This is a genomic window from Uruburuella testudinis, assembly GCF_022870865.1.
Classification (GTDB): Bacteria; Pseudomonadota; Gammaproteobacteria; order Burkholderiales; family Neisseriaceae; genus Neisseria; species Neisseria testudinis.
Map to the genome: position 1 here is coordinate 921519 of NZ_CP091508.1, position 57289 is coordinate 978807.

At 52.7% G+C, this 57289-nt stretch carries 51 protein-coding genes (2 of these 51 only partly in view); 23 read left to right on the plus strand and 28 right to left on the minus strand.

Annotated elements, in window-relative coordinates:
* On the plus strand, positions 1-79 hold the end of the coding sequence (gene greA, locus LVJ83_RS04160) for a transcription elongation factor GreA (protein ID WP_244786598.1). The gene continues 398 nt to the left of window position 1, outside the view; 79 of the gene's 477 nt are visible here — the last part of the coding sequence; the start codon falls outside the window, past its left edge; the stop codon is at positions 77-79.
* A 256-nt stretch (positions 80-335) separates the two neighbouring features.
* A complete protein-coding gene (locus LVJ83_RS04165) occupies positions 336-779 on the plus strand; it encodes a DUF4149 domain-containing protein (protein ID WP_244786600.1) in 444 nt (147 codons plus the stop codon).
* Between the two features lie 72 nt (positions 780-851).
* On the opposite strand, the gene yhbY is transcribed toward LVJ83_RS04165, so the two are convergent.
* Entirely contained in the window at positions 852-1133 is a 282-nt protein-coding gene (yhbY, locus tag LVJ83_RS04170) for a ribosome assembly RNA-binding protein YhbY (RefSeq protein ID WP_244786602.1), read from the minus strand.
* A gap of 108 nt (positions 1134-1241) precedes the next feature.
* Here yhbY and LVJ83_RS04175 point away from each other — a divergent pair, with 108 nt between their 5' ends.
* The 7 genes from LVJ83_RS04175 to LVJ83_RS04205 all read left to right on the plus strand — a co-directional run bounded on the left by LVJ83_RS04175 (position 1242) and on the right by LVJ83_RS04205 (position 10498).
* A complete protein-coding gene (locus LVJ83_RS04175) occupies positions 1242-1862 on the plus strand; it encodes an RlmE family RNA methyltransferase (protein ID WP_244786604.1) in 621 nt (206 codons plus the stop codon).
* A gap of 63 nt (positions 1863-1925) precedes the next feature.
* A complete protein-coding gene (ftsH, locus tag LVJ83_RS04180) occupies positions 1926-3974 on the plus strand; it encodes an ATP-dependent zinc metalloprotease FtsH (protein ID WP_244786606.1) in 2049 nt (682 codons plus the stop codon).
* 555 nt (positions 3975-4529) lie between these two features.
* Positions 4530-5405, plus strand: a complete 876-nt coding sequence (gene folP / locus LVJ83_RS04185) for a dihydropteroate synthase (protein ID WP_244786608.1) — start codon at positions 4530-4532, stop codon at positions 5403-5405.
* Positions 5406-5762: 357 nt separating this feature from the next.
* On the plus strand, positions 5763-7100 hold the full coding sequence (gene glmM / locus LVJ83_RS04190; protein WP_244786610.1) for a phosphoglucosamine mutase: 1338 nt from the start codon (positions 5763-5765) through the stop codon (positions 7098-7100).
* A gap of 169 nt (positions 7101-7269) precedes the next feature.
* Positions 7270-7950 (plus strand): DedA family protein, encoded by a 681-nt coding sequence (locus tag LVJ83_RS04195; RefSeq protein ID WP_244786612.1) that lies wholly within the window; start codon positions 7270-7272, stop codon positions 7948-7950.
* A 509-nt stretch (positions 7951-8459) separates the two neighbouring features.
* On the plus strand, positions 8460-9428 hold the full coding sequence (speB, locus tag LVJ83_RS04200; RefSeq protein ID WP_244786614.1) for an agmatinase: 969 nt from the start codon (positions 8460-8462) through the stop codon (positions 9426-9428).
* Between the two features lie 77 nt (positions 9429-9505).
* The gene (locus LVJ83_RS04205; protein WP_244786616.1) at positions 9506-10498 is read left to right on the plus strand and encodes an asparaginase; all 993 of its coding nucleotides are present in this window, start codon (positions 9506-9508) and stop codon (positions 10496-10498) included.
* Positions 10499-10718: 220 nt separating this feature from the next.
* Here LVJ83_RS04205 and LVJ83_RS04210 read toward each other — a convergent pair whose 3' ends face one another.
* From LVJ83_RS04210 to mltG, 4 genes are all read right to left on the minus strand, one after another.
* Positions 10719-11768, minus strand: a complete 1050-nt coding sequence (locus tag LVJ83_RS04210) for an IS630 family transposase (protein WP_244786618.1) — start codon at positions 11766-11768, stop codon at positions 10719-10721.
* A gap of 52 nt (positions 11769-11820) precedes the next feature.
* Entirely contained in the window at positions 11821-11964 is a 144-nt protein-coding gene (locus LVJ83_RS04215; RefSeq protein WP_244786620.1) for a hypothetical protein, read from the minus strand.
* 31 nt (positions 11965-11995) lie between these two features.
* On the minus strand, positions 11996-12478 hold the full coding sequence (locus LVJ83_RS04220) for a GNAT family N-acetyltransferase (RefSeq protein ID WP_244786622.1): 483 nt from the start codon (positions 12476-12478) through the stop codon (positions 11996-11998).
* 298 nt (positions 12479-12776) lie between these two features.
* Positions 12777-13775 carry an endolytic transglycosylase MltG gene (mltG, locus tag LVJ83_RS04225; RefSeq protein ID WP_244786624.1) on the minus strand — a complete coding sequence of 333 codons (999 nt, stop codon included), beginning with the start codon at positions 13773-13775 and terminating at the stop codon, positions 12777-12779.
* Between the two features lie 190 nt (positions 13776-13965).
* Between mltG and msrB the strand changes: the two genes are divergently transcribed.
* From msrB to galU, 6 genes are all read left to right on the plus strand, one after another.
* On the plus strand, positions 13966-14358 hold the full coding sequence (gene msrB, locus LVJ83_RS04230) for a peptide-methionine (R)-S-oxide reductase MsrB (protein WP_244786626.1): 393 nt from the start codon (positions 13966-13968) through the stop codon (positions 14356-14358).
* Positions 14359-14497: 139 nt separating this feature from the next.
* The gene (gene ampD, locus LVJ83_RS04235) at positions 14498-15061 is read left to right on the plus strand and encodes a 1,6-anhydro-N-acetylmuramyl-L-alanine amidase AmpD (RefSeq protein ID WP_244786628.1); all 564 of its coding nucleotides are present in this window, start codon (positions 14498-14500) and stop codon (positions 15059-15061) included.
* Between the two features lie 106 nt (positions 15062-15167).
* Entirely contained in the window at positions 15168-16457 is a 1290-nt protein-coding gene (locus tag LVJ83_RS04240) for a cell division protein ZipA C-terminal FtsZ-binding domain-containing protein (RefSeq protein WP_244786630.1), read from the plus strand.
* Between the two features lie 495 nt (positions 16458-16952).
* Positions 16953-17090 (plus strand): hypothetical protein, encoded by a 138-nt coding sequence (locus LVJ83_RS04245; RefSeq protein WP_244786632.1) that lies wholly within the window; start codon positions 16953-16955, stop codon positions 17088-17090.
* Positions 17087-19525, plus strand: a complete 2439-nt coding sequence (gene ligA / locus LVJ83_RS04250) for an NAD-dependent DNA ligase LigA (protein WP_244786634.1) — start codon at positions 17087-17089, stop codon at positions 19523-19525. Before LVJ83_RS04245 ends, ligA begins: the two co-directional genes overlap by 4 nt.
* 212 nt (positions 19526-19737) lie before the next feature.
* A complete protein-coding gene (gene galU, locus LVJ83_RS04255; protein ID WP_244786636.1) occupies positions 19738-20610 on the plus strand; it encodes a UTP--glucose-1-phosphate uridylyltransferase GalU in 873 nt (290 codons plus the stop codon).
* A gap of 137 nt (positions 20611-20747) precedes the next feature.
* On the opposite strand, the gene LVJ83_RS04260 is transcribed toward galU, so the two are convergent.
* Positions 20748-22538 (minus strand): bifunctional chorismate-binding protein/class IV aminotransferase, encoded by a 1791-nt coding sequence (locus LVJ83_RS04260; protein ID WP_244786638.1) that lies wholly within the window; start codon positions 22536-22538, stop codon positions 20748-20750.
* A 365-nt stretch (positions 22539-22903) separates the two neighbouring features.
* Here LVJ83_RS04260 and ppk2 point away from each other — a divergent pair, with 365 nt between their 5' ends.
* The 5 genes from ppk2 (at position 22904) to LVJ83_RS04285 (ending at position 27432) form a co-directional block, all read left to right on the plus strand.
* Positions 22904-23839, plus strand: a complete 936-nt coding sequence (gene ppk2 / locus LVJ83_RS04265) for a polyphosphate kinase 2 (RefSeq protein WP_244786640.1) — start codon at positions 22904-22906, stop codon at positions 23837-23839.
* Positions 23840-23978: 139 nt separating this feature from the next.
* The gene (hpnD, locus tag LVJ83_RS04270; protein ID WP_244786642.1) at positions 23979-24827 is read left to right on the plus strand and encodes a presqualene diphosphate synthase HpnD; all 849 of its coding nucleotides are present in this window, start codon (positions 23979-23981) and stop codon (positions 24825-24827) included.
* The gene (hpnE, locus tag LVJ83_RS04275) at positions 24824-26128 is read left to right on the plus strand and encodes a hydroxysqualene dehydroxylase HpnE (RefSeq protein WP_244786645.1); all 1305 of its coding nucleotides are present in this window, start codon (positions 24824-24826) and stop codon (positions 26126-26128) included. Before hpnD ends, hpnE begins: the two co-directional genes overlap by 4 nt.
* 14 nt (positions 26129-26142) lie before the next feature.
* Complete coding sequence (locus tag LVJ83_RS04280; RefSeq protein ID WP_244786647.1) at positions 26143-26862, plus strand: SDR family oxidoreductase; 720 nt, start codon at positions 26143-26145, stop codon at positions 26860-26862.
* A gap of 294 nt (positions 26863-27156) precedes the next feature.
* Complete coding sequence (locus tag LVJ83_RS04285; RefSeq protein ID WP_244786648.1) at positions 27157-27432, plus strand: hypothetical protein; 276 nt, start codon at positions 27157-27159, stop codon at positions 27430-27432.
* 87 nt (positions 27433-27519) lie between these two features.
* Here LVJ83_RS04285 and rplS read toward each other — a convergent pair whose 3' ends face one another.
* The 12 genes from rplS to pilM form a co-directional block, all read right to left on the minus strand.
* Complete coding sequence (gene rplS, locus LVJ83_RS04290; RefSeq protein WP_237091736.1) at positions 27520-27885, minus strand: 50S ribosomal protein L19; 366 nt, start codon at positions 27883-27885, stop codon at positions 27520-27522.
* A gap of 9 nt (positions 27886-27894) precedes the next feature.
* The gene (gene trmD, locus LVJ83_RS04295; protein ID WP_244786650.1) at positions 27895-28644 is read right to left on the minus strand and encodes a tRNA (guanosine(37)-N1)-methyltransferase TrmD; all 750 of its coding nucleotides are present in this window, start codon (positions 28642-28644) and stop codon (positions 27895-27897) included.
* On the minus strand, positions 28644-29153 hold the full coding sequence (gene rimM / locus LVJ83_RS04300; protein ID WP_244786652.1) for a ribosome maturation factor RimM: 510 nt from the start codon (positions 29151-29153) through the stop codon (positions 28644-28646). The genes trmD and rimM overlap by 1 nt, the downstream gene beginning before the upstream one ends.
* Before the next feature lie 19 nt (positions 29154-29172).
* Positions 29173-29421, minus strand: a complete 249-nt coding sequence (rpsP, locus tag LVJ83_RS04305) for a 30S ribosomal protein S16 (RefSeq protein WP_244786654.1) — start codon at positions 29419-29421, stop codon at positions 29173-29175.
* 75 nt (positions 29422-29496) lie between these two features.
* Positions 29497-31737 (minus strand): bifunctional acetate--CoA ligase family protein/GNAT family N-acetyltransferase, encoded by a 2241-nt coding sequence (locus tag LVJ83_RS04310; RefSeq protein WP_244786656.1) that lies wholly within the window; start codon positions 31735-31737, stop codon positions 29497-29499.
* A gap of 907 nt (positions 31738-32644) precedes the next feature.
* Positions 32645-33724 carry a 3-dehydroquinate synthase gene (gene aroB, locus LVJ83_RS04315; protein WP_244786658.1) on the minus strand — a complete coding sequence of 360 codons (1080 nt, stop codon included), beginning with the start codon at positions 33722-33724 and terminating at the stop codon, positions 32645-32647.
* Between the two features lie 5 nt (positions 33725-33729).
* Positions 33730-34263, minus strand: a complete 534-nt coding sequence (locus LVJ83_RS04320) for a shikimate kinase (protein WP_244786660.1) — start codon at positions 34261-34263, stop codon at positions 33730-33732.
* 52 nt (positions 34264-34315) lie between these two features.
* Complete coding sequence (locus tag LVJ83_RS04325; RefSeq protein ID WP_244786663.1) at positions 34316-36502, minus strand: type IV pilus secretin PilQ; 2187 nt, start codon at positions 36500-36502, stop codon at positions 34316-34318.
* Positions 36503-36525: 23 nt separating this feature from the next.
* Entirely contained in the window at positions 36526-37053 is a 528-nt protein-coding gene (locus LVJ83_RS04330; protein WP_244786665.1) for a pilus assembly protein PilP, read from the minus strand.
* A gap of 19 nt (positions 37054-37072) precedes the next feature.
* Positions 37073-37702, minus strand: a complete 630-nt coding sequence (locus LVJ83_RS04335) for a type IV pilus inner membrane component PilO (RefSeq protein WP_244786667.1) — start codon at positions 37700-37702, stop codon at positions 37073-37075.
* Between the two features lie 2 nt (positions 37703-37704).
* Positions 37705-38286, minus strand: a complete 582-nt coding sequence (locus tag LVJ83_RS04340) for a PilN domain-containing protein (protein WP_244786669.1) — start codon at positions 38284-38286, stop codon at positions 37705-37707.
* 3 nt (positions 38287-38289) lie between these two features.
* Entirely contained in the window at positions 38290-39387 is a 1098-nt protein-coding gene (gene pilM / locus LVJ83_RS04345) for a type IV pilus assembly protein PilM (protein WP_244786671.1), read from the minus strand.
* 150 nt (positions 39388-39537) lie between these two features.
* Here pilM and LVJ83_RS04350 point away from each other — a divergent pair, with 150 nt between their 5' ends.
* Positions 39538-41931 (plus strand): penicillin-binding protein 1A, encoded by a 2394-nt coding sequence (locus LVJ83_RS04350; protein WP_342345081.1) that lies wholly within the window; start codon positions 39538-39540, stop codon positions 41929-41931.
* A 280-nt stretch (positions 41932-42211) separates the two neighbouring features.
* Here the strand turns inward: LVJ83_RS04350 and rpoD are convergent, their stop codons facing one another.
* The 7 genes from rpoD to gmk all read right to left on the minus strand — a co-directional run bounded on the left by rpoD (position 42212) and on the right by gmk (position 50906).
* On the minus strand, positions 42212-44170 hold the full coding sequence (gene rpoD / locus LVJ83_RS04355; RefSeq protein ID WP_244786673.1) for an RNA polymerase sigma factor RpoD: 1959 nt from the start codon (positions 44168-44170) through the stop codon (positions 42212-42214).
* Between the two features lie 159 nt (positions 44171-44329).
* The gene (gene dnaG, locus LVJ83_RS04360) at positions 44330-46111 is read right to left on the minus strand and encodes a DNA primase (protein WP_244786675.1); all 1782 of its coding nucleotides are present in this window, start codon (positions 46109-46111) and stop codon (positions 44330-44332) included.
* Between the two features lie 55 nt (positions 46112-46166).
* A complete protein-coding gene (locus LVJ83_RS04365) occupies positions 46167-46613 on the minus strand; it encodes a GatB/YqeY domain-containing protein (protein WP_244786677.1) in 447 nt (148 codons plus the stop codon).
* Positions 46614-47235: 622 nt separating this feature from the next.
* Complete coding sequence (rpsU, locus tag LVJ83_RS04370) at positions 47236-47448, minus strand: 30S ribosomal protein S21 (RefSeq protein ID WP_244786679.1); 213 nt, start codon at positions 47446-47448, stop codon at positions 47236-47238.
* A 398-nt stretch (positions 47449-47846) separates the two neighbouring features.
* The gene (locus LVJ83_RS04375; RefSeq protein ID WP_244786681.1) at positions 47847-50003 is read right to left on the minus strand and encodes a RelA/SpoT family protein; all 2157 of its coding nucleotides are present in this window, start codon (positions 50001-50003) and stop codon (positions 47847-47849) included.
* Positions 50004-50024: 21 nt separating this feature from the next.
* Positions 50025-50231 carry a DNA-directed RNA polymerase subunit omega gene (gene rpoZ, locus LVJ83_RS04380; protein ID WP_244786683.1) on the minus strand — a complete coding sequence of 69 codons (207 nt, stop codon included), beginning with the start codon at positions 50229-50231 and terminating at the stop codon, positions 50025-50027.
* Positions 50232-50288: 57 nt separating this feature from the next.
* The gene (gene gmk, locus LVJ83_RS04385; RefSeq protein WP_244786685.1) at positions 50289-50906 is read right to left on the minus strand and encodes a guanylate kinase; all 618 of its coding nucleotides are present in this window, start codon (positions 50904-50906) and stop codon (positions 50289-50291) included.
* Between the two features lie 152 nt (positions 50907-51058).
* On the opposite strand from gmk, the gene LVJ83_RS04390 reads away from it, so the two are divergent.
* Complete coding sequence (locus tag LVJ83_RS04390; protein ID WP_244786687.1) at positions 51059-51625, plus strand: adenine phosphoribosyltransferase; 567 nt, start codon at positions 51059-51061, stop codon at positions 51623-51625.
* A gap of 89 nt (positions 51626-51714) precedes the next feature.
* On the opposite strand, the gene LVJ83_RS04395 is transcribed toward LVJ83_RS04390, so the two are convergent.
* Entirely contained in the window at positions 51715-52662 is a 948-nt protein-coding gene (locus LVJ83_RS04395) for a serine hydrolase (RefSeq protein ID WP_244786689.1), read from the minus strand.
* Between the two features lie 300 nt (positions 52663-52962).
* On the opposite strand from LVJ83_RS04395, the gene clpX reads away from it, so the two are divergent.
* Complete coding sequence (clpX, locus tag LVJ83_RS04400; protein ID WP_244786691.1) at positions 52963-54246, plus strand: ATP-dependent Clp protease ATP-binding subunit ClpX; 1284 nt, start codon at positions 52963-52965, stop codon at positions 54244-54246.
* A gap of 679 nt (positions 54247-54925) precedes the next feature.
* Here the strand turns inward: clpX and LVJ83_RS04405 are convergent.
* The gene (locus LVJ83_RS04405; RefSeq protein ID WP_244786693.1) at positions 54926-56320 is read right to left on the minus strand and encodes a surface lipoprotein assembly modifier; all 1395 of its coding nucleotides are present in this window, start codon (positions 56318-56320) and stop codon (positions 54926-54928) included.
* Positions 56321-56545: 225 nt separating this feature from the next.
* On the minus strand, positions 56546-57289 hold the 3' portion of the coding sequence (locus tag LVJ83_RS04410) for a transferrin-binding protein-like solute binding protein (protein ID WP_244786694.1). The gene runs 660 nt beyond the window's last position; only the last 744 of its 1404 coding nucleotides appear in the window; its start codon lies beyond the right edge, outside the window; its stop codon occupies positions 56546-56548.

The window sequence follows — 57289 nt, forward strand, 5'->3', positions numbered from 1 at the left end:
AGAAGAGGGCGATGTGGCCGAAGTGCAGGCGCCCGGCGGTGTGCGCGAGTATGATATTGTGGCGGTAGAATATCTTTAAAAAAAATGCCGATTAAATGATTTTGAGGCCGTCTGAAAGCGATGTTTTGCTTTCAGACGGCCTTTTGTTATATTTGTCATATTTTTAAGCGGGCAGCAGATATTTTAGAGTTGCAGTTCAATTAATAACTAAAGTAATATAATTTACTAAAAATATTTAAATGATTTAATTAGTTGCATTCGGAACTATTTGTGTCCGGTTTGTCTAAGGCCATGATGCATGGTATGGTTGGTGTAAGCAAAAACATGAGGCGTATATGAGTAAATTGGCGGCAGTGTTGGCGGGTGCGTGGCTTGGTTTGCAGTTGGGTATCGGTTATTTGGCGGTGCCGGTTTTGTTTCAGCATATGGGCAAAATGGAGGCGGGGGCCATGGCCGGCACCATGTTTGAGGTGGTGGCCTATAGCGGTTTGGCAGTTTGGCTGTTGATTTATTTTATCGGCCGCCATGAATTAAGCCGCAGCCTGCTGCGGAGCAAAACCAATAAATTTGTGATATTGCTGCTGGTGTTGTTGTCGGTGAATCAGTTTTTGGTTACGCCCGTTATCGAGGCACATAAGGCGGGCACCACCAACTGGCTGTTGTCGCTTGTAGGCGGCTCATTCGGTCAGTGGCACGGCACGTCAAGCGTGATTTATATGCTGTGCAGCCTGCTGGCACTGGGTTTGGTGTTTCGGATGCTGCGGCTCGACTGGCATTGATCGTTTACTCGGGTCAAATACAAAGGCCGTCTGAAATATTTCAGACGGCCTTTGTATTTGACGGAATACTCTTTAATTTTCGATATTTTTCCGCCATAAAACCAAAAGTTTGCCGATATGCTGCACCAGTTGTGCATCCACTGCTTCACACAATGCCCGGCACATTTCAATACGCTCGTTACGGTCATCGCCCAATACGCGTACTTTAATCAATTCGTGTGCATTGAGGGCGGCATCGGTTTCTTTAATCACGGATTCGGTCAGGCCGTGTTGGCCGATCATCACCACCGGGCTGAGGTGGTGGGCTTGTGCTTTGAGGGCCAGAATTTCTTTGGTGCTGAGTTTGTCTGTCATTGCTGCCGGATATTCGAAAAATTAAAATGATATTGTACGTGAATTGCCGCCGCCCGTGGAGAAAATAACGTACAATAGCATGCTTGTTTGTTTTGAATAGTCAATACGATGGCCGTGCGTTCCAAATCTTCCAAAGCCTGGCTCAATGAGCATGTTAACGATCATTATGTGCATATGGCGCAAAAAGACGGCTATCGTGCCCGCGCAGCTTATAAGCTTTTGGAAATCAATGAAAAAGACAAATTAATCCGCCCCGGCACTGTGTTGGCCGACTTGGGCAGCGCGCCCGGCAGTTGGTCGCAAGTGGCCGCTAAGCTGGCGGGGGCTTCCGGGCAGGTGTTTGCGCTGGATATTCTGCCGATGGAAGCCATCGACGGCGTATGGTTTATTCAGGGTGATTTTCGTGAAGAGGCGGTATTGGCCGAGTTTGAATCATTGCTGGATAATCGTCCGCTGGACCTTGTAATTTGCGATATGGCCCCCAATATGTCGGGCAATGCCGTAACGGATCAGGCGCGCAGTTTTTATTTGTGCGAACTGGCCTTAGATTTTGCAGCCAATCATCTCAAACCCGGGGGAAACTTTTTGGTTAAGGTTTTTCAGGGGGCGGGATACCAGGAGTATCTGACGGCTATGCGGGCTATGTTTGCAACGGTGCAAATCCGCAAACCGGAAGCTTCGCGCAATCGTTCCAGTGAGGTTTATTTATTAGGCAAAAATAAACGCTGACAATGACGGCGGCCTGATTTAAAATCCGTTTTTATTTTTTACCCTTTTATGGAGCCTGTTTCAGTGGGGAATACCATTAAAAATCTTCTTGTCTGGCTGGTGTTGGCGGTGTGTGTGATGGCCGCTTTTAATGCCATTACCGACAAGCAGGAAAACAGCCAACAAATTGAATATTCGCAGTTTATCGAGCAGGTAAACGGCGGTGAAATCGCCAGTGTAAACATCGAAGGCTCGGTAGTCAGCGGTTATCTGATTAAAGGCGAGCGCACCGATAAAAGCCAGTTTTTCACCAATGCGCCGCTTGACGACACGCTGGTGCAGACCCTGCTGGATAAAAAAGTGCGCGTAAAAGTAACGCCGGAAGAAAAGCCGAGCTTTTTCAGCAGCCTGTTTATCAGCCTGTTGCCGGTGATGCTGTTGATTGGTGCATGGTTTTACTTTATGCGCATGCAAAGCGGCGGCGGTGGCAAAGGCGGTGCGTTTTCATTCGGCAAAAGCCGTGCCAAACTGTTGGATAAAGATACCAATCAGGTGACCTTTGCCGATGTAGCCGGCTGTGATGAAGCCAAAGAAGAAGTGCAGGAAATCGTTGATTACCTGAAAGCGCCCAACCGCTATCAAAGCTTGGGCGGTCGTGTGCCGCGCGGTATTTTGCTGGCCGGCAGCCCCGGTACCGGTAAAACCCTGCTGGCCAAGGCGATTGCCGGCGAAGCGCAAGTGCCGTTTTTCAGCATTTCAGGCTCCGACTTTGTGGAAATGTTTGTCGGCGTGGGCGCAAGCCGTGTGCGAGATATGTTTGAGCAGGCCAAGAAAAATGCGCCGTGCATTATTTTTATTGATGAAATCGATGCCGTGGGCCGTCAGCGCGGTGCGGGTTTGGGCGGCGGCAATGACGAGCGCGAGCAAACCCTGAACCAACTGCTGGTGGAGATGGACGGCTTTGAAAGCAATCAGACTGTGATTGTGATTGCCGCCACCAACCGCCCCGATGTGCTTGATCCGGCTTTGCAGCGCCCCGGCCGTTTTGACCGTCAGGTGGTGGTGCCGTTGCCAGATATCCGCGGTCGTGAGCAGATTTTGAAAGTGCACGCGCAAAAAGTGCCGTTGGATGAATCGGTGGATTTGAAAACTTTGGCAAAAGGCACCCCGGGGTTTTCAGGTGCGGATTTGGCCAATCTGGTGAACGAAGCTGCTTTGTTTGCCGGCCGCCGCAACAAAATCAAAGTCGACCAAAGCGATTTTGAAGATGCCAAAGATAAAATCTACATGGGGCCGGAGCGCCGCTCTATGGTGATGCATGAAGATGAAAAACGTGCCACTGCCTATCATGAATCCGGCCACGCGATTGTGGCGGAAAGCTTGGAATATACCGACCCCGTGCATAAAGTCACCATTATGCCGCGTGGCCGTGCGCTGGGTTTGACTTGGCAGTTGCCGGAGCGCGACCGCATCAGCATGTATAAAGACCAGATGCTGAGCCAGATTGCCATTTTGTTTGGCGGCCGTATTGCCGAAGATATCTTTGTGGGACGTATTTCCACCGGCGCTTCCAACGATTTTGAGCGCGCCACGCAATTGGCTCGCGATATGGTTACCCGTTACGGTATGTCGGAAAAAATGGGGGTGATGGTGTATGGCGAGAATGAGAGCGAAGTGTTTCTCGGCCGCTCGGTTACCCATTCGCAAAATATTTCCGAATATACGCAACAACAGGTTGATGCCGAAATCCGCCGTATTCTCGATGAACAATATGCTGTGGCTTATAAAATTCTCGATGAAAACCGCACGAAAATGGAAACCATGACTCAGGCATTGATGGATTGGGAAACCATCGATCGCGATCAGGTGCTGGAAATTATGGCAGGCAAGCAACCTAGCCCGCCGAAAGACTACAGCCATAACGTGCGCAAAGAGGATGATGCCGATGAAGCACGTCCGGCCGCGCCGGTTGAAGCAGGGCATGAAACCGTGCCGGCAGATCCTGAATCAGGTGTCAGCGACATCCGCCCCACGGTGGGCCCTGAAGCCGATCCGCAGCCGGGCAATACGCACGATACTTCTGATGTGGTGGCCGGCGGCGAAGGCCGGCGCCATCCGGATGACAAAATGTGATTCCGGCAAGTGTAAAGCGGTAACCTGAACGGGTTGCCGCTTTTTTAATTTAAAAGGCCATTGATGCCCATTCACAAAAGTAAGCAAACAAGGCGGCGAGCCGAAGGCAGTGCATATTATGAGGCTGGTTGGCTTGGCGCTTCAGCGCCTTAGCGAAACCGGCCCTCTTCGGGTTCAGGCGAGCCAGCGCCGTTAGGTTATTTTTGTGAATGGGTGTGAAAATGATTTGCGGCTTCAGACGGCCTAAATAATTTGTCGGCATGAAATATCATATACACAGGCCCGGGAGGGTACGAAGCCTTAAGTCGAATAAGTTGGAAAGTTGTTTTTAAAATCATTGGCTTGAATGTCAGCTGTAGGCAGAGCCGGAATGGCGAATGGTAGTGAGCCGAACGATTCTGCTGTTTGAACAGCAATTGGGCAAAAGCTTCAATGTGTGTGTTTGCCAGCCGCGAAAGATGATTGTGTTGGTTGTTTTTTTCTGGCATCCGTGCAAAACGCAGCTCGGTTATTTCACGATATAATATCGGCAACAGCAACGATGGAGCATCAACAATGCGGGCTTACCAATGGCAGTGTGGCCGTTTTTTATTGAATCTGGCCGAGCCGAAAATCATGGGCATTGTCAACATCACGCCTGATTCGTTTTCCGATGGCGGCACTTATTCCAAAAGTGTTCAGACGGCCTTGCGGCATGCGGAACAATTATTGCGGGAAGGGGCGGATATTTTGGATATCGGCGGAGAGTCGACCCGCCCGGGGTCGGCATATGTGCCGCCTGAAGAGGAATGGGAGCGGGTGGCGCCGGTATTGGAGGAGGTGGTGAAATGGGGCGTGCCGATCAGCCTCGACACCCGACGCACAGCAGTTATGGCGCAAGCGTTGGCACACGGTTGGGCAGACATCATCAACGATGTGGCGGCGCTTACTGATGAGGGTGCGCTGGATGTGTTGGCACGTCATCCGCAAGCAGGCATATGCTTGATGCATATGCAGGGTTTGCCTGAAAACATGCAGCACAACCCGCAATATCAAGATGTGGTGGCCGAAGTGACCCGCTATTTGAACGGGCGGGTCAGTGCCTGTGCCGATGCAGGTATTGCCCGCGAACGCATCATTCTCGACCCGGGATTCGGCTTTGGTAAAACGTTGCCGCACAATATTGCGCTGATGCAGCATTTGAGTGATTTTTTTCAGACGGCAGATTTGCCGCTGCTGATCGGCGTGTCGCGCAAACGCATGATTGGCGATTTAAGCGGTGAGGCCGATGCGGCCAAACGTGTGCACGGCAGCGTGGCGGCGGCATTGGCGGCGGTGGCACGCGGCGCGCAAGTGATACGCGTGCATGATGTAAAAGCCACCGCTGATGCGGTAAAAGTATGGCAGTCGGTAGGGGTGTTTGAACACCGGCCAATATGTGGGGCGTCTTAATTATTCATATATCATTATTTTGCACTCACGGCACATCTGCTGCGTTAAAAATATTCGCAAAATGCCCAATCTTGCCGTGTTTGTGCATGGCATCTGTATTTTCAGGAATAAAGACCCCTTTATAAACGATTGATCAGGATATCCTAATAACCGTATTGCGTTTTACCGGCCTAACCGTTCAACGTGAATGGGTGCCTGAAATCGCAAAAGGCGGTTTTCAGACGGCCTGATATGTCATAATTTTCTTTGCAACAAAAATTCCTGTTTTCAGTCAAAGATTACCGAAAAAGCCTGTAAACCGCTGGATGCGGCGTTAGGGCTGCTTTACAATATAACCTTATCCGACGGAGTGCTTTAATGGCAAAAAAATATTTTGGTACGGACGGCGTGCGCGGCGAAGTCGGCCAGTTTCCGATTACCCCTGATTTCGTGTTGAAACTCGGCTATGCCGCAGGTCAGGTGTTGGTGCAGCATGACAGCGAGCAAAAACCCACCGTGATTATCGGCAAAGATACCCGCATTTCCGGCTATATGCTGGAAGCGGCTTTGGTAGCCGGCTTTACCGCCGCCGGCGTGAATGTGATTCAAACCGGCCCGCTGCCGACACCGGGTATTGCTTACCTTACCCGTGCTTTGCGTTTGGCCGCCGGTGTGATGATTTCGGCTTCGCATAATGTGTATTCCGACAACGGCATCAAATTTTTTGCCGAGGGCGGTGTGAAGCTGAGCGATGAAATCGAGATGGAAATCGAAGCCGCACTGGAGCAGGAAATGAAAACCCAGTCATCCGACCGGCTTGGGCGTGCGCGCCGTATCAACGGTTCGGACGACCGCTATATCGAATTTTGCAAATCCACGTTTCCCAATCATCTCGATTTGCGCGGCCTGAAACTGGTGGTGGATACTGCCAACGGTGCCGGCTACGATGTGGCGCCGAAAGTGTTTCATGAATTGGGCGCCAAAGTGGTCAGCATCGGCGCGGCGCCCAACGGCTACAACATCAATGAAAAAGTGGGCGCAACCCACCCGAAAGCCTTGCAGGCGGCTGTATTGCAAAATGAAGCCGATTACGGTGTCGCGCTTGACGGCGACGGCGACCGCCTGATTATGGTAGATAAAAACGGCAAAGTGTATGACGGCGACAGCCTGATTTATGTGATTGCCAAAGCCCGCGCCAAAGAAGGTATTGAAATCGGCGGCGTGGTCGGCACGGTGATGACCAATATGGCCATGGAAATCGCACTGAAAGAGCAGGGCGTGCCGTTTGCGCGCGCCAAAGTGGGCGACCGTTACGTGCTTGAGCAGCTGCATCAGCGCGGTTGGCTGGTAGGCGGCGAGGCCAGCGGCCATATTTTATGTATGGACAAACACAATACCGGCGACGGTATCATTTCGGCCTTGCAGGTGTTGGCCGGGCTGCGCACGCTTGGTCAGGATTTGGCCACAGTGTGTGCCGACTGGCAGGCGTTTCCGCAAACCATGATTAATGTGCGCCTGCAAAAAGGGCACGACTGGCAAACGGCTTCGAAAGAAGTGTTGGCCGAAGTGGAAAAAGAGCTGGAAGGCAAAGGCCGCGTGGTTTTGCGCGCTTCAGGCACCGAGCCTGTGGTACGCGTGATGGTGGAAGCCCGCCAGGCTGATTGGGCGCAAAAAGGGGCGGAGCGCATTGCTGCGGCCATTGAAGGTAAAAAATAATTTCAGACGGCCTCAGCTCTGTTAACATTCTGCTTGGGGCGTTCTGACTTTGTTGCTCCCAAATCATTTGCGAACCCTGTCGGCAGATTCCGATAAAAAAACGAAAGTCTCTTGAAATTTTCGTACGCACACAAACCTAAACAAATATAACCAAGGAAACCAAGCCTCCATGTTAGCCTTGCTGGAAGCATTTTTTACACAATATGGGTATGCGGCCGTATTTCTCGTATTGGTTGCCTGCGGATTCGGCGTGCCGATTCCTGAAGATGTCACGCTGGTAGCCGGCGGGGTGATTTCCGGCTTGGGCTATGCAAACGTGCATGTGATGGTGGCTGTGGGTTTGCTGGGGGTGTTGGTGGGCGACGGCCTGATGTTTATGGCCGGGCGGGTGTTCGGGCACCGGATTTTGAAAGCCCGTTTCGTTGCCCGTGTGATGACGCCGAAGCGTTATGCGCAAGTGCAGGAAAAATTTGACAAATACGGCAATCGCGTGTTGTTTGTCGCCCGTTTTCTGCCCGGCTTGCGCACGCCGATCTATATCACCGCCGGCATCAGCCGCAAAGTGTCTTACATGCGCTTTTTAATGATGGATGGTTTGGCGGCGTTGGTTTCCGTGCCGGTGTGGGTGTATTTGGGCGCATACGGTGCGGAAAATACAGAATGGCTGATGCAGAAAATCCACCAATTCCAATACGGCCTGTTTGTGCTGATCGGCATCGGGGCGGCGGTGCTGGGCTATTTTTGGTGGAAAAAACGCCAGCGTTTGCGCTTCTACCGCGAGCATCTGCGTGAATTGCGCGCTAAACGGAAAGCGCAAAAAGCCGCACGCAAAGCGGAAAAATCTGCTTAAAGCATAAAAGGTTTTCAGGCCGTCTGAAAGCCTTTTTGGTTTCAGACGGCCTGAAAACCAATATTTAATATTGTAGAACATGATGTTATACCTATTTGCAAACATAGCCTGACCGTTTCGGCCGGCAGAGAACGCGCTTCGCTAAGGTGCTGAAGTGCCAAGCCTACCGGCTTCGGGTCGTACTCTCCGTTCGCTGTTTTGCCGGCTTGCTTTGGTGAATGGGTAGGGTATCCTGACAATTCGATTTATAGGTGTATTTTGCCCCTGAAAATGAATCTGCTGCGTTAAAAAGCCCCGCAAGATGTTTCAATCTTGTTGCGTTTTTTGCCCGGCAGCTGTATTTCCAAGAACAAAAATGCCCCTATAAATGAATCGTCAGGACGCCCTAAGGTTAAGATAAAAGACAAGGCTTTTAGGGCTTGCCAGGGCGGGTGCGGCAGCCGGCAATATTCCCCATCCTTGCGGCGGCTGCTTGCAAGCGATGAATCCACACAAGAAAGATGGACACGATGACTGAAAAAATCTATGGCGACGGTGCATTTCGCCGCGAATCGCTGAAAGGTTCGACCATTGAAAACACCTATTCGGGCGCGCTGTCGTTTATGCGCCGCCGCTACACGCGCGATTTGAGCGAAGCCGATGTGGTGGTGTCGGGGGTGCCGCTCGATTTGGCCACCACGTTCCGCCCCGGTGCGCGCCTCGGCCCGGCAGCCATCCGCGCCGCCAGCGTGCAGTTGGCCGAGCTGAATCTGTTTCCGTGGGGCTTTGATCCGTTTGACGATTTGGCGGTGATTGACTACGGCGATTGCTGGTTTGATGCGCATCAGCCGTGGACGATACGGGAAACCATCAAACAGCATGCGCTGGATATTATTCAAAACAGCAACGCTAAAATGCTCACTTTCGGCGGCGATCATTTCATCACTTATCCGCTGTTGCAGGCGCATGCCGAAAAATACGGCAAACCGTTGAGCCTGCTGCATTTTGATGCCCATTGCGATACTTGGCCGGACGATGCGCCGGAATCGCTCAACCACGGCACCATGTTTTATAAAGCCATCAAAGACGGCCTGATTGATCCGGCCACTTCCGCGCAAGTGGGCATCCGCACCTGGAACAGCGATTTTATGGGCATGAACATGTTGTTTGCACCGTGGGTTAACGAAAACGGCGTTGAAGCCACCGTGCAGCGGATTCATGAGATTATCGGCGGCAATCCTGTTTATCTCACTTTTGATATCGACTGCCTCGACCCCGCATTTGCCCCGGGCACCGGCACCCCCGTGCCCGGCGGCCTCAATTCGCATACCGCGCTCGGCATCATCCGCAGCCTGGGTGGTTTGAACATTGTCGGCATGGATGTGGTGGAAGTGTCGCCCGCTTACGACAACGCCGAAATCACCGCCATTGCCGCCGCCCACGTGGCTGCGGATATGTTGTGCCTGATGCGCAATAAAAAAGTGGCCGGCAAACTGTAAGGGCTTGATAGAGGCCGTCTGAATGTTTGCAGCACTGTTCAGACGGCCTTTTGCCATCAAATCATCGAGTATGGGTTATGACTTCCAAAAAACGCATTTTCGTTCTTTACACCGGCGGCACCATCGGCATGAGCCAAAGCCCGCAAGGCCTGCGCCCCGATACCGCATTAGTGGGCACAGCATTGGCGCCGTTTTCAGACGGCCTCGAATTCGACTGGCACGTGTGCAACCCGCTGATTGATTCTTCGGCAGTTACGCTGCAAAACTGGTGCGACTGGTTGGATTTGCTGGCTGCTAAAATACCGCACTACGACGGTATTTTGGTGTTGCACGGCACCGACACCATGGCTTATACGGCCAATATCTTGGCGCTGGCGTTGCCGGGCTTAGACAAACCCGTGGTGCTGACCGGCTCGCAATGGCCGTTTGACAGCAAAGGCAGCGATGCGCCGCTGAATCTGGCCACTGCCGTTGCCGCCTTGGAGACAGCCGATTTGCGTGAAGTGGCGATTGCCTTTAACGGCGCACTTTTTCCCGCAGTGGGCAGCAGCAAAAGCAGCACTGAAACCGCCGCCGGGTTCAGCAACCCGCATTTCGGCATGTTGGGAGAATGGTCGGCAGCACAAGGCTGGCAAGGGTTGGCGCTCAGGCCGTCTGAAAAGGCGCGGGCGTTGGTAAAACAATCTCTGAATCCGCAAGCCAAAGTGGTTTGCCATACCCTCACGCCCGGGTTTTCTGCCGAAGCTCTCAGCACCGGCCTCGGCAACATCGCTGCCGATGCCGTGATTCTGCAAAGTTACGGTCACGGCAATGCGCCGGCAGATGCCGCCTTTATCAGCGCGGTGAAGGCATTTACCGGCAAAGGCGGCCTGGTGTTGAACATCAGCCAGGTGCCGCAAGGTTGCGCAGCGGCGGTGTATGCGCAAGGTGATGCGCTCCGACAGGCGGGTGTAATCAACGGCGGCAAAGCCAATCTGGAAACCGCCGTGGCTTTACTGACGCTGGCGGTGTCGGCGGGCTGGCAGGCCGAGCAGGTGCGGGCGTGTTTGACGCGGCTGCAATTGGTTTGATGCCATAACCACCATTGAGGCCGTCTGAACAATTGTTCAGACGGCCTCGATTTGTTCGCACAGCCGTTCGGCCGAATTATGATGCAGGGCATCTTAGGGTTTCTTGATTATTTATATATCATCATATTTTTTGCGCTATCTGCACTTTTTTATCACAAAAAATTATCACAAAAAAATCTGAGTCATTCTGAATGGTCAGGACATTCTATAGATTCGGCAATTAAATATACCAACATCCGGCATATCGTACATGCGAGTCGCCGAAGTAGGCCATCACCCGTTTCGGTGTGCTGCAAATAGACTCCATAATCCGAACAACCGCACTACGCAGCTTTGCTTTCGTCCGCACCGGAACCATCGCACTGATAACTTGCTTCAAGTCTGCATTCAAGCGCTCATCCGGATTCAGCTCGGGGCTATAACTGGGTAAATGGAACACCTCGATTTCATCACAATGCTCTGCCAGCCAGGCTTTCACTTTTTTACTGTGATGCACCCTTAAGTTATCCAGTATCAAAAAAACTTTGCGCCCGACTTCTTGGCACAGAGACTGCATAAATTTAATCAGCTTGTCTGCATCAAACGCTACATCAATAATCATCCAGTGCGCCTTTGCTCGGTTGTTGACGGTGGAAATCATTGACAGTTTGTGCCGGGTGCCGCCAACGGCATAAGTCACCGGCGTTTTCCCCTTGGGCGAATAGCTTCTGCCTCTGACATCGGTATTAACCAAGGCGGTTTCATCACCCCAATGAATTTCGGCATTTTCTGCTTTTGCCCGCCGGGCTATGCTCGGATAGGTTTCATCCAACCAGGTTTTTACGGCTTCAGGTTGCTGTTCGTATGCTTTTTTAATCGGCTTTTGCGGGGTGAAGCCCCAGCGTTGGAGATAAGAGCCTACCGTGCGCACCGGCATGTCGATTTCTAATTCTTGTAAAATCAGTTCTTTCACTGCATTGCGCGTCCATAAGGCGAAGTCCATTTTCAACTGTTCCGGGCGTTGCTCGATAATCAGCTTTTGGATATAGGCTTCTTGTTCGGCATTCAATTGCCGATATTCGCCCGGGCTGCGCCCTCGTTTTTTAGGTTTAAGCGCTGTCATTCCGCCCTCTTGGTAAGTGGTAATGGCCTGACGGACGGCTTCATAACACATGCCTACGGCTTGGGTGATTTTGATAATTCCCATGCCCATCTTGTGCAGCCGGATGACTTGTTTTCGTTTCTCGTACAAGGCGTCGGCTGATAGTTTTCGGGTGTCTTCTTTTTCCATATCGGTTTGGACAGTGAAAGTATTGAATGGTTCATATATTTAATTGCCGAATCTATAGGGTGTCCGGACCATTCGATTTACGGGTGTATTTTGCCCCTGAAAACGCATCTGCTGCGTTAAAAAGCCTCGCAAGATGGCCAATCTTGCTGCGTTTTTTGCCTGGCATCTGCATTTTCAGGAACAAAAATCCCCTCATAAACAAATTGTCCGAACACCCTAGTTTCAGGCTAAAGATATTTGCGCATCAGTTCGCATTCTACCGTTACTTCGCGATTGAGCGGCAACACTGCAGCACCCAATGATTCGTAATCATTGAGTTTGTAAAACCCGATGGAATTCAACGAGGCATAAAGTTTGATAAAGCTCAGCCCCGCTTCTTGCGCCAGCTCTTCGGCGCGGTGCAGCAGCGCGGTGCCCAAGCCTTGATTATGCACGAAAGGGTGCACATACAGCGCGTCCAGCTGCGCTTCTTTCAAATCAAGCTGGAAAAAGCCCTGAATATGGTTTTTGTATTCGACCACCCACAGTGCTTTGCCGGCATCGGCCAGGGTGTCGAGATAGCTGTCGGGGCTGAGCAGATCGCGCCAGGCATCGAGAATACGGTCGTTATAGCTGCGGGCGCAGGTGTATTGCACCGAATAAACGTGGGCGTTGTAGATATGTTCGCAATCGTGCGCTGTGGCGGGGCGGAGGACGGTAATCAGGCTCATAGGGCGGCTTTGTAGAAAATGTTGTTCATACCCGTTCGCAAAAATAATCTAACGGCGTTGGCTGACTTTTTGTGAATCATTATTCAGACGGCCTTTATATGGCTTGAGGCCGTCTGAAAGAATCATGTGGAATGGTGGGATTATATAGCCAAATCAATCAATCATACCAATTCAGAAAAATAATCTGGCTGTGTCGGCCTGCCAAGCCAACCAGCCTGCAACCTGTACGGTTTCGGCTGGGGTGTTCTTTTTGACAGCTTGCTTTTGTGCATGGGTATACGCGATTGGTTACAGCATGTTATTGGCGTTTTAAAATATATTTGCGTACCGCTGCATTGTGCTCGTCGAGGGTGTGGCTGAATTGGCTCAGACCGCTGCCGTCCATTTTTGAGACGAAATACAGGTATTTCGCCGTAGAAGGATGGGCGGCAGCTTCCAATGCGGCGCGGCCGGGCAGTGCGATGGGGGTGGGGGTGAGGCCGGCGCGGGTATAGGTATTGTAAGGCGTGTCGCGTTGCAAATCGGCTCTGCGGATGCGCCCCTGATAGCGGCTGCCCATGCCGTAAATCACGGTGGGGTCGGTTTGCAGGCGCATGCCGATGGAGAGGCGGTTGACAAAGACGGCGGCTACATGGCGGCGGTCGGCTTCGTGGCCGGTTTCTTTTTCAATCAGGCTGGCCATAATCAGCAGCTCATACGGGTTTTGATAGGGCAGGCCGCTTTGGCGCTCATCCCATGCGGCTTGCAGACGGCGCTGCATGGTGCGGTAGGCGAGGCGGTAAATCTGTACATCGCTGCTGTCGGCATCGACTTCGTAGCTGTCGGGGAAAAACAAACCTTCGGGGTGGCGGCCGGGGGCGTCGGCATCGATTTCCTGCAACAGTTTTTCATCGCTCCAGCCGCGGGTGTCGTGGCGGATATCGGCGGTGTTGTTGATGATGTTGCGCATCTGCGAAAAACGCATGCCTTCGGTAATGCGCACGGTGATGGTGTCGGGACGGCCGTCGCGCAGGCGTTTTAAAATCTGCCAGGCCGACACATTGGCGGGCAGGCGGTAGGTGCCGCTGTGCAATTGGTTGTGCGCACCCGTCAAATAGGCGGCGGCCAGTAGAGCATGGCGGTTGTATACGATATCGTCGTCTGCCAGTTTGCGGCTGACGGCGGAAATGCCCTGGCCTTTTTCCACTTTCATGCGGTAAGTCTGGCCGTTGTGTTTGGGGGCAAACAACAGGCCTGCCCATAGGGCGGCGGCAAGCAGCAGCAAGCCGGAAAAAAGTTTAAACAATTTGCTCAACATAAATATACAAAACCGAAAAATTCAGACGGCAGTATAAAGCCGAAACCGCCGCCGCGCTATGCTACAATGCGTAAAAGAAATGTCTGCCGGCAGTGTGGGGCATCGAGGTTGGCGAACGGGCTGAATCTGCCTTCGCTGCCCGCCGTTAAATTGGCTGTTGCCGGCATCTGCATATGAAAAAAGGATTTTTATGGATAAAATCTACAAAACCGATGAAGCGTGGCGCTCAGAGCTGCCGCCGGAAGTTTACCGCATTACCCGCGAGGCCGGCACCGAGCGGCCGTTTAGCGGCGAATATCATGATTTTGATGCCGCCGGCGATTATCATTGCGCCTGTTGCGGCACGTTGCTGTTTAAATCGCAGCAGAAATTTGAAAGCCATTGCGGCTGGCCGGCATTTTTTGACGAAGCACAAGCGGGCAGCACATACCGTGTGCGCGATTTGAGCCACGGCATGGTGCGCGAAGAAGTGCGTTGCAGCCGTTGCGACGCCCATTTGGGGCATGTGTTTCCCGACGGCCCCAAGCCCACGGGTGAGCGCTATTGCATCAATTCGCTGGCCATGAAATTCGAACCGCAATAGTTTTTCAGACGGCCTTCAAGCATCAAACAGGCCGTCTGAAACCCATTTACAAAAGTAAGCGAAACCGCTCCTCTTCGAGCCCAAGCGGGTTGATGCTGTTAGGTCACTTTTGTGAATGGGCATGAAAACGGAAAAGCACATGCACACAAAAGATTGGCAACAAGGCTGGTGGCAGGCCGCGCGGCGGGTGGATTCGCCCAATTTCGCACCGCGAGCGGCCGATGAAAAAATTTCGCTGGTGGTGCTGCACAATATCTCGCTGCCGCCGTTTGAATACGGCAACGGCGCGGTGGAGGCATTGTTTACCAACCGTATCGATGCGGCAGCGCACCCGTTTTTCAGCATACTTACCGAATTGCGCGTGTCCAGCCATTTTCTGATTACACGTAAGGGCGGCGCAGTGCAGTTTGTTTCATGCGACCACATGGCCTATCACGCCGGAATATCGTCGTTTCGGGGGCGGGAAAAATGCAATGCCTTTTCAATCGGCATCGAATTGGAAGGCTGCGATTTTGAACCTTTTACCGATGCGCAGTATCAATGTTTGAGCAAGCTGTTAAAAGCGATAGCCGCCGCCTATCCGGTTGAGGCAGTGAGCGGCCACCAGCATATCGCCCCCGGCCGCAAGAGCGACCCCGGCCATTTTTTTGATTGGGCGCGTGTATACGGTTGCGGTATGGAAGTGGCCGTGGGCGGCAGTTAACGCTTCCTTACCTTTTTCAGACGGCATTAGGCTGTCATAGCAGATAAATTTCGCTATAATTCCGCATACTGCAACGACTAACCCTCACACAGGTTTACCTATTATTATGAGTGATGCAACGCTGATTATTCTGGTTTTCGCCCTCGCGGTTATTTTGGGCGTGATTGCCTACAATATGTATCAGGAAAACAAATACCGCCAGCAGGTGCGCGAGCAATTCGGCCATGCCGATAAAGATGCGCTGTTGGGCAGCCAAACCGATCATGTGCGCGACGGCAAAAAACAGGCCGATACGGCGGCTGCGCCGATTAAGCCTTTGCGTCAGAAAGATATTTCCAAATCTCAGGCCGCAGAGCCGGCTTCTGTTGCCGAAGAGAAAAACGATTTGTTTGCCGTCAAAACAGCTGAGGCGGCAGAGGCTGTGCCGGCGGTGGCTGAAACGCAGCCCGATTTTGTCGAGCCCGTTATCAAGCCTGAGCCGAAACCGGCCGAGGCCGCCTTTAATTTTGAAAAAATGCCTGCACCCGAGCGTTCGCAAACCAAAGTGGCGGGCCGGCAGAAGTTGTTGCTGAATATGGATGACCTCACCAAACTCGAGCTGCCGTGGTTTGATCCGCGCTTCGACTACATGGCTTATATCGCTTTGAGCGAACCGCAGGAGTTGCACGCCATTCCGCGCCTTTCCAGCCGCCACCGCTTTCAGATTGCCGGCTGCACCATGGATGACCGCTTTCAAATCGCCGAACCGATTCCCAGCGTTTATTATCAAGGCTTTGTTATCGGCTTGCAGGCCATCAGCCGCAGCGGCTTGTCCACCACGCAGGAAATCGAGCAGTTTGGCGCCCAAGTCAACAGCTTTGCCGAAAAAATGAATGGCGGCCTGCTGCTGACCGACATTGAAACATTTTTAAATGTGGCGCGGCCGTTGGATGAATTGTGCGCCCGTGTCGACCAAACCATTGCCATGCATTTGGTGTCGCGCGGCAGCATCAGCGGTATCGAACTGCGTGCGGCAGTGGAAAATCTGGGATTTGAGCTGGGGGTAGACGGCGCCTTCCACTTGGCCAATGAAAAAGGCGAGCCGCTGTTCAGCATCGTCAGCTTGGATAATTCGCCGTTTACCTCGAGCCTGCTTTCCAGCCAGGCCTACCGCGGATTCAGCATGCTGTTTGATATCCCGCATGTGCCGGCGGGTGAGAAGCAGTTTAACCGCTTTATGGATTTGGCCGTGAAGCTTTCCAGCACCTTGAGCTTGGATTTGGTGAACGATAAGTTGGAAGAGCTCTCCACGCAATGGTTGAAAGAAGTGCGCAGTTATGTGCTGGCGCGCCAGGAAGAAATGCAGAAAGTAGGCATCGAGCCGGGCGACGATTTGTCGCGGCGGCTGTTTTCTTAAAAGCTGTGCCAGCTAGGGTTTCCTGACCATTCGATTTATGCAGGGATTTTTGCCCCTGAAAACGCTCTGCTGCGTTAAAAAGCCTCGCAAGATGCCCAATCTTGCTGCGTTTTTTGCCTGGTATCTGTACTTCTATCGCAAAAAATCTGAGTCATTCTGAATGGTCAGGAAATCCTAGGCAACAATGCGGCGGGTGCAGGGTAAAATGCACCCGCTGATTGATTAGAGGCTGCCTATATTATTGCTTCAAAAGACAACCTGATTTCCATTCACAAAAGCAAGCTTCAGGCAGTGCAGCCGGTATTATAAAGAGGCGCAGTAACGCCGTAGCACTTTTTGATTCATTTCACTGTGTTTTGCTGCATTTGCTGCCCGGGCTATGCCTGTTCGGGAACAAAAATTCCCTCATCAACGAAGGGTCAGGATACCCTGGTGACCCCTATCCTCTTTGAGCACGGGCGGGTCAGCGAAGCCGGGTTGTTTGTGTGAGTGGGTATGATTGCATGTTCCGCCTTGCCGGCTTATTGTGCAGACAACACCAACCGCGCCAATTTGCCGTTTCAGACGGCCTGTTTCTATTTCAGGCCGTCTGAAACCGATTTTATTCTTTTCAGACGGCCTTCAATCTTATGAACGATAACGCCCGGCGCATACGCGCACTCACCGAGCAGCTAAACCGTTACGCCTACGAATATTACACCCTTGATGCACCCAGCGTGCCCGATGCCGAATACGATCTTCTGTTTCGCGAATTGGAAGCGCTTGAGGCGGCGCATCCTGCTCTGCGTTTGCCGGAAAGCCCCACACAGAGAGTGGGCGGCGAACCTTTGGCCGGGTTTGCCGAGGTGCGCCACACCGTGCCGATGCTCTCGCTCAGCAATGCTTTTTCGCCGCAAGATGAACACGGGCATTTCCAGCATGCCGAAATGCTGGCGTTTGACGAGCGTGTGCGCAGCGGCTTGGGCGGTGCACAGCCCGAATATGTGATTGAGCCGAAGTTTGACGGCCTGGCCATCAGCCTGCTCTATCAAAACGGCGTGTTGGTGCAGGCGGCCACACGCGGCGACGGCAGCAGCGGCGAAGATGTTACCCGCAACGTGCGCACCATTGCCAATATTCCCTTGAAGCTGCATGGCGCAGATGTGCCGGCAATGATAGAAGTGCGCGGCGAAGTGTTGATGCTTAAAGCCGATTTTGCCCAGCTCAACGAGCGGCAGCAAGCCGAAGGCCAAAAGCTTTTTGCCAATCCGCGCAATGCCGCGGCGGGCAGCCTGCGCCAGCTCGATTCGCGTATTACCGCCCGTCGCCGCCTGCATTTTTTTGCCTACAGCATTGCGCAGCAAACCGGCGGCAAGGTGCCCGCCACACACATGGAAGAGCTGGCTTATGCCCATGAGCTCGGCTTCAGCCTGCCTAAAGGCCATTACGCCTGCTTGAGCGATATTCATGCGGTGCTGGCTTTTTACGAAGCCATGTCGGCCAAACGCGCCGAATTGCCGTATGAAATCGACGGCATGGTAATTAAAGTGAATTCGATTGCGCAACAGCAAACGCTGGGCTTTATTTCGCGTGCACCGCGGTGGGCGATTGCACACAAATTTCCGGCCGAAGAAGCGCTGACGGTGGTGCTGGACATCGATGTGCAGGTGGGGCGTACCGGCGCCGTTACCCCGGTAGCGCGTTTGCAGCCGGTGTTTGTCGGCGGTGTTACCGTTACCAATGCCACGCTGCACAATGAAGGCGAAACGCAGCGCAAAGATGTGCGCATCGGCGATACTGTGGTGGTGCGCCGCGCCGGCGATGTGATTCCCGAAGTGGTGCGGGTGGTGCCGGAGCGCCGGCCGATGCAGGCTGTGAGCGTTTCAGACGGCCTTGGCGCGCCTGTTCAAAACGAGTTGTTTGTCGATACGGCCCAAAGCGGGGCAGAAAGGCCGTCTGAAAGCAAAATGCCGCTGTATCCGCAATACCGTCTGCCCGCAAACTGCCCGATTTGCGGCAGCCGCATCGAGCGTGAAGCCGGCGAAGCGGTGGCGCGTTGCAGCGGCGGTATGTTGTGCCGGGCACAGCGCGCACAAGGTCTGATTCATTTCGCCTCACGCAAAGCGATGGACATCGACGGCTTGGGGCAGCGCCAGATTGAAGCGTTGGTGGCACAGGATTTGGTGCACCATTTTGCCGATTTATACCGCTTGGATGTGGCGGTGCTGCAAAAAATGAAAGAGCAGGCCGTCGATAAAGAAGAGGGCGCATTGCTTTCAGACGGCCTGAAAAAACAATCGCCTACCAAATGGGCGGAAAATATTCTCGCCGGTATCGAAGCGAGCAAACAACCTGAGCTGGCGCGTTTTCTGTTTGCGCTCGGCATCCGTCATGTCGGCGAGCGCACGGCTAAAATTTTGGCGCAGGCATTGGGCTCGCTGAATAAAGTGCGTACCGCGCCCGAGCCGGTGTTGGCCTGTCTGCCCGATATCGGCAGCGTGGTGGCGCATTCGGCGGCGCAATTTTTCGCCCGCCCCGAGCAGGCGGCGATGATAGACGAGCTGCTGACCGCCGGGGTTGTGCCGCAACCGCAGCCGGTAAAGCTGCCGTTGGCCGAATATGTGCAGCCGCAGCGCTGGCTGGCGCGGTTGCCCGGCTTTAAAATCAGCGAAACCAAAGCGCTGGCATTGTGGAGCCTGGCCGGCCAAAATGTTGACGGCCTGCTGCACGACAAGGCCCTGCCTGCCGATTGGCAGCAATGGCGCTCGGCTGATGAAAACCGGACGTTGCTGGAAAACATGCGGCACTTTTTACAGGAAATGCCGTCTGAAAACGATGCACCGCTTTCAGACGGCCTGAACCATGCCGCAGCCGGCAAAACCTTTGTGCTCACCGGCACATTGCCGACATTGAAACGTGATGAAGCGCAAGCCATGATTGAAGTGGCGGGCGGCAAGGTGTCGGGCAGCGTGTCGAAAAAAACCGATTATGTGGTGGCCGGAGAAGCGGCCGGCAGCAAGCTGGAAAAAGCGCAGGCGCTCGGTGTGGCCGTATTGGATGAAGCGGCCTTGCTGGCTTTGCTGCATTGAAGCCGAACCGACCGAATAAAGATGGCAACCGTTCAGCCGCTTTGCCTGCATATGGGCGGCAAAAAAGCGATGATGGTGCAACATACAGCCGTCGGACTGAATCATGATTTTATTCCGGCTTGGCCGTGATGATATTGGTAGGGCACAATGGTTGCCCGGCATCCGCAAATGATGGCGCCTGTTACAATACCCCGATAGTTTTTGGAGAAAGCATGAAACCGATTAAAAAAGCCGTTTTTCCGGTTGCCGGTATGGGCACCCGTTTTTTGCCCGCCACCAAGGCCAGCCCCAAAGAAATGTTGCCGATTGTAGACAAACCGTTGATTCAATATGCGGTTGAAGAAGCGGTGGAAGCCGGCTGCACCGAGATGGTGTTTATTACCGGACGCAACAAACGCAGCATTGAAGACCATTTCGACAAAGCGTATGAGCTGGAAACCGAATTGGCGCAACGCAATAAAGATCAGCTGCTGGCACATGTGCAGGATATTCTGCCGTCTGAAATTACCTGCCTGTATATCCGCCAGGCCGAAGCGCTGGGCTTGGGGCATGCGGTGCTGTGCGCCCGTGCGGCAGTAAACGACGAGCCGTTTGCGGTGATTTTGGCCGATGACTTGATTGATGCACCCAAAGGAGCGCTCAAGCAGATGGTGGATATTTATAATCAAACCGGCAACAGCGTGCTCGGCGTGGAAACCGTCGATCCCTCGCAAACCGGCTCTTACGGCATTGTGGAAGTGGAGGCGCTGAAAAATTACCGGCGCATTACCAATATTGTGGAAAAACCCAAGCCGGAAGAAGCGCCTTCCAATCTGGCCGTGGTCGGCCGCTACATCCTCACGCCGCGTATTTTCGATCTGCTCACCAATCTGCCGCGCGGTGCCGGCAATGAAATCCAGCTCACCGACGGCATTGCCCGCCTGCTTGATCATGAGTTTGTATTGGCGCATGCATTTGAAGGCACGCGCTATGATTGCGGCAGCAAAATCGGTTATCTGGAAGCCACCCTCGCTTACGGTTTGAGCCATCCTGAAACCGGCGGCGAATTTCGCGCTTTATTGCAGCAATATGCCGGAAAACTGTAGCCGGTTTTGAATAGCCGTATCCCCTTAAAAAGCCCGATCTGTGCCTGCCGCAGATCGGGCTTTTGATGATTCATTGACCCAAACAACGCTACTGTCTCCGGCTCGCCGCCTTGCCGGCTTATTTTTGTGAATGGGTATTATGCTTTGAGCGACACGCGAATCAGGCCGCGCAAGGCGTTGCTCAACACAATTTCATCGGCGCGGTAAAGTTGTTCGCGGTTGATGCGGCTTTCGCAAACTGTGTCGGTGTGCAGCAGCGTTTGCGGCGAGCGCAGAATGTGTTGGCGCATCACGCCGTTGAGAATATCCAATGTCAGCGGCGGGGTATGCCATTGCTCGCCGAAACGTACAAACACGTTGCTGCGGCCGCCTTCAAGCAGATGGCCGTCTGAATTGAAAAACAGGCTGTCGAATGCGCCTTGCGCTTCGGCCTGTTGCCAACCGTGGTCGTATAGGCCGCGCCGGGTGGTTTTGAATCGGCGCAGGTAATCGCGAACGGGCAGGTGCTCCGGTGCAAGCAGCACATATTGCACACCCTCGAGCGCTGAAACGGCGGCGTGGTTCAGGTGCAGGCCGTCTGAATCGAGCAGGGCTTTAACACGGTATACGCCGTTGTCGGGCAGTTGTGCCAGATAGGCGGCAATGTGCCGGGCGGCGTTTACATCTAGCGGCAGGTTGAGCGCAGCGGCTGATTGTTTCAGACGGCCTAAGTGCAGCGGCAGCAGTTCGCAGTGCCGGTTGTGCGCGCGCATGGTTTCAAAGAGGCCGAATTCGGGTGTGAGGCGGTTGAGAAATTGTGCTTTCCATTGGCATTCGGTGTATTCGCCGGCGGGGTCGCTGTCGGCGACAATGCCCGAGCCGACACCGTAAACCCCTTGATAGAGGCCGTCTGAACGCGGGGTAAGCTGCAAGGTGCGGATCACCACATTGAGCGCACCCTCAAACCCCAGCCCGCTGCCGCACGGTTTCAGGTAGCCGATGCTGCCGGTGTAGAGGCCGCGGGGGGCGGTTTCGATGCGCTCAATCATCTGCATGCTCATGCGTTTGGGCGCACCGGTAATGGAGCCGCAGGGAAAGGCCGCCTGAAAAATATCGGCAACGCCGGTGTCTGCTTTGGCGTGCGCTTCAATGCTGCTGGTCATCTGCCATACGCTGCCGAAGCGGCTGACTTTAAACGGTTCGGGCACGCGCACGCCGCCGGTTTGGGCAATTTTGCCCAAGTCGTTGCGCAGCAAATCCACAATCATGATGTTTTCGGCACGGTTTTTGGGGTCGGCCTGCAAATCGAGTGCCCGTTGCTCGTCTTGGCCGTCGTTTAAGATAGGGGCGGTGCCTTTCATCGGCTCGGTGGTAATCAGGCCGCCGGCATCGATTTTTAAAAACAATTCCGGCGAAAAGCATAAAGTCCAACCGCTTTGCTGCTGCGCATCGGGCAGGTGTGCCAGCACGGCATACGGCACGGGCTGGCGCAAGCGGCGGTAAAGCTTGGCCGGGTGGCCGTAGCTGTGCAGGTGCAGGCGGGTGGTGTAGTTGATTTGATAGGTGTCGCCACGTGCAATCGCGGCTTGAATATCGTGTATGGCTTGCAGGTAATCGGCGCGGGTGGTGTCGCTGTACGGCGTGCTGATGCCGGCGGGTGCGTTGCCGTATTGGCTTTCCAGCCAGGCTTCAGGATTTTCTAAAGGCCCGCATTCGGCAAACCAGTGTAAGGCGAGGCGGGCCTCTGCTTGGGCGGGCAGCCGTTGCAGCGGTAGGCCGAATGCATAATCTGCGGCCAATACAACATGATGCCCCTGCTGCCAGCCTTGTTGCAGGCAATTGTCCAGCTCGTTTAACTGGTGCGGGGCGAGAAACCGGCTGCCCAAGTGGCGGCGGTAGAGTGTGGCGCGGCCGGATACGGCATCGTCCAGCAAAACAAAATAAGACATAACGGCAGACGGGGGGTAAAAGCGCGATTATATAGCCAAATAAATGAATGACCAATCGGCGGCCGGCAGCAGCTTTCAGACGGCCTGTGATGCCGTTTAAAAATAACCTTATGATTTGAGTTTGAAAAACAGATTATGTGGCCCGGCCTGGTTGCGCCTGTATATGGTTTCAGCCTGATTGTTGCGCATACTGCCGGGCGGTGGCAATGTGGGCAGCTGCTGGGGCAAGGTCGAAAATGTTTCATATTTGTGTATTTGGGGCGGCTAAAGCTGAAATTCGATGTAATTTTTTTGTTTATTTTTGTTAAAAGCGTTAAAATAGAACCTATAAAAGGATTCGTTAATGACAAACAGGAGGAGCAATTATGGTACCCGACCAACAACTCAAACCGTATGAAAAAATCGATTTAGGCGACAACAAAGACCAGCTGCAAGTGTTTGAGGAATCGGTGTTGGAGCATCAGGGGCATATCAGTGCCGAAAACTCAGGTTCCGCCCCTTTGCCTGAGGCTTACCCTTACCGCACGCGCATGAGCCGCCGTGTGTATGAGCGCGAAAAGAAAAAGCTGCAAATCGAGCTTTTGAAAGTGCAAAGCTGGGTAAAAGAGTCGGGGCAGCGGATTGTCTGCATTTTTGAAGGTCGTGATGCGGCGGGTAAGGGCGGTACCATCAAGCGCTTTATGGAGCATCTCAATCCGCGCGGCGCCCGTGTGGTGGCTTTGGAAAAACCCACGGAAACCGAGCGCGGCCAATGGTATTTTCAGCGCTATATCCAAAATCTGCCCACATCGGGCGAAATGGTGTTTTTCGACCGCTCTTGGTATAACCGTGCCGGTGTCGAGCGGGTCATGGGTTTTTGCGAGCCGCAAGAATATTTGCTGTTTATGCGCCAGACGCCTGAGTTTGAACGCATGCTGGTGTCGAGCGGCATTCATTTGTTTAAATTCTGGTTTTCAGTCAGCCGCGAGGAGCAGTTGCGCCGCTTTATTTCCCGCCGTGACGACCCGCTGAAACATTGGAAACTTTCGCCGGTAGATATTCAGTCGCTCGACCGTTGGGACGAATACACCGATGCTAAAAATGCTATGTTTTTCCATACCCATACCGGTGATGCGCCGTGGACTGTGGTGAAGTCGGACGATAAAAAGCGCGCCCGCTTGAATTGTATCCGTGCATTTTTGCACAGCCTGGATTACCCGGGTAAGGATGTCAAAGCCATCGGTGCGCCGGATCCGCTGATTGTGAATGTGCCCGGCACCACGTTTAACAAAGAAAGCAGCTTTGATATGCTGGACGACTGATTCAGAATACCCTGATGATAGGCCGTCTGAAAACCAAATCACGGTTTCAGACGGCCTCAGTGCTTTTTGCATGGGTATGATTTGTTGCCCGATGAAAATCCCGCTACAATTCTGCTTAAATCAAATTTCAGGAACCACTGTGCAGCCACTTGAATATTGCCGCCAAAAAGCCGCCGAGAGCCAATCCAGCTTTTTGGCGGGCTTTCGTTTTCTGCCGCAGCATAAGCAGGAAGCCATGATTGTGCTTTATGCTTTTTGCCGCGAGCTGGATGATGTGGTAGATGACTGCTCTGATGCTCATGTTGCGCAAACGACGTTGAATTGGTGGCGCATTGAGTTGGCCAAAGTGTTTGACGATGCCGTGCCCGAGCACCCGGTCTGTCGGGCGCTCAAGCCCGTAGTACGTGATTTTGCGCTGCCTCAGGCAGAATTGGGCGAAATTATCGAAGGCATGCAGATGGATTTGCAGCAGGCGCGCTACGGCAGTTTTGAGGAGCTGGCGCTTTATTGCCACCGTGTTGCAGGCGTGGTGGGGTGCCTGATTACCCGCATTTTGGGCTTCAGCCGCCCGGAAACGCTGGCTTATGCCGAAAAGATGGGGCTGGCGCTACAGCTTACCAACATCATCCGCGATGTCGGCGAAGATGCACGCAATGGCCGTATTTACCTGCCGTCGGCAGATTTGCAGCGGTTTAATGTGCCGGCGCAAGTGTTGATGCAGCAAACACCCACGCCCGAATTTTCCCGATTGATGGCGTTTCAAATCGACCGCGCCCGCCAAGCCTACCGTGATGCAGTGGCGCTGCTGCCGCCCGAGGATAAAAAAACGCAAAAAGTGGGGCTGGTGTTGGGCAGTATTTATTATGCGCTGTTGAATGAAATCGAACGGGACGGGCCGGAAAATGTATTGAAATACAAAATTGCCATTCCCGGACCGCGTAAAAAGCGTATTGCCTTTAAAACCTGGTTATTGGGGTTTAAACCATGAATGGCCATGATTTGAAAGTGGCCGTTGTCGGTGCAGGCTGGGCAGGCTTGAGCGCCGCCGTGAATCTGAGCGGCCGCGCTCAAGTAAGCGTGTTTGAAGCAGGCAAAAGCGCCGGCGGCCGTGCGCGCGCATTGAACGCCGATCAAGACGGCTTCAGCTTTCTGGATAACGGCCAGCATATTCTTTTGGGTGCGTATCACGCCGTGCAAAATCTGATGCGGCAAATCGGCGTGCGCGAACAAGACGCTTTTCTGCGCCGGCCGATGCAGTGGCACATGGCTGACGGTCTGCAATTCAAAGCGGCGCGCCTGCCGGCTCCGCTGCATATGCTGGTTGGCATTCTGGCTGCTAAAAAAATAACGCTTACCGAAAAAACCGCCTTGCTCAACAGCATGCGCGGTTTGCAAAAATGGCATGCGCTCGATTTACCTGATATCAGCGTCGGCCAATGGCTGCAACAGCATCATGCATCACGCAAAATGGTGGCTGAGTTTTGGCAGCCGCTGGTGTGGGGCGCGCTGAATACGCCGATAGAGCAAGCTGGTTTGCGTATGCTGACCAATGTATTGCAAGACGGCGTATGGGCAGACAAGGCGGGCAGCGATTATCTGCTGCCGAAGCAAGATTTGGGCAAAATCATGGCTGAACCCGCCTTGGCCTATTTGCGCCAACATCATGCCGATATCCGCATGGAAACTCGGGTGGGGCGCTTGCAGCTGCTGCCCGGCGGCAAAGTATCGGTCAACGGCGAAGCATTTGATGCCGTTATCTCAGCCGTGGCGCCGTATCATACACAGGCACTGATGCCGTCTGAAACACCGCGATATATTCAGACGGCCTATGAAAATATGCAGTATCATGCCATTACCACAGTTTATTTGCGCTATGCCGAAACCGTGCATCTGCCTGCGGTGATGACCGGTTTGGCGGCCGGCACCGCGCAATGGCTGATAGACCGGCGGCAGCTGGGCGTGCCCGGCAATGAAATTGCAGCGGTTGTCAGCCTTTCCGATCAAGTGGGCAAATATAAAAGCGAAGAATGGGCGGCACGGATACATGCGGATGTGAAAAAACTCTGCCCTTATCTGGGTGAGCCGCTGGCTGTCAAGGTGATTACCGAAAAACGCGCCACAACAGCGGGAACGGCGGGGCGGATATTGCCTGACTTGGCCTGGCTGCACCATCAGCATATTTATCCGGCCGGCGATTATCTGCATCCGCGCTATCCGGCCACGCTAGAAGCCGCCGTGCAATCAGGGCAGGCCGCTGCCGCCTTGTGCTTGAACGAATCGAACCGATAAAAAGAGAGAAAACAATGACGCAATTGCAAAACAAAATTATTTTGGTAACCGGTGCTTCGCAAGGCATCGGTGAGCAAGTGGCCAAAGCGTATGCCGCTGCGGGGGCTACTGTTGTGTTGGTGGCGCGCCATCAGAAAAAATTGGAAAAAGTTTATGATGAAATCGTGGCCGCAGGCGGCCCGGAGCCTTTTGCCATCTGTTTTGACCTATTGAAGGCGGAAGAGAAAGAATTCGGCCAATTGGCCGAAACCATAGCCGAAGCCACCGGCGGCAAACTTGACGGTATCGTACACAGCGCCAGCTATTTTTATGCTTTGTCGCCGCTGGATTTCCAAACCGTGGCCGAATGGGTCAACCAGTACCGCATCAATACCGTTGCACCGATGGGGCTTACCCGCGCGTTTTTGCCGCTGCTGAAAGCATCGCCGGATGCTTCGGTGATTTTTGTGGGCGAAAGCCACGGCGAAGACCCGAAAGCATATTGGGGCGGGTTTGGCGCCTCAAAAGCCGCGTTGAATTATTTGTGCAAAGTAGCGGCCGACGAGTGGGACCGTTTCCCCGATTTGCGTGCCAATGTATTGGTGCCCGGCCCGGTTAATTCGCCGCAACGCATGAAAACCCACCCGGGAGAAGCACGCAGCGAGCGCAAAGATTACCACGATATCATGCCTGAATTTGTGTGGTGGGCAAGTGTGGCCAGCAAAGGCCGAAGCGGCGAGGTTGTGTATTTATAGTCAAAGAGATAAAAAGATTATACAAATTATGCGTAGGGGATATGGCGCTCAGCCACGCACATAAAAGCCACTGAAACCACGTGCGCGGCTGCGCCATATCCCCTGTGCACGATTTGAAGTTTATTATCTTTGTATTAGTTTTTCTTTTATTTCAATATATTATAGAAACGTTAATTAAATAAATCTAATTGTTTAAAAAGAAATTAATAAAAGATTTTTAGAATTAAAATTGCCGAAACTATTAAATTGAGCCATTTAATTTCTTCGGGGCTAGGGTGTCCGGACAATTTGTTTATGAGGAGATTTTTGCCCCTGAAAATGCAGATGCCAGGCAAAAAACGCAGCAAGATTGGACATCTTGCGAGGCTTTTTAACGCAGCAGATGCGTTTTCAGGGGCAAAAAGCACCCGTAAATCGAATTGTCCGGACACCCTAGGGTGTCCTGATGCGTCATCTATCATCATCTTTTTTGCGCTAAAAGCACATCCTGCTGCGTTTAAAAAAAACCGCAAGATGTCCAATCTTATTGCGTTTTTACCTGCATTTTCAGGAACAAAAATTTCCTCATAAACGAATTATCAGGTCACCTTAAGGTTGGCGGGTCAATAAAAATACCCGCTTTGAAGCAAGCGGGTATGGGAAACATCACAGAATAAATCAGCCTTTGCGAGCCGGCAGTTTTTCTTTAATGCGGGCAGCTTTACCGGTCAGGCCGCGCAGGTAGTACAATTTGGCGCGACGCACGTCACCGCGGCGTTTTACTTCGATTTTTTCTACGTTGGGCGAGTAGAGTTGGAAGGTACGCTCAACACCTTCGCCGCTGGAAATTTTGCGAACGATAAAGTTGCTGTTCAGGCCGCGGTTGCGACGGGCGATAACCACACCTTCGTATGCTTGCAGACGGCTGCGGCTGCCCTCAACCACGCGCACTGACACCACAACGGTGTCGCCCGGAGCAAATTCGGGGATTTCTTTATTCAGGCGAGCGATTTCTTCTTGCTCTAATTGTTGAATCAGATTCATTTTTTGGTCCTAATTATAATGGGATTCTCGTTCCTCTTGCCGGATTTGCTGCAAGAGCCTAGATTCCTGTGGGGTTAATTCACGCTTTTCCAATAAATCGGGGCGGCGTGCTAAAGTGCGTTGCAGCGATTGTTTCAAACGCCACTCGGCTATCAGGCCATGGTTGCCCGAGCGTAAAACCTCGGGTACGGCCATGCCCTGAAATTCTGTCGGGCGGGTGTAGTGGGGGCAGTCGAGTAGGCCGTTGGCAAAAGAATCTTGCTCGGCAGACTGCATGTCGCCCAATACGCCGGGTACCAATCTTAATACGGCATCCATCAACATCATGGCGGGCAGTTCGCCGCCTGATACGACAAAGTCGCCGATACAGATTTCTTCGTCTATGCTTTGCATCAGACGTTCGTCTATGCCCTCATAACGTCCGCATAGTACAATCAAATTGTCAACGCTTGCCAATTCGCTTACTTTGCTATGCGTTAGCGGCCGGCCTTGCGGGCTCATGTAAATCACACGTCTGCTGCCGTTGTGTCGGCTGCGGGCTTCATCAATGGCCGCTTGTAGGGGCGGCGCCATCATAATCATGCCGGGGCCGCCGCCGAAAGGGCGGTCATCGATATAGCCCAGTTTGTTGTCGGCAAATCGGCGTGGATTGATAGCGTTAAATTGCCAGATGGCCTGTTTTTTTGCGCGCCCGGTTACGCCGTGTTCGGTGATGCTTTGAAACATTTCCGGAAACAGGGTAATGGCTTGAATCAGCATCAGTAGTCTAAGCCCCAGTCGGCGGTAATGGTGTTGTTGCCGCTATCGACATTGTCGATGTAGTGGGCAACAAACGGGATCAGCTTTTGGCCGTGTTCGCCGTTGATCATCAGGATGTCGTGCGCACCGGTTTCCATCAGGTTGCTGACGGTGCCGAGCGTGATGCCTTCGCGATTAACAACGGTCATGCCGACTAAGTCCGCCCAATAGTATTCGTCTTCTTCGGCAGGGGCGAATTCTGCGCGGGGAATTTCGATGGTATAGCCGCGCAGGGCGAAAGCTGTATCGCGGTCGTCTATGCCTTCGAGTTTGACTTGTAATTCGCCGTTGGCGGCTTTGCCGGCCTCGGGTTTGACACTTAAGGTGTGACCGTCTTTGCTCAGCTGCCACTCGGGGTAGTCCAGCAGGCTGTCGGTATATTCGGTGTTGGCAGCAATTTTGAGCCAGCCTTTAACGCCGAATACGCCTTTGATGTAGCCCATGGCTACCCGTTGTTGAGTGTCGGTCATGGCAGTGTGCTTTTATTGATTAGGCAGCAGCTTGTTGCTCTTTAACCAGTTTGGCAACGGCATCGCTCATTTGTGCGCCTTGGCCAACCCAGTGATTCAAGCGTTCGGCGTTGAGGCGTACGCGCTCTTGTTTTTCATTGGCAACGGGGTTGTAGAAGCCTACGCGCTCGATGAAGCGGCCATCGCGGCGGTTGCGTGAGTCGGCAACCACTACGTTGTAAAACGGACGGTGTTTTGAGCCACCACGGGCTAAACGGATAACTACCATGTTGATTCCTTCTGTGAAAATCGGTATATAGAAAACCGCTAATTTTAGGGTAATTTGTGGTTTCTATGCAAGCATTTATTGCTTTGATTTACGTTTGCTGTTGTTTGCAGACGGCAAAAGGCTGAGCGAGGCTTGGTATAATTCGCTGTCGTCGGGTGAAGGAGTGACGGTAAAGCCGAGCTTCTCGGCCAGTTTCAGCATGGGCTGGTTGGTTTTGAGGATTTCGGCAGTCATCCGGTGATAGCCTTGCTGTGCGGCAAGGGCGATGATTTCCTGCATCAGGCACAGTGCCAGGCCTTGTCCGTGCATGTTTTCGGCCACGCTGATGCCGAATTCGCATTGGGCCGGGTAGTGTGTGCAGCTGAAGCGGCTGACTCCGAGCAGGCTGCCGTCGCTGTCTGTGGCGGTGAATGCGCCTTCGCGGTGGTAATCAATGTTGCAGAAGCTGGCCAGTGTGCTTTGGCTGAGTGCTTTGACATGCGCCATAAAGCGGCTTTGGCGGCTTTTTTCGGAAAGGTTTTGTACGAATTGCTGCTCGGCTTCGGCATCTTCGGGTGTGAGGGGGCGGATGGGGACGGTTTGGCCGTTTTTCAGGGTAAATGTGTTGCGGACCGGTGCGGGATAGGGCGCCCTGATGCGGGAAGCGGTGTGGGTTTCCTGCAACACGGTAATTTCGCTGCTGTGGTTGCCGGGCGAGAGCGATATTTTGATATCGGTGATTTGCGGCATTTGTCCGATGATGCTGTTGAGGCTGTGCAGCAATTGATAGATGACTTTTTGGCTGCGTTTCAAATCAAGCTGCTGTATCAGCCGTTCTGCTTGCAAAGTGTTAAAGGGCGGCAGCAGGGCGATGTTGCCGTTGGGGCTGTCGGCAAAGAGTAGGGCGCCATAGCGGGTGTGGTAATAAAAATGCAGGCGGGCGGCAAACGGTGTTGTGGCGGTGTTCGGATCGGGTAGATGCAGGGCTTTGAGCAGCAACTCAGGCTGGTCGAGGTGCATACCTACTTCGGTAAGGTCGGGCGTTTTCAGATAGCCGGGCAATGGTTTGGCCGTTTGGATGCGCAGTTGTTTTAATTTGTGATTATGGTGGTGATAGGAAAATGCCCGTAAGGCTTGGCGGGTGTTGCGAAATTGTAAGAGGCCGTCTGAAAGGGGGCTGCTGATAAAGAGCGGTTTGCGGTGTTGCTGTTGCAATTGGCGCAATACATGGGTGATTTCGGCTTCATTGCTGTCGGCGGTGGGCACGACAACGGCCAGCAGCGCTTCGGTGTGGCTGCTTTGCAGGTTGCTTTCGGCCAACCCGCGGTAGTGGAGGGTGCTGGGGTTGCTGCCGATATAGCCGTTGTGGTTTTCAGACGGCCTGGGGTTGCGTGGTGCCATTTGTACGGCTATATCGAGTGATGCTGCTTGTGATTGCAGCCAGTCGCAAGGGGTATTGGCGATGACATGCAGTTTTTCTGCGTGGGCTTTGCCACAGGCAAGGGCATGGATGCCGGCCAGCAGCTCATCGGGAGTGAAGGTGACTAAAAAACTGCAATAGCGGGAAAGATGGCGCAAAATTGCTTGCTCTTGAGGCGTGGTATGGTGGGTGCAGTAAAGAATCACGGATTTTTGCCGTGTGATGTGACGGATGGCGCTGAACAGATCGCGCAAAGGTTCATCAGGATTGTATTCGAGCACAATCAGGCGGGTGGACGGGGCGGCTTCGAGGCAGTCGAGCAATGGTGCAGAAGTGGTGGGGCTTAGGCCGGGTTGTAGGCTGATGTGGCGGGAAAGGCCGAGTTTGGCACGGGTCAGCACCGACATAATGGCAGCACCGGTGGCTGCATGCCAACTGATTACAGATACATCACCTTGGCGGGCATGGCCGGGATAAATACCGCTGTTGAGCCCGCAGGCAGGCGCCTGGATGGCAGCGGGGGTGCAAACGGTGATATTCAGGCCGGGATAGGCGGCTTTTTGAAGGGCGGCTTGTGCCGGCAGCAGGGCTTCGGCGCACTGGTTTTCCCAATCCTGCACCACTACGGCATGCCGGATTTGCTTTTTATGACAGGCTTTGAACAGCGCTTCATAGCCAGAGGGCGGTGTGAGGATTAATGCAACATCGGCGGTTTCGGCAACACGGTTGATGTTGGGGTAGGCTTTCAGGCCGCCAACGGTTTTGTGGCGCAGATTGACCGGTGTGATTTTGCCTTGAAAGGGCGTGCGCAACAAAGCGGTCAATACGCGCTCGCCCAAGCTGTGCGGCCGCTCGCTGGCGCCTACGACAATAATATGTTGTGGGTGAAACAAAGACTCAAACACATGTTTGCCCATAATCGCTCCCCAATCTTTCAGACGGCCTCAATGCAGCCATCTTAATATAAATAAGCATATAAGGGGCAAGGTTTTATGGGGAAAGTGCCGAATCTCTGATGCAAGGCAGTAAACAGCGGGCGATGCGATGGCCGGCTTGGTTATTTTATGTGAATTCTAGATAAGATAATCCATAAGATATAAAATCCTTCACGGTTTTACCCCCACCCTAATCCTCCTCCATTGGGACGGAGAGGGAACCGAATGTGGCAACACCAACCAGATGCTGCCGGATAAAATTTAATGTTGGGCAACCCGCCAGCCCGGTGATGAGTTGGCTCGTATAAAAATCCTGTGCAGCTATGCCTGCCTGTGCTATGAACTATTTTGGCTCAGCGTTTTGTCGCCAATTGATTTGAATTGAACGACAGTCTTTTTGTGTTTGTTATTTTTATACAAACAGCAGCTTGCTACCAATCGGCTGCTCTTTTTTAGCATTTTCTTATCCCGAACTCGGGTTACTTTATGTGTACTGCCTTTTGCCGATAGGTGAAGGCCGTCTGAAAACGGTGAAAGTGTGGTTTCAGACGGCCTTGCTTTGATGACGTTGCCGGTAACGGTGGGCAACGCAGGCGTGGCGTGGGCGTTGCTCGCGAATTTTTTGCTTGAGTTAAACCCATTCGCAAAAAGAAGTTGACAAAGCGGCCAGCCGAATACTGGTACACAGGTACGGCAAGGTGAGCCAATGCAGTAGGTTATCTTTGTGAATGGGTATTAAGTTGGTTTTGATTTGGCTATGCTGTGATGGGGTATTTTGTTGATCATTTTTTTTGATTTTGATATTAATAATTTTGATATTAATATTTTTGGTGTTGTAACGTTTCAGACAGCCTTGATGTTGCTACAGGCCGTCTGAAAAGATTGGGGCTTACAAATAAGGCATCAGCGTTTGATGCAGAATTTCTTTATCGGTAATTTCGGTGATGTCGGCTTTGCCCAAGTGTTGGAGCCCGATAAAGCGCATAACGCCGCTGCTGACTTTTTTATCGTGCTGCATGTGTTCGATCCAGCGCTCGAACGGGAAGCGCGGCGGGGCAACCGGCAATCCGGCCTTTTGCAGCAGAGCCGCTACCCGGTTGGTGTCGTGGCTGCCGATACGGCCAAGCTGTTCGGAAAGGCGGCAGGCCAATACCATGCCGGCAGCCACGGCTTCGCCATGCAGCCATACGCCGTAGCCCATTTCGGCTTCGATGGCGTGGCCGAAAGTGTGGCCGAGGTTAAGCCAGGCGCGGATGCCTTGCTCAGTTTCGTCTTGGCCGACGATATCTGCCTTCATGGCGCAGCTGTGGTACACGGCTTCGGCCAAAGCGGCCGGTTCTTGCTGCACCAATGCATCCATGTTGTTTTCGAGCCATTCGAAAAAGTCGATATCGCCAAGCATGCCGTATTTAATCACTTCGGCTAACCCCGCCGATAATTCGCGCGGCGGCAGACTGTTCAAAACGCTTAAATCAGCCAAAACGGCTTGCGGCTGGTAAAAAGCGCCGATCATGTTTTTGCCCAGCGGGTGGTTGATGGCGGTTTTGCCGCCTACCGATGAATCTACCTGGCTTAATAAAGTGGTGGGTATCTGAATAAACGGCGCACCCCGTTGGTAGGTGGCGGCGGCAAAGCCGACCATATCGCCGATCACGCCGCCGCCAAGCGCGATTAAGGTGGTTTTGCGTTCGGCGCGGTGTTGCATCAAACCGTCGAAAATCAGATTAAGCGTTTGCCAATTTTTATATTGTTCGCCATCGGGCAGAATAATGCTGAAATGCTTGATGCCTGCCTTATCTAAGGCCGTCTGAAGCCGGGTAAGATAGAGTGGGGCAACTGTTTGGTTGGTAATGATGGCGGCTTTTTTGTTTAGATAAGGTGCCAGCAGGGTATCGGCGCAGGCAAGTAATTGTTCGCCGATAAAAATGGGATAATGATGCGAGGGCGTATTAACAGTGAGGGTGCGCATGCTGGTTATGTCCGTTGTTGCAAGGTTTTGAGTATGTGCTCAATGGTTTTGTGGCAGTTGTAACGGTTGGATTCGATGATGATGTGGGCGGTGTCGCGATATAAACGGTCGCGGGTATTATAGAGCTCTTGCAGTTTGGCGAGCGGGTTTTCCACTTGTAACAGTGGGCGGTTGGTATCATGGCGGGTGCGGTTGAGTAATATTTCGGGTTTGGCATGCAGATAGATAACGGTGCCGCGGTTTTGCAGATGCAAGCGGTTTTGCTCGCGAATCACGGCGCCGCCGCCGGTGGCCAAGATGATATTGCTGCGGCTGCTCAGCTCGTCAATCACAGCCGCTTCACGGTCACGGAAGCCTTGTTCGCCCTCAAGCTCGAAGATGGTGGGAATAGATACGCCGGTGCGACAGCAGATTTCGTAATCGCTGTCGTAAAATTCGCGCCCGAGTTGTTGGGCAATCTGTTTGCCCAACGTGGTTTTGCCGGCGCCCATCAAGCCGATGAAAAATAAATTGCCTGCTATGTTTTCCATAGCAGGCATTGTAAACGAAAACTTACGTAAAGTGTTTAGTTTGTTTTATGCATTTCGGTAATTAATAGCGCAGCGTGCTACCCATGCTGTCCATAATGCGTGGGGTGATGAAAATCAGTAATTCGCGGCGGGTTTCTGTTCGAGCGCGCGATTTGAACAGGTTGCCGACAAGCGGAATATCGCCCAGCAGAGGCACTTTGTTGACGATATTGCTGTTACTTTCTTCATAAATACCGCCGACAATCAGTGTGCCGCCATCTTCAACCATGGCTTGAGTGCGCAGATTTTTGGTGCTGATACACAAGGTGGCAACGCCGCCGCTGGTGCAGTCAACCGGATTATCCTTGTTGATTTTAACATCCATAATAATCTGGCCGTCGGGGGTGATGTTGGGGGTAACGGTCAGGCCTAAGACGGCTTTTTTGAAGGTAATCGAAGTGGCGCCGCTGGAGGTGGCTTCTTCGTACGGAATTTCCTGGCCTGATTCAATCACGGCTTCTCTGCGGTCTTGTGTAAGCACACGAGGGTTGGAGATGATTTTACCTTTGTTTTGCTGCTGCATGGCCGCCAACTCCAAACCCAATGCGCCGGATCCGATGGCGCGAACCAGGGCAATGCTTGAAGTAGCGCTGGAAACGGGAAGGTTGATATTCGGATTCATCTCAAAAGTGGGCGCGGTAATCGTTGTGCTGCCGGAGCGTGCTGCGTTGAGATTGGCCAGGTTGGCTCTGTTTCGTGCACCGAAGTTGTCAGCAGCATTCGACCAGTCTGAACCCCAGCTGTTGCGGCCGCTAACGCCCTGATAACCGAATTTCACGCCGATGTCGCGTGAGAAGCCGTCTTCGGCTTCGACAATACGCGCTTCTACCATCACTTGGCGGGTGGCGACATCCAATTCATCAATCAGCTTTTGAAATTTTTGAATCACACCGATGTTGTCGGTAATAATCAAGGTGTTGGTTGACGGGTCGATTAATGCGCTGCCGCGCTCGCTCAACAAGGTGTTGCGGCTGTTGCCGCTATTGCTGCTGTTGCCGTCTTCAAGGCGCAGGATTTTGCGGAATTCTTCCACATTTTTGTATTTTAATTGGAAGGTTTGTGAATAAAGCGGGCCCAGCTCTTCAATTTCTTTTTGTGCCTGCAAAGTGGCTTTGTCTTTTGCCAGCAATTCTTCACGGGGGGCAACATTGATGATATTGCCTTGGCGGCGCATGTCGAGATTGCGTGCCTGCATCACCAAATCAAGCGCTTGATCCCAAGGTACATCTTTTAAGGTTAATGTCATTTTGCCGTTTACGCTGTCGCTGGCCACGATATTGGTGCCGGATTCTTTGGCCAGAATCTGCAAAATGGTGCGCACTTCGATGTCTTGGAAATCGAGCGAAATGCGGCGGCCACTGAATGAACGGTTGGCATTGCTGCGCAAACCGGGGGCGGCAGTGGCAACTTTAGGGCTGATTTCAAAGCTGAAACGGCCGCCTGCCGATTGGGTGCGAATGTCCCAACTGCCTTGGTTGCGGATAACCACTTGGGTGTTGTTGCCGATACGTTTCATGGTGATGTTGCGTACGGGGGTATTGAAGTCAGCGACATCCAGGCTGCGTTGGGCTTGTGTCGGCAATGGGTGGTTTTTCAGCGTAATCACCACGCGGTCGCTTTGCTGTTTGATATCGGGTTCGCCGGAAAAAGAGGGCGCAGTCAGCTCGATAATGCCGGAATTGCGCGCGCCTTTTCGAAAATCAATGTTGGCGCTGCTGACGGTTTGTGTCTTACGTGGTGCCGGCGATTGGCCGGCCGGCTCGCTGGAGACCACACGACTATCGATGCGGCCGGGGTTGTAGATGGCGGCGGCGCTGCCGGTTTGTTCGACCGATTCGCTCACATAGACCCAAACTTCATTGCCTTTGATTTCGGTGTTGTATTGGCCGGCTTTGTTCAAGCCCAAGACGATGCGGGCACGGTCATTGTTTTGCGCGGCGGTAATCTGGCTCAGCAGCGGATCGGCATATTCCAGCACCGGTTGGGCAAGCTGGATATTGGTATTGGAAAAATCCAGCGCAATCCGCGCCGGTGTGGTGGTGATAAAGCCGCTTGGCGAAACAACTTCTTTATCAAAGGTGATTTTGATAATTTTTTGGTTATCGGGCAGGGTGGATACGTTGATATCGGTAATATTGCCTGCGAAAGCTGTTTGTACGGCCAACGCCAATATAGCGGCGGAAAGCGTTTTAATGTTGCGTGATTTCATAAACATGATGCCCCTTAATGGTATTAGTTTTGCGTGTTTGCGGTGTCTGCGGCACCGCTGCTCAACGGTAATTCTGCATTGCGGAAAACCCAGTTGCCGTAGGTGTCTTCCACAACTTCGGTCAGCACGATTTTGTCGTCTGTAATGGACTGGATTTGGCCGAAGTTTTGGCCGATATAGTTGCCCGCTCTGACGGTATAAACATGGCCGTCTGCTTCAATATAGCCTGAGATGCGGTTGCCGCTTTTCAGCGTGCCGACGTATTTCAGGTTTTCGAGGCTGAAACCTTCGAGGATTTCTTTCGGGCGGCTCATATTGGGCGCGTTGGCACCTTGTTGGCCGACATTGAGCCGTTTGCTGTCAAAAGCATTCAGGCCGGAGTAGTTGGGCGGCATGTAGGTTTGGGCGGGGTGGATGGCGGGCGGCTCAAACGATAAAGCATGTGCTTTGGCTTGTGTGCGCGTATTGTTCATCCACTCGCGCAAATCTTCATGGGCGGGGGTGCAGGCATTTAATGCTAATAAGCCTGCGAGTAATATCGTATATTTCATATCAAACCTCTCAGGCTGTTTATTTGGCTTCGCTGGCGACTGCTGCTATTTCGGCAGCCACTTCTTCGGCCGGACGTGCTTTGTAGGTGTTGGCGGTGGCTGAAAGCGTGAGCTGGTTGCTTTTTTCATCTTTGCTTTGGCCGACTTTCAGCGAATCAAGGGTAATGATGCGGGAAAGTGCGCCGACATCACGGGTAAATTGATTGATTTGGCTGTATTTCCCGGTGATGGCAATATCGTAAGGCAGCACCTGGATTGGGCCGTCGTTTACCGGTGCTTGCGGCGTTACGCTGTCCATGCGCAAACCGTTGGTCGCACCGGCCTGATGCAACTCTTGAATCAGGTTGGGAATTTCGGCATCGGTAGGCAGTTGTTTGAGCAACACGTTAAACGATGTTCTAATTGCTGCAAGCTCCATTTTCAAGTTGTCGAGATTGGCGGCTTGAATGCTTTTTTGGGTGTAGGTTTCTTTCAGTTGGGTTTCTTGTGTTTTTGCTGCATCCAGTGTTTCAAGCTGAGTGCGGAAAAGGGCGAAATAGCCAACGGTCAGCACGGCGATAACGGTTAATGCCGCTAAAGCCAGCTTGGCCGGCGCATTGAGCAGATACAGGTTTTGTATATCGATATCTTTAAAATTTTGAGCGGCCATGATTAATTTTCCTGTGTGTCGTTATTGGCTGCAGGCAAAGGCCGGTTGTCGTTCAGCAATACTTTCAAGGTGAATTCCTGTGCATTGTCCACTTTTTTGATGCTCAGCAGCTCCGGCTGCATAAACAGGCCGGTGCTGGGGATGGAGCGCATAAACATGGCGATTTTATTGTCGCTCACGGCTTTGCCGCTGATGGTGTAAGTGTCTGGGCTTTCGACATGAACAGCCGTCAGATAGGCACCTTCGGGCATCAATACATTGAGGGTGTCGAGAATAGAGGCCGCCTGAAAACGTTTTTGTTGCAGCTCTTCAACTTTTTGCTTGCGAGCCAGAAAATCTTCTTTTTCTTCTTGCAGTTTTTTGATTTCCAACAGGTTTTTATCGAGATTGGCGATTTCGGCAGTCAGCAGCCCGTTGCGCGCCTGTTGATTGCGGATGGCGCTGTTGATTGACAGGTAAGTTAGCACTACTAATCCCAGCCCTGCTATCAATGCCATCAGCATCAGTAATTTAAATTTCTGCTTCTTTTTTTGCCGGATTTCTTCCCGGTAGGGCAGAAGATTGATTTTGGTCAGTTCGATCATTTTTTATAATCCCCTTAATGCCAGCCCGAAAGCCAATGTCAGTGATGGTGCATCTATTTGTAGTTGTGATAAGTCTACTTTACTGCTTGCAGGCGCGTAGATTGCGGGGTGTACGCATTCAGTGGCAGTATTGGTTTGAGAGAAAATAGTTTCGGGCAGGCCGCTTTGCAACGAGGCATTGCCGGTCAGCATGATGTGCTTCACATTGGTAAATTGCTCGTTGGACTGTGTGGTGTAATAAAACTGGAGCACGCGCTGAATTTCTTGGGCCACCTGAATGTTGAAACGGTCGGCAACCTGCATTTGATAATCAGAGGGTTTCTCGACGGCATTAATCATTTGGTCTGCTTTTTCTTCGGTAACCTGATAAGTGCGCTGGATAAGCTGATTGAGCTGCTCGTTGCTCACAGAAGTTTCCTGCTTGTAGAGGATTTGTCCGCTTTGCACAATCAGTGCATACATTTGCGTGGCATAAATGCCGAAGACGGCGATTTTTTCATTTGCCAGCTCGGGTGCATGTTGGTTGATCCAAAAAGAAAATGCGTTGTTTTGGGCAAATAAATCAACGTCCATCACGGAGAGCGGCAGACCTGCGGTTTCAAATAATTCGATGCGCGGCTCTACATCGTCTTTTTTGGCAGCCGCCAGCAGGATGTGCTGCCCGGCCGGGATGACCGACACACCGGTTACCTGATAGTCGTAATTTATCTCTTCGATCGGCGCAATTTGGGAAATTTCGAACTCGGCGAAATCTTCGAGGTCGAATTCTGTTTCTTTGGCGTTGTAAACAGTAGTTTCTACGGTGGCCAGGCTTTGCGGCAGCGCTGCGATAATATTTTTTGACGGGGTTTGCAGCTGCGTATACGAATGTTGCAGATATGCAACGAGCTGTTCGTAGTCTTGAATTTTATTGCCTTTGATTATATTTTTAGGCAACTTGGTAATAACGTATTTTTCTAATTGAATTTGGTTTAAACTACGGCCTGAAATCTGCACCATTTTAATGGCATGTTGGCTGATGTCCACGCCGATTGCTGTACGCAGATTCATACTTGAAGAAGGCTTACTGCTTGTATTCTTTTGTTTTTTTGCAAAAGGCATAATTTGCTTTTCCTACCGGGAATGTGAGCGACAATTTTTTATCCGTAACAGATTTTTTTTCGGTTTACACAGCCATAACGGCGGCTTGCCGAAATCTTTTGTTATTTTACTTTATTTAATGCTTTTGATGGCAAAAATTATTACTTGGTCATGATTAAAAAAATTATAACAACTTGTATTGGTTTGATATTGGGCTTGGCACTGTTTGCAGTGGGGCTGGTTGCGATTGCGATTTTGGTTACTTATCCGAAACTGCCTTCTCTGGATACTGTGCAGCACTACCAACCGAAAATGCCGCTTACCGTTTATTCTTCAGACGGCAAGTTAATCGGCATGTATGGAGAAGAGCGCCGCTCTTTTACCAAAATTAATGATTTCCCCCAGGTGCTGAAAGATGCGGTTATCGCCGCTGAAGACAAACGGTTTTACGAGCATTGGGGTGTTGATGTGGCCGGTGTGGCGCGTGCGGTGCTCGGCAATATCAGCTCCGGCAGCGTGCAATCGGGTGCCAGCACCATCACCCAGCAGGTGGCCAAGAATTTTTATTTAAGCAGCGAGCGCACGTTTACGCGTAAGTTTAACGAAGCTTTACTGGCTTATAAAATCGAGCAGTCTTTAAGTAAAGATCAGATTCTCGAGCTTTATTTCAACCAGATTTATTTGGGGCAGCGCGCTTATGGTTTTGCAGCCGCCTCACAGATTTATTTCAATAAAAACGTGAAAGATCTCACCTTGGCCGAAGCCTCTATTTTGGCCGGTCTGCCTAAAGCGCCTTCGGCATTCAACCCGATCGTCAATCCGGAGCGGGCGGCCTTGCGGCAGCAGTATATTTTGAACAATATGGTGGAATTGGGCATGATTTCTTCTCAGCAGCGCGCGCAGGCGTTGGCCGAGAAGCTGCATTATGAGCGCCATGTGCAAAAAATCGACCAAAGTGCGTTATATGTTGCTGAAATGGTGCGCCAAGAGTTGTATGAAAAATATGGTGAAGAGGCCTATACGCAAGGCTTCAAAGTGTATACCACGGTCAGCACCGAGCATCAGCGTGCAGCTACCGAAGCATTGAGAAAAGCATTGCGCAATTTCGACCGGGGCAGCCGCTATCGTGGTGCGGAACATTATCTGGACTTGGGTAAGGCCGAAGATGTTGAAGAAACTGTCAGCCAGTATTTGTCGGGATTGTATACCGTGGACGGAATGGTGCCGGCGGTGGTGTTGGATGCTTCCAAAAAAGGGGTGCAGATTCAGCTGCCTGATGGTGGGAAAGTTAGTTTGAATAGTGCGGCTTTGGGCTTTGCGGCGCGGGCAGTGAATAATAAGCAAATGAATGAGGCGCAAATCCGCAAAGGTGCGGTGATTCGCGTGAAAAAGAGCAGTAACGGGCGTTGGAATGTGGTGCAGGAGCCGTTATTGCAAGGTGCCTTGGTGGCTTTGGATGCTAAAACGGGCGCCGTGCGTGCGTTGGTCGGCGGTTATGATTTTCACAGCAAAACGTTTAATCGCGCCACTCAGGCACAGCGCCAGCCCGGTTCGTCATTCAAACCGTTTGTGTATTCGGCGGCTTTGGCCAAAGGCATGACGGTGGGTACCATGATTAATGATGCGCCGTTGTCGCTGCCGGGCAAAGGCCCCAACGGAACCACGTGGAATCCGAAGAATTCAGACGGCCGTTACGCGGGCTACATCACTTTGCGCCAGGCATTGACGGCATCTAAAAACATGGTGTCGATTCGTATTTTGATGTCGATCGGCGTAGGTTATGCCCAGCAATATATCCAGCGCTTCGGCTTTAAGCCGTCTGAAGTACCGGCCAGCCTGTCGATGGCTTTGGGAACGGGTGTAACGACGCCTTTGAAAATGGCTGAAGGGTATGCAGTATTTGCCAACGGCGGATATAAGGTGTCGTCTTATGTGATCGATAAAATTTATGACAGCCAAGGCCGATTGCGTGCACAAATGCAGCCTCTGGTGGCAAAAGAAAATGCACCGCAGGTGATTGATCCACGCAATGCTTATATCATGTATAAAATGATGCAAGATGTGGTGCGGGTCGGCACGGCTTCACGAGCGAGGGCGCTTGGTCGCGCAGATATTGCCGGTAAAACCGGAACGACCAATGATAATAAAGATGCCTGGTTTGTCGGCTTTAATCCCAGTTTGGTTGCGGCGGTTTATATCGGCTACGACAAACCCCGCAGCATGGGGCGGGCAGGCTACGGCGGCACGATTGCTGTGCCGGTGTGGGTGGACTATATGCGTTTTGCACTCAACGGTATCAGCAGTAAGGGCATGGAATCTCCTGATGGCGTGGTTAACCGCGGCGGGGAATATTATCTGAGAGAGCAGCAAACCACTAATCCGGCCTTGCCGCTGGACAACCGTTCGAGCAGGCCGGTGCGTTCTGATGAAATGGATAGCTCGGCCGCCGCCGGTGAATCAGACGGGCAGGGCGGCAGCGAGCAACAGCCTGCAACACCCACGCCCGCACCTTCGGCTCCGGTCAATGGCGGCGGTAATGCCGGACAGCTCGACTCGTTGTTTTAAGTGCGGGCTTGTCTGAAGCGGAAGCAATAGTGCCCTCGGCTTGTTATGATGATGTTGCAAGAGGCCGTCTGAATGTTCAGAGGGCCTCTAAATATTTTTACCCGGATCTTTATCTCACACTCATTTATCAAAGTATGCTAACTGTATTGGCTCACCTTGCCGCATTAATGGTACTGCTTTGGGCTTGCCTTCTGGTGGGCATGTTTTTGAACAGATATGCGCTAAAAAATAAAGCGCAGGCTGTAATGCCTGCGCTTTTTGTTACCGCTCGGATAAGGGCTTACTGTTTGTTTTCTTCACTGTCAAGGAAGCTTTTTAAGCGGTCGCTGCGGGTGGGGTGGCGCAGTTTGCGCAGGGCTTTGGCTTCGATTTGGCGGATACGCTCACGGGTAACGTCAAACTGTTTGCCCACTTCTTCCAGCGTATGATCAGTGTTCATGTCGATACCGAAACGCATACGCAGCACTTTCGCCTCGCGCGGAGTCAGGCTTTCCAGTACGTCTTTGGTGACTTCGCGCAGGCTGGAATACATGGCCGCATCGGAAGGGGCGACATTGTTGATGTCTTCGATAAAATCGCCCAAGTGCGAATCATCGTCATCACCAATCGGTGTTTCCATGGAAATCGGCTCTTTCGCAATTTTCATGATTTTGCGGATTTTGTCTTCCGGCATTTCCATCAGCTCGGCCAGTTTGGCAGAATCGGGTTCTTCGCCGGTTTCTTGCAGATATTGGCGTGAAATACGGTTCATTTTGTTGATGGTTTCAATCATGTGCACCGGAATACGGATGGTGCGTGCCTGGTCGGCAATCGAGCGGGTAATGGCTTGGCGGATCCACCATGTGGCATAGGTTGAAAATTTGTAGCCGCGGCGGTATTCGAATTTGTCGACGGCTTTCATCAGGCCGATGTTGCCTTCCTGAATCAGATCGAGAAATTGCAAACCGCGGTTGGTGTATTTTTTGGCAATCGAAATCACCAGGCGCAAGTTGGCCTGAATCATTTCTTGCTTGGCAGCAGCGGTTTCTTTTTCGCTGATGACCATGTTTTTATTGATGTCTTTGAGCTCTTCGATGGAAATTTGCATGTCTTTTTCCATAGCGGCAAGTTCGCTCTGTTTTTCAATAATGGCATGGCGGAAGCGGGTGAGTGCATCACTCCATACACGGCCTTTGGCAATTTCTGCCTCCACCCATTGCAAATCGGTCATATGGGGCAGGAAGTTGCCGATAAAGTAATCGCGATCCATATGCACGCGGTTGAGGCAGATATCGCGTATTTCGCGTTCGAGTTTGCGGATGTTGTCAACACGGTCGCGCAAGTTGCTGCTCAATGATTCAATTTGGCGGGTGGCAAAACGCACTTCCAGCAGCTTAGAAGCAATGGCATCGCGATGCTCCAAATAAGCTTCGTGACGGCTGTGGTGTTTGCCCAGTGCGGCAACCATCCGGTCATAGTCTTCTTGAATGCGGCCGAAATGCTCGAGTACTTTTTGGCGCAGCTCTTCCAGATTGGTGGCGGCAATGGCTTCGGCATCTTCTTCTTCGTCGCTGTCTTCATCGCTGTCGGTTTCTTCATCGGCATCATCGCTGTTGCTCTCGGCTGCCGGTGCGTTGCTTTCGAGGTGGCCGAGACCCAATTCGTTCAGCAATACTTCGTTGGGGTCGATAATGGCTTCTACGACTTCATCTACCTTGATTTCGTCATCACGGATGCGGCCGATTAATTCGAGAATTTCGGCAATCGAACCGGGGCAGGCAGAAATGGCCTGTACCATATTTTTTAGTGCGTTTTCGATTTTTTTGGCGATGATGATTTCATCTTCGCGGGTAAGCAGGTCTACTTGCCCCATTTCGCGCATATACATGCGTACGGGGTCGGTTGTGCGGCCGAATTCGCTGTCGGCGCTTGATAAGGCGGCTTCCGCTTCAGCAACGGCATCGTCGTCGGTCATGTTGGCGGTGTTGTCGCTCATCAAGATGTCTTCAGCGTCCGGCGTGTGCTCGGTCACTTGAATGCCTAGGCCTGAAATCATGGTAACGATATTGTCGATCTGCTCGGCATCAGACATGTCGTCGGGCAGGGCATCGTTGATTTCCGAATAGGTGATGTAGCCGCGCTCTTTGCCCATAATGATGAGCTGGCGCAAGCGCGCGCGTTGCTCTTCGATGGTCAGCGGGCGGTTGTCGTCTTGATCTTCGTGTTCGGTATCGTTTGCATTGGGATTTTGAATGGGCATAAATATCTCGGTTAGTAAACGGTTACGGTTTTGCTGCACAGCCGCACAGGGCGCTTTGCAGTATGAATCCGGGCGTTTGAAAATGGAAACGGGTGTTCTGCGGTTGGTTCAAGACGACTCGGTTGCAGTGTGGGTATGTTTTCAGACGGCCGAATGTTGCTAAAGGTTTTTGGCGGCAGGCATTAATAATGCCAACAGCAGTTTTTTTTCATTTTCGCTCAAACCGGTTGACTGGTTTTTTTGCTTCAGAATATCGATTTGGGCGTATTTTAACTCATTTAAAAGCTTTTGCATGCCGATTTTAAAGCTTTCACAGTCTTCCTCGCTGTCTGATTCCAATTCATCGGGCGAATTGAGCGCATTTTGGAATATCTGCTTGAGCGTGGCTTCGTGTTCGCTGCCGCGCATATGTTCCAGAATTTGAGCGCTGCTGGGGGGCGGATTGTGGCTTTTAATCAGCTCTGCCAGATTGGCCAAGCAGGCAAAATCGCCGCTTAGTGCCAGATATTCCGGCAGTTCTATATATGCAGCCCATGTGGGATTTATCAAGAGGCTGCGGATTTGTTTTTGCGCCAGCGTGGGCATTTGCGGCTGTTTGAAGGTTTCTTTGGGCAGTTTGTAGCTTTTTTGCCGCACATGTTGTTTAGGCGCTTCTTGGCCGATCAGGCGGGCGAGGTTGGCCGGGTCGATGCCCACAAGTTCGCTCAACTGTTGCTTGAGCAGGAAGCCGAGCGCGGGGGCAGTGATTTGTGCCAGCAATGGTGAGCTGGTTTTTACCAGTTCGGCCTTGCCTTCCTGTGTATTCAGATTCAGGCCGTCTGAAAGTGCATCCCAAAAATAGGCCGACAAGGGTTTGCTTTGATTCAGTAAAGCATCTTCGAATTGCGTTTTGCCGTAAGCGCGGATATAGCTGTCGGGGTCGTGCTCTTCGGGCAGAAACAGAAAGTGCAGCGATTTATCGTCTTTCAGTTGCGGCAGAGCGTTTTCGAGCGCACGCCAGGCGGCTTTGCGGCCGGCGCGGTCGCCGTCGAAGCAGAAATATACGCTGTCGGTTTGGCGCATCAACAATTTGACGTGGTCTGCGGTGGTGGCGGTGCCGAGTGCGGCCACGCTGTAGCCGATGCCGAATTGTGCCAAGGCAACCACATCCATATAGCCTTCAACTACCAAGATGCGGTTCGCTTCTTTAATGGCGGCGCGGCCTTCGTGCAGGCCGTAAAGATTGCGGCCTTTGTCAAACAGCGGGGTTTCGGGCGAATTGAGGTATTTCGGTTCGCCTTTGTCGAGTATGCGGCCGCCGAAGCCGATGACCTGCCCGCGCTGGTTGCGGATGGGAAACATAATGCGGTCGCGGAAGCGGTCGTAATGTTTGCCGTCTTTTTCAATCACCATGCCGCTTTCCACCAGTGCGGTGTTGGGGTAGGGCTGGAATACTTGTGCCAGCGGCTGCCAGCCGTCGGGCGCGTAGCCTAAGCCGTAATGCTCGATAATTTCGGGGCTGAGGCCGCGCTTGTTTAAATATTCTTGCGCGCGCGTATCCTGTTTCAGACGGCCTGCGTAAAAGGCGGCTGCCGTTTCGGTGGTTTCTTCCAGCGTTTGTTGTTTTTTCTTGCGTGCCTGCCGCGCTTCGGGGGCTTCTTCGCGCCCGCGTGTTTTCGGTATGGTCATGCCGACGCGGTCGGCCAGGTGTTGCACTGCTTCGGTGAAACTCAGCCCTTGATATTCCATGATAAAGCCGATGGCGCTGCCGTGTGCGCCGCAACCGAAGCAATGATAAAACTGCTTCTGCGGGCTGACGGAAAAAGACGGGCTTTTTTCTTTATGAAACGGGCAGCAGGCCATATAGTTGGCGCCGCCTTTTTTCAGCGGCACATGCTCGTCGATGATGTCGACAATATCAACTTTGGCTAAAAGCTCGTCTATAAATTCGCTGGGTATCATGAGTATGCCGACGGCCGTCTGAAAGGGTGTTATGGCTTTTCAGACGGCCTGAAAATTATGCGGTTAATGCGGCTTTGAGGTGTTTGTTGACTTCACCCATATCGGCTTTGCCGGCCAGTTTGCTTTTCAATACGCCCATCACTTTGCCCATGTCGGCCATGCCGGATGCGCCGGTTTCGGCTACAGCAGCAGCAACTTCGGCTTGGATTTCGGCTGCGGAAAGCATTTGCGGCAGATAGCGGTTGAGCACGTCGATTTCGGCATTTTCTTTGTCGGCCAAATCCTGACGGCCGGCATCGCTGTAGATTTGGGCGGAATCTTTGCGCTGTTTCACCATTTTGGTAATCAGCGAAATCACTTTGGCATCATCTGCTTCGGTGCGCTCATCCACTTCAAATTGTTTGATGGCGGCATTGACCAGGCGCACGGTGGAAAGGGTGGTGCTGTCTTTGGCGCGCATGGCGGTTTTCATGTCTTCTGTGAGTTGGGCTTTGAGTGTCATGTTAGGATTCGCTTTCAGGTGTCAATACAACACGGTAGGGAAAATGGTGGTGCTTTGCAAAGATTTAAAGGGCAGTGGTTTCAGACGGCCTTCAATTCATCAAAATAACGTTGCTGCGTTCACTTGCCTTGTCGGCTTATTGTTGTGAATGAGTTGGCATCTGTTTGAAAATAACCGGGCTGCATTGTTTCGCTAGGGTGTCCTGACAATTCAGAATTATTCAGATTTTTTGCGATAAAAGTGCAGATGCAAGGCAAAAAACGCAGCAAGATTGGACATCTTGCGAGGCTTTTTAACGCAGCAGATGCGTTTTCAGGGGCAAAATACACCCACAAATCGAATGGTCAGGATATCCTAGAGCCTCCTGATGTCGTTTATAAGGAGATTCTTGCTTCTGGCAATGCAGATGCCAAGTAAAAAAACACAGTAAGCTCTTGAGAAACGGTTTTTTTGCTTGGTATCGATGCGCAGCCGGTTTAATTTGTATGCCCCGTTTTCGGTTCGCTGTTTGGTCGGCTTATTTTTGTACAGGTTGTTACGGCTTATTTTCGGATAGAAAGGCAAAAACACCGCAGGGCACGGCCTTGCGGTGTGTGTTGCTGCTATCAAGGCAAAGCCGTGATTAATACATTTTCGGCGGCAGTTGTTGGCTGCGCAGGCGTTTTTGCAGGCGTTTGGCTGCGGCTGCTTTTTTGCGTTTGCGTTCGGTAGTCGGTTTTTCGTAAGCTTCGCGGGCGCGCAGCTCGGTCAGCAGGCCGGTTTTTTCTACTGAGCGTTTGAAACGACGCATGGCAACTTCAAAGGGTTCATTCTCTTTTACGCGGATAGAAGGCATTTTAACTTCCTTAAATATCAAATCTTGGTTTGCTCGGCCGTGTGTTTTCAGACGGCCTGGTCATGGGGTTATGGTATCGCTGTTTTGCCGGGTGGTGGCAAGGGCGGGATACGCGCCGTGATGTAAACATCACCTCCTAACAAGGGCGGTTGTGCATTTGGCAGCCGCCGGAAATATTTTCAGCCGTATAATACGGCCGCTTTAATCTGTGAATTATCTTTGGTTTGGCATGGATTGTCAAGAAAATATGTGGGATGGTTTTGTGTGAGAAAGGCCGTCTGAAAATACACGGGACTTTACCGATATTAGATATTGCGAAATGGCTGCTTTCGGCTTTTGCGGTGTGCAAGCGGGCGCTGCCTGTGCCGGGTGTTTGTTTGTGATTTTTCAGACGGCCTTTAATTGCGCACTACCCGGCGCACATGGGGGATGGCATGCAGGGCGCGGATGATTTCGTTGAGCTGGTCGAGGTTTTGGGTTTTGATGAAAAACTTGAATTCGATAAAGCCCTCGGTGCCGGCCTGTTTCTGTGAGGGGGTTTCCACTGATTCGATGTCGGCATCGGCACCTGAAATGGCTTGTGCCATGGCGGCCAGCAGGCCGTGGGTGTCGCGCGCACCTACGGTCAGCTGGGTGCGGTAGCTGCGGTCGTGAATGCTTTCCCAGTCGGCATCGAGCTGTTGTTCGGGGTCGGCTTTCAAAACGTTGGCACAGGTGTCGCGGTGGATAATCATGCCTTGGTCTTTGATGATGACTGCGCGGATGGCATCGCCCGGAATGGGGTTGCAGCATTGCGCCAGATGCACGCGGCCGGTTTCGCTGCCGTTGATTTTAATCGGGCTGAGTTTGACTTCGTCGCCGAAATGTTCGCCGGCCAGCTCGGCAATGTGCATTGCTACGGAAACGGGCAGGGTGTGCCCCATGCCGACGCTGTAGAGCACGTCTTCAAAAGTGGTTTGTTTGTTATTGAGGTCGAGCAGGTATTTTTCTTTGAGGTCGTCAGACAGCAGTACGTTTTGCGGCAGCAGGCTGGATAAGGCTTTTTGCAGTAGGTTTTCACCGAGCACGATGGCATCTTGGCGGTTCATGTTTTTAATGTAATTGCGGATGGCGCTGCGGGCGCGGCTAGATACGGCAAAGTTAAGCCATGCGGGGTTGGGCTTGGCCTGCTCCGATGTGATGATTTCGACCGAATCGCCGGTTTTCAGTTTGGTGCGCAGGGGCATCATGGTGTTGTTGATGCGCGCGGCCACGGTGCGGTTGCCGATGTCGGTATGTACGGCATAGGCGAAATCGATGGGGGTGGCGCCGTCGGGCAGCACCAGGATTTTGCCTTTTGGGGTGAGGATGTAGACTTCATCGGGGAACAAATCGACTTTGACATGTTCGAGAAATTCCATCGCATTGGCACTACGTGCCTGTAAATCAAGAATGTTTTGCAGCCATTGGTTGGTGCGTAAGGTGGCTTGGTCGACGGTGTTTTCGCCGGATTTGTAAATCCAGTGTCCCGCCACGCCGCCTTCGGCAACGGCATCCATTTCGCGGGTGCGGATCTGTACTTCAATCGGTAGGCCGTAAGGCCCCACCAGTGTGGTGTGCAGGCTTTGGTAGCCGTTGCTTTTGGGGATGGCGATGTAGTCTTTGATGCGGCCGGGCTTGGGTTGGTAAAGACCATGCAGTGCGCCGAGCGCGGCATAACAGGCGGGAATGCTGTTAACAATCACGCGGAAGCCGTAAATATCCATCACTTCGGCAAAGCGCAGGTTTTTGGCCTGCATTTTTTGGTGGATGCTGTAGAGGTTTTTTTCACGCCCTTTGATTTTGGCTTCGATATTGGCGCTGACCAGGCGTTGGCTGAAGGCGCGCAATACTTTGCCGACCACGTCGCGGCGGTTGCGGCGGCTGGCCTTCATGGCTTTTTGCAGGGTTTCGTAGCGGCGCGGGTGCAGGTTTTGGAAAGATAAATCCTGCAATTCCTGATAGGCGTTGTTGAGACCGATGCGGTTGGCGATTTGGGCGTAGATTTCCAGCGTTTCCTGTGCGATGCGGCGGCGTTTTTCCGGCCGCATCGAGCCGAGCGTGCGCATGTTGTGCAGGCGGTCGGCCAGCTTGATGACGATAACGCGGATGTCTTTGGTCATGGCCAAAATCAGCTTGCGGAAGCTTTCGGCCTGGTGCTCGGCCTGGCTGTCGTATTCGAGTTTTTCGAGCTTGGAGAGGCCGTCTACCATTTCGGCAATGGTTTCGCCGAATTCGGCGGTCATTTCTACTTTGGAGACGCCGGTGTCTTCCAGCACATCGTGCATCACGCCGGCGCACAGGCCTTGGATATCCATATGCCAGATCGCCAATTGGGTGGCGACGGCAAGCGGATGGGTGATGTAGGGTTCGCCGCTCTTGCGGGTTTGGCCGTCGTGGGCGTGAAAAGCGTATGCGCAGGCTTTTTCAAGCAGAGCTTGTTCTTCTTCCCTCAGGTAGGCCGCGGTGCGAAACAGCAGGCTGCGCGCTTCGGCAGTAAGGGAGTCATAAGGGGCTGTGGGCTTGGGAGCGGGCATTCAGACGGCCTATCGGATGGGTTATTTGTTGCGCGACAATAATTCGGTGCCGATTTGGCCGGCGGCGATTTCGCGCAAAGCGGTAACGGTGGGCTTGTTGTTGCGGATGTCGTCAACCAGCGGTGTGGTGCCGTTTTCGAGCTGGCGTGCGCGGCGGGCGGCGGTGAGGGTGAGATCGAAATGGTTGGGGATTCTGCCAACGCAGTCTTCTACGGTGATTCGTGCCATGATTGTGCTTTCTTTAAAAATAAAAAATAAAATAGGATGCGCTATTGTCGCTAATTTTCAGGAATTTTCCAACAGATTTTCAATAAATAATTGTTGGGACGATTGCTTTAATCTATGGGATTTGATGATGTGCAGTAAATCCATTTCGGCAGTTACCAAATCTTCGTTGACCACCACGTAATCGAATAAAAAAGCTTGTTCGATTTCGTGGCGGGCTTTGTTGAGGCGTTTGTTGATGATTTCGGGGCTGTCGGTGCCGCGGCCGTTGAGGCGTTCGGCCAGGGCTTGAAACGAAGGCGGCAGAATGAAGATGCTGCATGCATCGGGCAGGGTGCGGCGCACTTGTTCTGCGCCCTGGATGTCGATTTCAAGAATAACGTCGCAGCCTTTTTCAAGCAGGATATTGACGCCTTCAACACTGGTGCCGTAATAATTGTCGAACACTCTGGCGTGCTCAAGAAAGGCGCTTTCTCCAATCAGGGTTTCGAATTTTTCGGTATCGACAAAATAATAATGCTGGCCGTGAATTTCGCCCGGGCGCGCCGGACGGGTGGTGTGGGATACGGAAACGCGGATATCATCGTGGTTGTTGAGCAGCCGCGAAACCAGTGTGGTTTTGCCGGTGCCCGAAGCGGCGGAAATAATAAATATATTGCCTTTGCTGATATTGCGCATGATGTTTCCATGTGGTGGAGGGTGCTTTATTATGCCACAGCGGCCGATAGGGCGACAACGGCTGTTTGGCGGGCGCTAAAAATTTGTTACAATAATGAGTTTGGGGAAGTTCGGCGCTGCCGGCGTTTTATGGTTTGTTAAAAGGAATTATTATGTTTACTCATCCAGATGTGATGGGCGTGGCGGCGCTGGCCGAGAAAATCCGCAAAGTGCCCGATTGGCCTAAAAAAGGCATTTTGTTTCATGATATTACGCCGGTTTTGCAAAGCCCGGAATATTTTCGCCTGTTGGTTGATTTGATGGTGTATCGCTATATGGGGCAGAAAATCGATGTGGTGGCGGGGCTGGATGCACGCGGTTTCATTATCGGTGCGGCGCTGGCTTACCAGCTGAATGTGGGCTTTGTGCCGATTCGTAAAAAAGGCAAATTGCCGTTTGATACTTTGTCGCAAAGCTATGCGCTGGAATATGGCGAGGCTACGGTGGAGATTCATACCGATGCCATCCAACAGGGCGCGCGCGTATTGTTGGTGGATGATTTGGTGGCCACGGGCGGTACGATGCAGGCCGGGGTGGAGCTGATCCGCAAATTGGGCGGCGAGGTGGTTGAAGCTGCTGCTATTTTAGAGTTTACCGATTTGCCCGGCGGCAAGAATATGCGTGAGAAAGGTGTGCCCTTGTTTACGCTTTATCAAAACGACGGATCTATGCCGGCTTGATGCAGGCTTGGTGTTGTTGGGGTATTTGAAAGAAAGGCCGTCTGAACGATTGGGTTCAGACGGCCTTTTTCATGATATTCGAATGCGCATCAAGAGCGGCGTTGCAGCATCCAGGATTCGATTTTGCGCGCATCGTTTACCCGGCTGAGTGATGAGGGGGAGTTGAGCAATACGATGGTAACCGGCTGGCTTTGCACATTGGCTTTAACCACCATTGAGCGGCCGGCTTCGCGGATATAGCCGGTTTTCTGCAACTCGATATTCCAACCGCCTTCACGCACCAGGGCGTTGGAGTTTTTATAGGTTTGCTGGCGGCCGGCGCTGGTGTAAACCGAGCCGTGGTTAGACGTGCTGTTGCGGCGGATGAGCGGGTATTTATTGGCGGCCTGCACCATTTTGCTCAAATCGCTGGCGGTTGAAACATTGCGGAAATCCAGGCCGGTGGGCTCATAAAAACGGGTGTTGTGCATGCCGAGGCTTTGGGCTTTGCGGTTCATGGCTTCGACAAAGGCGCTCATGCCGCCCGGGTAGCTGCGCCCGAGTGCGTGAGTGGCGCGGTTTTCGCTGCTCATCAGGCTCAGGTGGAGCATTTCGCCGCGGGTCAGTGTGGTGCCGATAGACAGGCGGCTGCCGGTGCCTTTGAGGCGGTCGATTTCCGCCGGGGTGATGGTGATTTGCTCGCTCATGTTCTGACCCGCATCCAATACCACCATCGCCGACATCAGCTTGGAAATCGAGGCAATCGGCATCACGCGGTTGGGGCTTTTCTGATACAGCACTTCGCCGGTGCGGTCGTTCACAATCAGTGCCGACTGAGAAGAGAGCAGGGGGCCGGCCATGGCGGCTTGCACTTCTACCTGCTCGGCCGGATTTTGAATCACAAAAGCACCGAGCGGATCATTATCGGTGGGGAAGTTTTGCTCTAAAAATTGGCCGAGCACATCAAGGTTGTCGGCAGCGGCCGGCAGGGATACGCCTGCCAATCCGACACTCAAACAGACGGCAATGATTTTTTTATGGATGGATATAATCTTCATAATCGGGTTCCGGCTTGGGGTTTGGGCGGGTGCAAGACGTTGCTTCTAAAGGCAATGATGTAGAAAGTGAATATGTATTTGTAAGCTATTGTGTTGAAAAACAGGCGGCTTGTAAAGTAGTGTAGTAAAAATTTTCGTTTGTTTGCATAGGTTTGGCGGTTTTGTTGCATTAATTAGGCCGTCTGAAAAAGTAAGGCTGTGCAAAACATGCTGTTCGGTTTGATAATCGGGCGGATAGTTATTATACTTGTCGCTTTGGTGGGGCTGCGGCCTCCAAACTTATGCAACGAATCGAAAAGTATGTCTGACGAAAAACACGTTTGCTCGTTTTGCGGCAAATCCGAGCATGAAGTAAAGAATTTAATCGAAGGCGAACATGCGTTTATCTGCAACGAATGCGTGGAAACCTGCGGTGTGATGCTGCAAGGCCAATTTGACGATGAGGGCGAAACACCCGCTTCGGAAGAGGGTGGCAAGCTGCCTACGCCTGCCGAAATCGTGGTGAATCTGAATGATCACGTTATCGGGCAGGAGCAGGCCAAAAAAGCGCTGGCAGTGGCGGTTTACAATCATTACAAACGCCTGCGCCATCCGAAAAGCGGCGATAAGGTCGAGCTGTCGAAAAGCAATATTTTGCTGATCGGCCCCACCGGATCGGGTAAAACACTGTTGGCGCAATCTTTGGCGCGCAAACTGGATGTGCCGTTTGTGATGGCCGATGCCACCACGCTGACCGAGGCGGGTTATGTCGGCGAAGATGTGGAGCAAATCATCACCAAGTTGCTGGGCAAATGTGATTTTGATGTTGAAAAAGCCCAGCGCGGCATTGTGTATATTGATGAAATCGACAAAATTTCACGTAAAAGCGACAACCCTTCGATTACCCGCGATGTGTCGGGCGAGGGTGTGCAGCAGGCGCTGTTGAAGCTGGTGGAAGGCACGGTGGCTTCGGTGCCGCCGCAAGGCGGGCGCAAACACCCGAATCAGGAATTTATCAATGTCGACACCACCAATATTCTGTTTATCTGCGGCGGCGCATTTGCCGGCTTGGAAAAAGTCATCCGCCAGCGTACTGAAAAAGGCGGCATCGGTTTTGGTGCCGTGGTAAGCAGCAAAGATGAAAACATTAATGTTTCCGAGCTGTTTGAAACGGTAGAGCCTGAAGATTTAATTAAATTCGGCCTGATTCCCGAGCTTATCGGCCGTTTGCCGGTGATTGCAACTTTGGCCGAGCTGGATGAAGATGCGCTGGTGAATATCCTTACCGAGCCGAAAAATGCCTTGGTGAAGCAATATCAGGCGCTGTTTGCCATGGAAGGTGTGGAGCTGGAAGTGTTGCCCTCGGCTCTGCATGCCATCGCCAAGCAGGCCATGGAACGGAAAACCGGCGCCCGCGGCTTGCGTTCGATTGTGGAGCGCAGTTTGCTCGACACCATGTATATGTTGCCTGATTTGAAAGAAATCAAAAAAGTGGTGGTTAATGAGGGTGTGATCAATCAAGGCGAACAGCCGAAGTTATTGTGTGCCGACGGCAGTGAATATGCGGCGCAGAAGAAAAAAGGCAAACACAAACCTGCTGCCTGATTTTTATGGTTAGACAGGTTATCATCAGGCCGTCTGAACGTGTTGTTCAGACGGCCTGATGATTGTTTGGCGGCCATACCGTTTGGGTTTTGTAGGTAGAACCTGTGCGACAAATTTTATTTTGCCTGTGAAGCATCCTTTTCACATCTGAGGCCGTCTGAAACTTTTTTCAGACGGCCTCAGACTTCTATTCATTCACAAAAGTAAGCGAATGAGGCGAGCCAATACCATCAGGTTATTTGGGCATAAAGAGCCTTTGACTCTTTACCCCCACCCTAATCCTCCCCCGTTGGGACGGGGAGGGAACCGAATGCGGCAACCTCAAGCGAATGTGGCAACCTCAAGCGAATGCGGCAACCTCAAGCGAATGTGGCAACCTCAAGCGAATGCGGCAACCTCAAGCGAATGCGGCAACCTCAAGCGAATGTCGCAACCTCAAGCGAATGCGGCAACCTCAAGCGAATGCGGCAACCTCAAGCGAATGTCGCAACCTCAAGCGAATGTCGCAACCTCAAGCGAATGCCGCAACCTCAAATGGATAACGCCGGATAACTTCATTTCGCCAACCCGATAGTTGCTACGGGGGTATAGGGTGGGTTCTGCTCACGAAAACCCTGCGCACGCAAAGGCCGTCTGAAATATCTGTATTTCAGACGGCCTTTTGTTGATTGGCAGGTTGTTAAAAGGTTTTGCTGAAGGTGAGGTTCAATTGTTTGCTGTGGCTGTCGTAAAGGGCGATATTCGAGCGGGTGCGGCTGTATTGCAGTGCCAGTTCGGGGGCGATGCCGCGCCATTGCCAATTGCGTTTGAGGGCGGTCAGGCGGCCGCTGTAGCGTTGTTCGCGCCGGGTTTGTTTGAAAAAAGCCGCTTCGCCGCGATAGCGGGTGTGTTGGTAGCCGATGTGGGCGCCGAGGGTGAGCTGCTGCCAGTTGAAGTTGTGCCGCAGTGAGGCTTCGGTGCCGATGCTGTCGAAGCTGTAGGCTTTTTCTTCGGCGCGGTTGATGCCGCCGTAGAGCGAGGTACGGTAGTCGGTGCGGCCGCCGGCGGTGCCGCTGATGCCGGTGTTGAACCAATGCTGGTGGGCGCGCATGTAGCGGTATTCGGGGCGGTAGTGCAGTTGTTGGCTCTCCCAGCCGGCAAACCATTGTTTGTTGCTGCCCCACGGTTGTGCATAATCGATTTTGACAATGGCGCCCAAATAGAGTGCGCGTTGACGGTATTGTACATGCTGTATGCCGACGGCGGCTTGCAGGTGGCGGCGGCTGCCGTGCGGGCTGAGGGTGCGGCCGAGCAGGGCGCGGGTGTAGAGGCTGTCGTTGTGGCGGCCGCTGTGTTCCTGCCAGGCGGCCATGCCTTCGGCAAACCAGCGGTGTTGGTGGCCGAAACGGTAGCGGCCGCCTGCCTGTATGTTGAGCCCTATGCCGGATTTTGCGCGGTTGTCGGGGCTGAGCGTGAAGGTTTCGCCGTTGATTTCTACGGTTTCGTGGCGGCTGCCTTGGTTGATGTTGCTGCCGGGGGCGAGGGTGGCGCTGACCTGCCAGGTGAGGCGCTCGCGCTTGATGGCTTGCAAATAGCGTTCGACGTTTTTCTGCACGGCTTCGGGCAGCGCCAGGCTTTGTGCCAGGCGGAAGTGGTATTCGGCGGCTTCGGCATCGCCACTTTGCCATAAGGATTTTGCCAATTCCAAACGCGGGCGCGGCAGGTTGCTGTTGTGTTCGAGCATTTGGCGGTAATAGGCGGCGGCTTGTTTGGGCTGTTGCCGCTGTTCGGCAATCTGCCCGGCGAGAAACAGGGCATCCAGATTGTTGGGTTCGGCAGCCAATAGTGCGTTGATTTGTGCCTCAGCCTGCGTCCAGCGGCTGTGTTTCATGGCGTTTAGCACCGGGGCGAGCGGGTGCGGCACGTGGGCGACGTCTGCCGGCGGCAGGGCTTCAGGCGGTGTGGCGGGGGGCTCGGACAGCGGTTGGGAATGGTCGTGCGGCCGGTATTCGGGCGGCACGGGGACGGCTATTTCGGGGTTTTGGGCTTGGGCGGCGGCGCTGAGGCCGCACAATATCAATAAGAGGATGCGCATGGTTTTCAAGATTTTATGGGTGGTTAGGACACCCTAGGTAAAACAGGCCGTCTGAATGGTTGCTTGCGGCTTTCAGACGGCCTGTGTGGTGGTTGGGCAACTTGCCATCGGTTTGATACACGGCTACCGGAAAACAAGGATGTTGTTGGATGGCGACCCAACCCAACTTGCGTTTCCGCCGTTTGCCGTGTGTTCAGCTTGCAAACGGCAGAGGGGTTATCCGCTTCAGTTGCGTTTGCCGCCAAAGCCGCCGATAAATGATTGTGTTTTATCGGTGTTCTGCACGCCGAACACGCCGCCGACTTCTTCGGCTTTGGGGCCGTAGAAGCGGCCTTGCATTTGGCCGCTCAGTTTTTGGTCGGCGGTGTTGACGGTGCCGTTAAAGCTGTTTTTTCCGGCATCCCAGGCGGCGCTGCCGCTCAAATTCAGATGGCCTGCGTCTTGCAAAGAGCTGCCGTTGTATTGGCGGGTGTTGTCGGTGGTGAAGTTGAGCTTGCGTTCGCCAAAGTTGGCATAGACGCGGCTGTCGGCGATGGTTTGTATCGGGGTTTGCTGACGGGCGGAATATTCACCGCCGGCAAAACCTTTGTATTCGGCACTGCCGGTGGTGGGCAGGTTGGCGGCTTCGGTGGGCAGACCGATGCTTTGGTAGCCTCTGGAGGTCAGCAGTTGGTCGCTGTTTTGCACAAAATAACCGAACGTTTGATAGTTCCAGCCGGCGACGGCCGGGTCGCGCCAAAGGTATTTCAGCGCGGCATCGGCAGAGCCGCTGTATACACCGCCGGAAGCGCCGCCTGCCGCCAGCCCGGCATCCAGCTGCACATCGGTATTGTGGGGCGCGTTGTTGTCGGTATAGTGTTGCAGGCGGGCGTTGCTGCCTTTGCCTTCCAGGTAGTCTCCCAAAAAGGCAGCGGCCATATTGCTGTTGCCGTCATGCAGGCCGATGAGTTTGCCGGCATCGTCATAATA

What these genes read in the sequence shown, in the direction of transcription:
- LVJ83_RS04165 (WP_244786600.1), top strand. Translation starts at nt 336, where the DNA reads ATGAGTAAATTGGCGGCAGTGTTGGCGGGTGCGTGGCTTGGTTTGCAG.
- yhbY (WP_244786602.1), bottom strand. Translation starts at nt 1,133, where the DNA reads ATGACAGACAAACTCAGCACCAAAGAAATTCTGGCCCTCAAAGCACAA.
- LVJ83_RS04175 (WP_244786604.1), top strand. Translation starts at nt 1,242, where the DNA reads ATGGCCGTGCGTTCCAAATCTTCCAAAGCCTGGCTCAATGAGCATGTT.
- folP (WP_244786608.1), top strand. Translation starts at nt 4,530, where the DNA reads ATGCGGGCTTACCAATGGCAGTGTGGCCGTTTTTTATTGAATCTGGCC.
- glmM (WP_244786610.1), top strand. Translation starts at nt 5,763, where the DNA reads ATGGCAAAAAAATATTTTGGTACGGACGGCGTGCGCGGCGAAGTCGGC.
- LVJ83_RS04195 (WP_244786612.1), top strand. Translation starts at nt 7,270, where the DNA reads ATGTTAGCCTTGCTGGAAGCATTTTTTACACAATATGGGTATGCGGCC.
- speB (WP_244786614.1), top strand. Translation starts at nt 8,460, where the DNA reads ATGACTGAAAAAATCTATGGCGACGGTGCATTTCGCCGCGAATCGCTG.
- LVJ83_RS04205 (WP_244786616.1), top strand. Translation starts at nt 9,506, where the DNA reads ATGACTTCCAAAAAACGCATTTTCGTTCTTTACACCGGCGGCACCATC.
- LVJ83_RS04210 (WP_244786618.1), bottom strand. Translation starts at nt 11,768, where the DNA reads ATGGAAAAAGAAGACACCCGAAAACTATCAGCCGACGCCTTGTACGAG.
- LVJ83_RS04215 (WP_244786620.1), bottom strand. Translation starts at nt 11,964, where the DNA reads ATGAGGGGATTTTTGTTCCTGAAAATGCAGATGCCAGGCAAAAAACGC.
- LVJ83_RS04220 (WP_244786622.1), bottom strand. Translation starts at nt 12,478, where the DNA reads ATGAGCCTGATTACCGTCCTCCGCCCCGCCACAGCGCACGATTGCGAA.
- mltG (WP_244786624.1), bottom strand. Translation starts at nt 13,775, where the DNA reads ATGTTGAGCAAATTGTTTAAACTTTTTTCCGGCTTGCTGCTGCTTGCC.
- msrB (WP_244786626.1), top strand. Translation starts at nt 13,966, where the DNA reads ATGGATAAAATCTACAAAACCGATGAAGCGTGGCGCTCAGAGCTGCCG.
- ampD (WP_244786628.1), top strand. Translation starts at nt 14,498, where the DNA reads ATGCACACAAAAGATTGGCAACAAGGCTGGTGGCAGGCCGCGCGGCGG.
- LVJ83_RS04240 (WP_244786630.1), top strand. Translation starts at nt 15,168, where the DNA reads ATGAGTGATGCAACGCTGATTATTCTGGTTTTCGCCCTCGCGGTTATT.
- LVJ83_RS04245 (WP_244786632.1), top strand. Translation starts at nt 16,953, where the DNA reads ATGATTGCATGTTCCGCCTTGCCGGCTTATTGTGCAGACAACACCAAC.
- ligA (WP_244786634.1), top strand. Translation starts at nt 17,087, where the DNA reads ATGAACGATAACGCCCGGCGCATACGCGCACTCACCGAGCAGCTAAAC.
- galU (WP_244786636.1), top strand. Translation starts at nt 19,738, where the DNA reads ATGAAACCGATTAAAAAAGCCGTTTTTCCGGTTGCCGGTATGGGCACC.
- LVJ83_RS04260 (WP_244786638.1), bottom strand. Translation starts at nt 22,538, where the DNA reads ATGTCTTATTTTGTTTTGCTGGACGATGCCGTATCCGGCCGCGCCACA.
- ppk2 (WP_244786640.1), top strand. Translation starts at nt 22,904, where the DNA reads ATGGTACCCGACCAACAACTCAAACCGTATGAAAAAATCGATTTAGGC.
- hpnE (WP_244786645.1), top strand. Translation starts at nt 24,824, where the DNA reads ATGAATGGCCATGATTTGAAAGTGGCCGTTGTCGGTGCAGGCTGGGCA.
- LVJ83_RS04280 (WP_244786647.1), top strand. Translation starts at nt 26,143, where the DNA reads ATGACGCAATTGCAAAACAAAATTATTTTGGTAACCGGTGCTTCGCAA.
- LVJ83_RS04285 (WP_244786648.1), top strand. Translation starts at nt 27,157, where the DNA reads ATGAGGAGATTTTTGCCCCTGAAAATGCAGATGCCAGGCAAAAAACGC.
- rplS (WP_237091736.1), bottom strand. Translation starts at nt 27,885, where the DNA reads ATGAATCTGATTCAACAATTAGAGCAAGAAGAAATCGCTCGCCTGAAT.
- trmD (WP_244786650.1), bottom strand. Translation starts at nt 28,644, where the DNA reads ATGCTGATTCAAGCCATTACCCTGTTTCCGGAAATGTTTCAAAGCATC.
- rimM (WP_244786652.1), bottom strand. Translation starts at nt 29,153, where the DNA reads ATGACCGACACTCAACAACGGGTAGCCATGGGCTACATCAAAGGCGTA.
- rpsP (WP_244786654.1), bottom strand. Translation starts at nt 29,421, where the DNA reads ATGGTAGTTATCCGTTTAGCCCGTGGTGGCTCAAAACACCGTCCGTTT.
- LVJ83_RS04310 (WP_244786656.1), bottom strand. Translation starts at nt 31,737, where the DNA reads ATGGGCAAACATGTGTTTGAGTCTTTGTTTCACCCACAACATATTATT.
- aroB (WP_244786658.1), bottom strand. Translation starts at nt 33,724, where the DNA reads ATGCGCACCCTCACTGTTAATACGCCCTCGCATCATTATCCCATTTTT.
- LVJ83_RS04320 (WP_244786660.1), bottom strand. Translation starts at nt 34,263, where the DNA reads ATGCCTGCTATGGAAAACATAGCAGGCAATTTATTTTTCATCGGCTTG.
- LVJ83_RS04325 (WP_244786663.1), bottom strand. Translation starts at nt 36,502, where the DNA reads ATGAAATCACGCAACATTAAAACGCTTTCCGCCGCTATATTGGCGTTG.
- LVJ83_RS04330 (WP_244786665.1), bottom strand. Translation starts at nt 37,053, where the DNA reads ATGAAATATACGATATTACTCGCAGGCTTATTAGCATTAAATGCCTGC.
- LVJ83_RS04335 (WP_244786667.1), bottom strand. Translation starts at nt 37,702, where the DNA reads ATGGCCGCTCAAAATTTTAAAGATATCGATATACAAAACCTGTATCTG.
- LVJ83_RS04340 (WP_244786669.1), bottom strand. Translation starts at nt 38,286, where the DNA reads ATGATCGAACTGACCAAAATCAATCTTCTGCCCTACCGGGAAGAAATC.
- pilM (WP_244786671.1), bottom strand. Translation starts at nt 39,387, where the DNA reads ATGCCTTTTGCAAAAAAACAAAAGAATACAAGCAGTAAGCCTTCTTCA.
- LVJ83_RS04350 (WP_342345081.1), top strand. Translation starts at nt 39,538, where the DNA reads ATGATTAAAAAAATTATAACAACTTGTATTGGTTTGATATTGGGCTTG.
- rpoD (WP_244786673.1), bottom strand. Translation starts at nt 44,170, where the DNA reads ATGCCCATTCAAAATCCCAATGCAAACGATACCGAACACGAAGATCAA.
- dnaG (WP_244786675.1), bottom strand. Translation starts at nt 46,111, where the DNA reads ATGATACCCAGCGAATTTATAGACGAGCTTTTAGCCAAAGTTGATATT.
- LVJ83_RS04365 (WP_244786677.1), bottom strand. Translation starts at nt 46,613, where the DNA reads ATGACACTCAAAGCCCAACTCACAGAAGACATGAAAACCGCCATGCGC.
- rpsU (WP_244786679.1), bottom strand. Translation starts at nt 47,448, where the DNA reads ATGCCTTCTATCCGCGTAAAAGAGAATGAACCCTTTGAAGTTGCCATG.
- LVJ83_RS04375 (WP_244786681.1), bottom strand. Translation starts at nt 50,003, where the DNA reads ATGCCCGCTCCCAAGCCCACAGCCCCTTATGACTCCCTTACTGCCGAA.
- rpoZ (WP_244786683.1), bottom strand. Translation starts at nt 50,231, where the DNA reads ATGGCACGAATCACCGTAGAAGACTGCGTTGGCAGAATCCCCAACCAT.
- gmk (WP_244786685.1), bottom strand. Translation starts at nt 50,906, where the DNA reads ATGCGCAATATCAGCAAAGGCAATATATTTATTATTTCCGCCGCTTCG.
- LVJ83_RS04390 (WP_244786687.1), top strand. Translation starts at nt 51,059, where the DNA reads ATGTTTACTCATCCAGATGTGATGGGCGTGGCGGCGCTGGCCGAGAAA.
- LVJ83_RS04395 (WP_244786689.1), bottom strand. Translation starts at nt 52,662, where the DNA reads ATGAAGATTATATCCATCCATAAAAAAATCATTGCCGTCTGTTTGAGT.
- clpX (WP_244786691.1), top strand. Translation starts at nt 52,963, where the DNA reads ATGTCTGACGAAAAACACGTTTGCTCGTTTTGCGGCAAATCCGAGCAT.
- LVJ83_RS04405 (WP_244786693.1), bottom strand. Translation starts at nt 56,320, where the DNA reads ATGCGCATCCTCTTATTGATATTGTGCGGCCTCAGCGCCGCCGCCCAA.